Annotated in this window: 38 protein-coding genes, 1 tRNA gene and 1 pseudogene (1 of these 40 only partly in view); 24 read left to right on the forward strand and 16 right to left on the reverse strand. The window is 60.6% G+C overall.

Going from position 1 to position 41,652, the window contains the following annotated elements:
- The 7 genes from puuE to LQK84_RS14565 form a co-directional block, all read left to right on the forward strand.
- A protein-coding gene (puuE, locus tag LQK84_RS14535) for an allantoinase PuuE (protein ID WP_230829439.1) crosses the window boundary here: on the forward strand, window positions 1–210 show its 3' portion. 747 nt of this gene lie to the left of the window's left edge; only the last 210 of its 957 coding nucleotides appear in the window; its start codon lies off the left edge, out of view; its stop codon occupies window positions 208–210.
- 250 nt (window positions 211–460) lie between these two features.
- A complete protein-coding gene (uraD, locus tag LQK84_RS14540) occupies window positions 461–949 on the forward strand; it encodes a 2-oxo-4-hydroxy-4-carboxy-5-ureidoimidazoline decarboxylase (protein ID WP_230829485.1) in 489 nt (162 codons plus the stop codon).
- 99 nt (window positions 950–1,048) lie between these two features.
- On the forward strand, window positions 1,049–1,342 hold the full coding sequence (locus LQK84_RS14545; protein ID WP_230829440.1) for a nucleotidyltransferase family protein: 294 nt from the start codon (window positions 1,049–1,051) through the stop codon (window positions 1,340–1,342).
- Window positions 1,339–1,692, forward strand: a complete 354-nt coding sequence (locus tag LQK84_RS14550) for a HepT-like ribonuclease domain-containing protein (protein WP_230829441.1) — start codon at window positions 1,339–1,341, stop codon at window positions 1,690–1,692. Before LQK84_RS14545 ends, LQK84_RS14550 begins: the two co-directional genes overlap by 4 nt.
- A gap of 15 nt (window positions 1,693–1,707) precedes the next feature.
- Entirely contained in the window at window positions 1,708–2,208 is a 501-nt protein-coding gene (locus LQK84_RS14555; protein WP_230829442.1) for an ureidoglycolate lyase, read from the forward strand.
- A complete protein-coding gene (gene uraH / locus LQK84_RS14560; RefSeq protein ID WP_112628036.1) occupies window positions 2,205–2,561 on the forward strand; it encodes a hydroxyisourate hydrolase in 357 nt (118 codons plus the stop codon). The genes LQK84_RS14555 and uraH overlap by 4 nt, the downstream gene beginning before the upstream one ends.
- A gap of 3 nt (window positions 2,562–2,564) precedes the next feature.
- A complete protein-coding gene (locus tag LQK84_RS14565) occupies window positions 2,565–3,305 on the forward strand; it encodes a metallophosphoesterase family protein (protein WP_230829443.1) in 741 nt (246 codons plus the stop codon).
- Between the two features lie 153 nt (window positions 3,306–3,458).
- On the opposite strand, the gene guaD is transcribed toward LQK84_RS14565, so the two are convergent.
- From guaD to xdhA, 5 genes are read right to left on the reverse strand one after another with little or no spacing between them, the layout of a single operon-like run.
- Window positions 3,459–4,772 (reverse strand): guanine deaminase, encoded by a 1,314-nt coding sequence (gene guaD, locus LQK84_RS14570; protein WP_230829444.1) that lies wholly within the window; start codon window positions 4,770–4,772, stop codon window positions 3,459–3,461.
- Window positions 4,769–6,013, reverse strand: a complete 1,245-nt coding sequence (gene puuD, locus LQK84_RS14575) for a urate hydroxylase PuuD (RefSeq protein ID WP_230829445.1) — start codon at window positions 6,011–6,013, stop codon at window positions 4,769–4,771. The genes guaD and puuD overlap by 4 nt, the downstream gene beginning before the upstream one ends.
- 16 nt (window positions 6,014–6,029) lie before the next feature.
- Window positions 6,030–6,866 (reverse strand): xanthine dehydrogenase accessory protein XdhC, encoded by an 837-nt coding sequence (xdhC, locus tag LQK84_RS14580; protein WP_230829446.1) that lies wholly within the window; start codon window positions 6,864–6,866, stop codon window positions 6,030–6,032.
- A gap of 4 nt (window positions 6,867–6,870) precedes the next feature.
- On the reverse strand, window positions 6,871–9,204 hold the full coding sequence (xdhB, locus tag LQK84_RS14585; RefSeq protein ID WP_230829447.1) for a xanthine dehydrogenase molybdopterin binding subunit: 2,334 nt from the start codon (window positions 9,202–9,204) through the stop codon (window positions 6,871–6,873).
- Window positions 9,201–10,673, reverse strand: a complete 1,473-nt coding sequence (gene xdhA / locus LQK84_RS14590) for a xanthine dehydrogenase small subunit (protein ID WP_230829448.1) — start codon at window positions 10,671–10,673, stop codon at window positions 9,201–9,203. The genes xdhB and xdhA overlap by 4 nt, the downstream gene beginning before the upstream one ends.
- 234 nt (window positions 10,674–10,907) lie before the next feature.
- Between xdhA and glpK the strand changes: the two genes are divergently transcribed.
- From glpK to der, 9 genes are all read left to right on the forward strand, one after another.
- Complete coding sequence (gene glpK, locus LQK84_RS14595; protein WP_230829449.1) at window positions 10,908–12,395, forward strand: glycerol kinase GlpK; 1,488 nt, start codon at window positions 10,908–10,910, stop codon at window positions 12,393–12,395.
- Window positions 12,396–12,464: 69 nt separating this feature from the next.
- Window positions 12,465–12,716, forward strand: coding sequence for a type II toxin-antitoxin system Phd/YefM family antitoxin (locus tag LQK84_RS14600; RefSeq protein ID WP_230829450.1), 252 nt, complete (start codon window positions 12,465–12,467; stop codon window positions 12,714–12,716).
- Window positions 12,716–13,141: a type II toxin-antitoxin system VapC family toxin gene (locus LQK84_RS14605; RefSeq protein WP_230829451.1), complete on the forward strand. Its 426-nt coding sequence runs from the start codon at window positions 12,716–12,718 to the stop codon at window positions 13,139–13,141. The genes LQK84_RS14600 and LQK84_RS14605 overlap by 1 nt, the downstream gene beginning before the upstream one ends.
- A gap of 93 nt (window positions 13,142–13,234) precedes the next feature.
- On the forward strand, window positions 13,235–14,272 hold the full coding sequence (locus LQK84_RS14610; RefSeq protein WP_230829452.1) for an LLM class flavin-dependent oxidoreductase: 1,038 nt from the start codon (window positions 13,235–13,237) through the stop codon (window positions 14,270–14,272).
- Between the two features lie 229 nt (window positions 14,273–14,501).
- The gene (map, locus tag LQK84_RS14615; RefSeq protein WP_230829453.1) at window positions 14,502–15,254 is read left to right on the forward strand and encodes a type I methionyl aminopeptidase; all 753 of its coding nucleotides are present in this window, start codon (window positions 14,502–14,504) and stop codon (window positions 15,252–15,254) included.
- A gap of 145 nt (window positions 15,255–15,399) precedes the next feature.
- Window positions 15,400–16,653 carry a peptide antibiotic transporter SbmA gene (gene sbmA / locus LQK84_RS14620; RefSeq protein ID WP_230829454.1) on the forward strand — a complete coding sequence of 418 codons (1,254 nt, stop codon included), beginning with the start codon at window positions 15,400–15,402 and terminating at the stop codon, window positions 16,651–16,653.
- A gap of 122 nt (window positions 16,654–16,775) precedes the next feature.
- Complete coding sequence (locus LQK84_RS14625; protein ID WP_230829455.1) at window positions 16,776–17,369, forward strand: NnrU family protein; 594 nt, start codon at window positions 16,776–16,778, stop codon at window positions 17,367–17,369.
- 140 nt (window positions 17,370–17,509) lie between these two features.
- On the forward strand, window positions 17,510–18,175 hold the full coding sequence (locus tag LQK84_RS14630) for a tetratricopeptide repeat protein (protein ID WP_230829456.1): 666 nt from the start codon (window positions 17,510–17,512) through the stop codon (window positions 18,173–18,175).
- Window positions 18,176–18,198: 23 nt separating this feature from the next.
- Window positions 18,199–19,626, forward strand: coding sequence for a ribosome biogenesis GTPase Der (der, locus tag LQK84_RS14635; RefSeq protein WP_230829457.1), 1,428 nt, complete (start codon window positions 18,199–18,201; stop codon window positions 19,624–19,626).
- 129 nt (window positions 19,627–19,755) lie between these two features.
- Here der and LQK84_RS14640 read toward each other — a convergent pair whose 3' ends face one another.
- Complete coding sequence (locus tag LQK84_RS14640) at window positions 19,756–20,793, reverse strand: glycosyltransferase family 4 protein (RefSeq protein ID WP_230829458.1); 1,038 nt, start codon at window positions 20,791–20,793, stop codon at window positions 19,756–19,758.
- 160 nt (window positions 20,794–20,953) lie between these two features.
- On the opposite strand from LQK84_RS14640, the gene bglA reads away from it, so the two are divergent.
- Window positions 20,954–22,609, forward strand: a complete 1,656-nt coding sequence (gene bglA, locus LQK84_RS14645; RefSeq protein ID WP_230829459.1) for a beta-galactosidase BglA — start codon at window positions 20,954–20,956, stop codon at window positions 22,607–22,609.
- On the opposite strand, the gene LQK84_RS14650 is transcribed toward bglA, so the two are convergent.
- Window positions 22,591–22,977 (reverse strand): response regulator, encoded by a 387-nt coding sequence (locus tag LQK84_RS14650; protein WP_230829460.1) that lies wholly within the window; start codon window positions 22,975–22,977, stop codon window positions 22,591–22,593. The two genes, bglA and LQK84_RS14650, sit on opposite strands and share 19 nt — an antisense overlap.
- Window positions 22,978–23,131: 154 nt before the next feature.
- Window positions 23,132–23,776 (reverse strand): histidine phosphotransferase ChpT, encoded by a 645-nt coding sequence (gene chpT, locus LQK84_RS14655; RefSeq protein ID WP_230829461.1) that lies wholly within the window; start codon window positions 23,774–23,776, stop codon window positions 23,132–23,134.
- 283 nt (window positions 23,777–24,059) lie between these two features.
- Here chpT and LQK84_RS14660 point away from each other — a divergent pair, with 283 nt between their 5' ends.
- Window positions 24,060–24,599: a DUF1134 domain-containing protein gene (locus LQK84_RS14660; RefSeq protein WP_230829486.1), complete on the forward strand. Its 540-nt coding sequence runs from the start codon at window positions 24,060–24,062 to the stop codon at window positions 24,597–24,599.
- Window positions 24,600–24,675: 76 nt separating this feature from the next.
- A complete protein-coding gene (locus LQK84_RS14665) occupies window positions 24,676–25,854 on the forward strand; it encodes a hypothetical protein (RefSeq protein ID WP_230829462.1) in 1,179 nt (392 codons plus the stop codon).
- Between the two features lie 7 nt (window positions 25,855–25,861).
- On the opposite strand, the gene LQK84_RS14670 is transcribed toward LQK84_RS14665, so the two are convergent.
- Both LQK84_RS14670 and LQK84_RS14675 read right to left on the reverse strand, forming a co-directional pair.
- Window positions 25,862–26,704 (reverse strand): TrmH family RNA methyltransferase, encoded by an 843-nt coding sequence (locus tag LQK84_RS14670; RefSeq protein ID WP_230829463.1) that lies wholly within the window; start codon window positions 26,702–26,704, stop codon window positions 25,862–25,864.
- Window positions 26,701–27,084, reverse strand: a complete 384-nt coding sequence (locus LQK84_RS14675) for a hypothetical protein (RefSeq protein WP_230829464.1) — start codon at window positions 27,082–27,084, stop codon at window positions 26,701–26,703. The genes LQK84_RS14670 and LQK84_RS14675 overlap by 4 nt, the downstream gene beginning before the upstream one ends.
- 29 nt (window positions 27,085–27,113) lie before the next feature.
- Here LQK84_RS14675 and LQK84_RS14680 point away from each other — a divergent pair, with 29 nt between their 5' ends.
- Together LQK84_RS14680 and rpoH are read left to right on the forward strand one after the other, a co-directional pair.
- Window positions 27,114–28,142, forward strand: a complete 1,029-nt coding sequence (locus LQK84_RS14680) for an RluA family pseudouridine synthase (protein ID WP_442966967.1) — start codon at window positions 27,114–27,116, stop codon at window positions 28,140–28,142.
- 174 nt (window positions 28,143–28,316) lie between these two features.
- Window positions 28,317–29,219: an RNA polymerase sigma factor RpoH gene (rpoH, locus tag LQK84_RS14685; protein ID WP_230829466.1), complete on the forward strand. Its 903-nt coding sequence runs from the start codon at window positions 28,317–28,319 to the stop codon at window positions 29,217–29,219.
- A gap of 99 nt (window positions 29,220–29,318) precedes the next feature.
- Here the strand turns inward: rpoH and LQK84_RS14690 are convergent, their stop codons facing one another.
- Window positions 29,319–31,529, reverse strand: coding sequence for a hypothetical protein (locus LQK84_RS14690; RefSeq protein ID WP_230829467.1), 2,211 nt, complete (start codon window positions 31,527–31,529; stop codon window positions 29,319–29,321).
- Between the two features lie 148 nt (window positions 31,530–31,677).
- The gene (locus tag LQK84_RS14695) at window positions 31,678–32,976 is read right to left on the reverse strand and encodes an adenylosuccinate synthase (protein ID WP_230829468.1); all 1,299 of its coding nucleotides are present in this window, start codon (window positions 32,974–32,976) and stop codon (window positions 31,678–31,680) included.
- Between the two features lie 192 nt (window positions 32,977–33,168).
- On the opposite strand from LQK84_RS14695, the gene LQK84_RS14700 reads away from it, so the two are divergent.
- On the forward strand, window positions 33,169–34,071 hold the full coding sequence (locus tag LQK84_RS14700; RefSeq protein WP_230829469.1) for a DMT family transporter: 903 nt from the start codon (window positions 33,169–33,171) through the stop codon (window positions 34,069–34,071).
- Between the two features lie 78 nt (window positions 34,072–34,149).
- Here LQK84_RS14700 and sciP read toward each other — a convergent pair whose 3' ends face one another.
- The gene (gene sciP / locus LQK84_RS14705) at window positions 34,150–34,425 is read right to left on the reverse strand and encodes a CtrA inhibitor SciP (RefSeq protein WP_007769470.1); all 276 of its coding nucleotides are present in this window, start codon (window positions 34,423–34,425) and stop codon (window positions 34,150–34,152) included.
- Window positions 34,426–34,699: 274 nt separating this feature from the next.
- Between sciP and mnmA the strand changes: the two genes are divergently transcribed.
- Window positions 34,700–35,902 carry a tRNA 2-thiouridine(34) synthase MnmA gene (gene mnmA / locus LQK84_RS14710; RefSeq protein WP_230829470.1) on the forward strand — a complete coding sequence of 401 codons (1,203 nt, stop codon included), beginning with the start codon at window positions 34,700–34,702 and terminating at the stop codon, window positions 35,900–35,902.
- Window positions 35,903–36,095: 193 nt separating this feature from the next.
- Window positions 36,096–36,172 (forward strand) — tRNA-Met (locus tag LQK84_RS14715).
- A gap of 2,930 nt (window positions 36,173–39,102) precedes the next feature.
- Here LQK84_RS14715 and LQK84_RS14720 read toward each other — a convergent pair.
- The 3 genes and pseudogenes from LQK84_RS14720 to LQK84_RS14730 all read right to left on the reverse strand — a co-directional run.
- Window positions 39,103–39,933 (reverse strand): tetratricopeptide repeat protein, encoded by an 831-nt coding sequence (locus LQK84_RS14720; protein WP_230829471.1) that lies wholly within the window; start codon window positions 39,931–39,933, stop codon window positions 39,103–39,105.
- A gap of 608 nt (window positions 39,934–40,541) precedes the next feature.
- Window positions 40,542–41,279: a tyrosine-type recombinase/integrase gene (locus LQK84_RS14725; RefSeq protein ID WP_230829472.1), complete on the reverse strand. Its 738-nt coding sequence runs from the start codon at window positions 41,277–41,279 to the stop codon at window positions 40,542–40,544.
- A 249-nt stretch (window positions 41,280–41,528) separates the two neighbouring features.
- Window positions 41,529–41,652: pseudogene (locus LQK84_RS14730) on the reverse strand (IS630 family transposase); the annotation flags it as partial.

Genomic DNA, 41,652 nt, shown 5'->3' on the forward strand with positions numbered 1-41,652 from the left:
AAGGATGCCTTCGACACGCTCTATGAAGAGGGCAAGGAAGGTGCGCCGAAGATGATGTCGATCGGCCTGCATTGCCGTCTTGTCGGCCGCCCCGGTCGCGCGGCGGCGCTGAAGCGCTTTGTCGAATATGTTCTGTCGCACGAAAAGGTCTGGGTGCCGCGCCGCATCGACATCGCCAACCACTGGTACGAACATCATCTGCCGAAGTGATCGCCGGCGCTTTCACAACGCTGTAACAGTCGCTCCTCATATTCTATGGGCGCGATGTGTCTTCGGCGAATGCTCGCCTTATGTGTGGGCCTCGCGCGGCAGAGTATTCAGGCCTTGATGTTGCAAGCCGATTTCAGCAGGCGAGCCGTCCGGTTGAACCCGGGCGGCTTTTTTTATGGTCCCCTGAATGAGCCCCCTTGAAAGGCATGGTTTGCGCTGGTCTATTGCGACGGAAATTCGGGAATGATGCATCGTGACCAAAGATGAATTCGTTGAGCGCTTCGGCGGCGTGTTTGAACACTCTCCCTGGGTGGCCGAGCGGGCCTATGGTGTCGGGATCGCCGAGCCGGTAACCGCGGCCAGCGTTCATGCTGCCATGACTGCCGCCTTTCGCGCGGCTTCGGAGGCTGAACGCCTTGCCGTGCTGCGAGCGCATCCAGATCTGGCCGGCAAGCTCGCCATTGCCGGTGAACTCACCGAAGACAGCCGCAAGGAACAGGCCGGCGCCGGGCTCGATCGCCTGAGTGCCGAAGAGCATGCGCGCTTCACCGCGCTCAACAACGCCTATGTGGAAAAATTCGGCTTTCCCTTCATCATCGCCGTGAAGGGGCTGAACAAGGACGACATTCTCTCGGCCTTTGAAACCCGTATCAACAACGATCGGGGCAGGGAATTTGCCACCGCGTCCGCGCAGGTGGAACGCATTGCGCTTCTCCGGCTGACAAGCATGCTTCCGTAAGGGAGCGGGCGGGTTTTCAATCTGCCTGGTGAGGCAAGGATGACGGGTCGTCTGATCTGCACTATATTGAAGGCCGACAAGGCTTCAGGGAGCACGGCCATGCGGCCATCCGAACTTGTAAGGTCGAAGGCCGCCGAAATCCGGGCGTTGACGGCGCGTTACCCGACGCTGGCGCATCCGCGCCTCTTCGGCTCGGCGGCGCGCGGCGATGACAGGCCGGATAGCGATGTCGATATTCTGGTCGATGCGCTGCCGGGGACGACGCTGTTTGATATCGGCGGATTGTTGAGCGACCTTGAGGATCTTCTCCAGACCAAGGTGGATGTCATGACGCCCGGAGATTTTCCGCCGCGCATCCGTCAGCAAGTGTTGAGCGAAGCCCGGCCGATATGACGAGGGAACGGCGACTTCCAGATTATGTTGCCGATATGCGCCTGGCTGCGTCCGATGCCGTGTCGTTTCTGGGCGGCATGAGTCTTCAAGCTTTCGAGGCTGACCGGAAGACTCAGAGGGCCGTCATCATGTGCCTGATCATTATCGGGGAGGCATCTGCGCGGATTGTCGAACGCCACCTCGATTTCGTTGACCATCATTCGTCGCTTCCGTGGCATGAGATGCGCGGCCTGCGAAACAGGATCGTTCACGGTTATTCCGGCATCAATCTGGAAATCGTGTATCAAACGGTCAGGACATCACTGCCGTCGCTGGTCGCACACTTGGACGGCATCAACGTTGAAGAGTAGCATCGGTAACCAGCCTTGAAACACATTCTCCCCATCCATCCCCTCACCAAATCCGCCTTCGCGCCCTTCGGTGATGTCATCGAGGCCGATCCTTCGACCATGCGGCTGATCAATGGCGGCACGACGGAGCGGTTTCATGCGCTGGCATCCGCTGAGGCGCTGGGCGAGGGGGCGAGCGTCATTCTGAATATTTTCCGGGGACAGCCGCGGGCGTTTCCCTATTCGGTCGACATGATGGAGCGGCATCCGTTTGGCAGCCAGTCGTTCTCGCCGCTATCCGGGCGGCCTTTCCTTGTTGTCGTGGCGGAGGATGAAGGTGGAAAGCCGGGTGTGCCGCAGGTCTTTCTGGCGGGCGCGCATCAGGGCGTGAACTATCGCGCCAAGACCTGGCATCATCCGCTGATGTCTCTTGGGCAGATCAGCGATTTTCTCGTTGTGGACCGGACCGGGCCCGGCAATAATCTCGAGGAATATTTCTATTCCGAACCCTTCATCATCGAGGAGCCCACGCCATGACCGGCCTCACCACGCATGTTCTCGACACCGCGCTCGGCAAGCCGGCTGAGGGGCTGACGATCGATCTGTTCAAGCTGGAGGCGCATGGTCCCGTTCGCATCAAGTCGGTTGTCACCAATTCGGATGGCCGTGTCGATGGCGGGCCGATGCTGATTGGCGAGAGCTTCCAGAAGGGGCAGTATGAGCTGCTTTTCCACGCCGGCGCCTATCTCAAGAAGACCGGCCAAGTTCTCGCCGATCCGCCGTTTCTCGATCTCGTGCCGATCCGTTTCGGCATTGCCGACACGAGCGCGCATTACCATGTGCCGCTGCTGATCTCGCCCTGGAGCTATTCGACCTATCGCGGGAGCTGAGCGATGCGTCTTGCCGTGATTGCCGATATCCATGGCAATGATCTGGCCTTGCAGGCGGTGCTTGTGGATATCGCGGCACAGGGGATCGAAGAGATCGTCAATCTCGGTGATTGCTTCAGCGGGCCGCTGGAGCCGGGCAAGGTCGCAGCGAGGCTTATGGCGCTCAAGATCCCGACCGTGCGCGGCAATCATGATCGCTATCTGATTGAGCAATCGCCGGATGCGATGTGGCCCTCCGACCGCATTGCCCATGGGGAAATGCTGCCGGCGCATCTCGACTGGATCAGGGCTCTGCCCGCCACGCATATCCATCGCGGCGAGTTCTATATGTGCCATGCAACGCCAGAGGATGATAATCGCTATTGGCTTGAGGAGGTTCTGGAAGATGGCTCCGTCAGGCGTAAGTCGCTGGCTGACATCGAGGCGCTGGCGGCGCGGATCGAGCAGCCGGTGATCCTCTTTGCCCATAGCCATCTGCCGGCGGTCTTGAGGCTTTCGGACGGACGGCTGATGGTCAATCCGGGCAGCGTTGGTTGTCCCGGTTATGACGATGTTGCTCCCTATCCGCACAAGATGGAGGCCGGGCATCCGCTGGCAAGCTATGCGATCGTGGACAAGAGCGCCGACGGCTATGCCGTCACCTTCCGAAACGTGCCTTACGATCACATGGCGATGTTGCGGCTGGCTGAAAGCTATGGCCGTCCGCAATGGGCGTCAGTGCTGGCGACAGGATGGCTGGAATAGAGAGTTTGCGCATAGCAAAAGCCGCGTGGCAGTACATCCGTGCTCACGCGGCTCTCATAAATCGGCGTAGAACACCGGATTGAGACCAGTGTGCGCTCAGATGCTTAACAAATGGTTAACGTAAGGTCAGGTTTCAAGACCCCGACTTGACGGTTATCCATCAAGGCCGGATTTCATTGCCTTTCCAGCGACATAGGTCTCGGCAATGGCGCGGTCGTCGCCCATGGTTTGCAGCAGGAAGAGTTCTTCGGCCAGCGTCGAGACCACTTCGGCCTTGAGCGCCATGGCGGGCGTGGCGCGCATGTTCATGACGACGAGATCGGCATCCATGCCGGGCGCGATGCCGCCGATATGGTTTGCGAGCGACAGGGCTTCCGCATTGCCGCGCGTCATCCACCAGAAGCTTTCCAGCGGGTTCAGGCGTTCTGCCTGCAATTGCTGGATCTTGTAGGCCTCGTCCATCGTGCGCAGCATGGAATAGGTCGAGCCGCCGCCGATATCGGTGGCGACAGCGGTCCTCACGGGTTTTGCCCGGTTTGTCATCTTGCGCAACGGGAAGAGGCCGGAGCCGAGGAAGAGGTTCGAGGTCGGGCAATGGACGGCAATGCCGCCAGCCTCGCTCATTGCATCCATTTCGCGTTCCGACAGGTGGATCGCATGGCCGAAAAGCGTGTTGGGGCCGAGAAGGCCATACTGCGCATAGACGTCGGTATAGTCCTTCGCCTGCGGATAAAGCTCGCAGGTGAAGCGGATCTCGTCGAGGTTTTCGGACAGATGCGTCTGCACATGCAGGTCGGGGAATTCCTTCACAAGAGCGCCCGCGGCTTCCATCTGTTCCGGCGTCGAGGTGATGGCGAAACGCGGGGTGATGGCGACGTGGTTGCGGCCCTTGCCGTTCCAGTCGGCAATCACCTGCTTGGTGTCGTCATAGCCGGCCTGCGCGGTGTCGCGCAGCGCGTCCGGCGCGTTGCGGTCCATCATTACCTTGCCTGCCACCATGCGCATGTTGCGCTTCAGGCTCTCGGCGAAGAAGGCGTCGGCTGAGGTCTTGTGGACCGAGCAATAGGCGACTGCCGTTGTCGTGCCGTGGCGGACCATTTCGTCGAAGAAATGCGAGGCGATGCGGGCTGCGTGATCGGCCGAGGCGAAGCGCTGTTCCTCGATGAACGTATAGGTATTCAGCCATTCCAGAAGATTGGCGGCATAGGAGCCGATGACCTGCATCTGCGGGAAATGTAAGTGCGTGTCGATCAGGCCGGGTAGGATGAGATGCGGGCGGTGGTCGCGCGTTTCCGCGCCTTCCGGAGCCTTGGCCTTGATGTCGGAATAGCGGCCGACGGCGGAAACGAGGCCGTTTTCGATGAGGATGCCGCCATCCTGTTCATAGAAATAGGCGGCGGTGTCGGTCAGGCTTTCGGGCTTGCGGTGGAAGGAGAGAACGCGTCCGCGAAGAAGAAGTGCAGTCATTGGGTGGAAGCCTTGGCAGTGGCGCTTTCATACCAGGCGGTCAGAACCTTGCGCTCGTCCAGCGTGATATCGGTGATATTTCCGGGCGGCATGGCATGGGAACGGGCAGCCTGCAGATAGATTTCGCGGGCATGGGCGGCAATGGCCGCGTCGCTGTCAAAGGCAACGCCCTTGGGCGGGCGGGCAATGCCTTCATAGACCGGCTCTGCCGTGTGGCACATCATGCAGCGCGTGCCGATCACGTCCTTGGCCGCGCCGAAATGGGGATCTCCGGCAAAGCGCTGGAAGGCGGGGGCGATCGAACTCGTGTCATTCTCGCCGCCGCCGAGGATTTTCGGCACGGTGGAAAGCCACATGATGATGATGAAGATGATGACGGTGACGGCCCAGGTCCAGGTCGGCTTGCCCTTGCGGGCATGGGTCGTGTTGAACCAATGGCGGATCGTCACGCCCATGAGGAAGACGAGGGCTGCGATGATCCAGTTGTATTTCGTGCCGAAGGCCAGCGGATAGTGGTTCGACAGCATGAAGAAGATGACGGGCAGCGTCAGGTAGTTGTTATGTAGCGAGCGCTGCTTGGCGATCATGCCGTATTTGGGGTCGGGCGTGCGGCCGGCAATGAGGTCGGCAACGACGATCTTCTGGTTCGGGATGATGATGAAGAAGACGTTGGCCGACATGATCGTGGCGGTGAAGGCGCCGAGATGCAGGAAGGCGGCGCGGCCGGTGAAGACCTGCGTATAGCCCCAGGCCATGGCGACCAGCGCCACATAAAGCAGCGCCATCAGGCCCCAGGTGTTCTTGCCAATGGGCGATTTGCACAGCGTGTCGTAGATGATCCAGCCGACTGACAGCGAGGCGAGCGAAATCAGGATCGCCTGCCATTGCGGCACGTCGAGCACATGCCGGTCGATGAGGAAGAGATCGGCGCCGCCATAATAGACAACCGCGAGCATGGCAAAGCCGGAGAGCCAGGTCGCGTAGCTTTCCCATTTGAACCAGGTCAGATGCTCCGGCATGCTCGCGGGTGCGACCAGATATTTGCGGATATGGTAGAAGCCGCCGCCATGGACCTGCCATTCCTCGCCATAGGCGCCGGGCGGCAGATCGGGGGCTTTTTTCAAGCCGAGATCGAGGGCGATGAAGTAAAAGGATGAGCCGATCCAGGCAATTGCCGTCACGACGTGAAGCCACCTCACCGCAAAGGCGAGCCATTCCCAGGCAATGGCGTATTCGTACATTCAGAGTCCCCGGTATTTATATTTTGGGCGATATATGACGCTCAATCGCGTCATGTTGCAATGCATGATGGGTGAGCGCCGTCATGATTTCCGCAGCCGTGAGTGCTGCAATCACGGCGGGTCTTTTGTCCTTGAGCGGGCCGCCGACGGGAAGGGTCAGCCGGCCAATCTCGGCTTCGGGTGCTTCGCGTTTCAGCCAGTTCACGAAGGTGGCGCGCTTGGTGGCCGAGCCGATCATGCCGACATAGGCGAGGTCGGCGCGCTTCAGCGCTTCGGCGGCAATCAGGAAATCCAGCGCATGGTCATGCGTCAGGATCAGCACGGCGCTGCCGGCGGGAATGGTCGCAACGACGCTTTCCGGCATGGCGGCAAGCTTCGCCGTCACATTGTCCGGCAGGCCGGCGAGTTCGTGTTCACGCGATTCCACCATTGTGACGTTGAGCGGCAGAAGCGAGAGGGCCGCCGCAAGGGCGTGTCCCACATGGCCGGCACCAAAGACATAGACGGCGGGTTGCGTCGCAGCGTCTGCGGCGAGGCGTGCGGCGAGTTCGGCCTTCAGCGCCGCATCCAGTGGGCGAAATTCAATCTCGACGCGGCCGCCGCAGCATTGGCCGATCTCGGGGCCGAGCGGGACGGACAGCGCGGCGTCGCCGCCCTTGCCGGCAAGCATTCGCCTTGCATGGTCGATCGCCATATATTCAAGCTGGCCGCCGCCGATCGTGCCGGCGATGGCGTCCATTGAAACGAGCATGAAGGCGCCTTGCTCGCGCGGGGCCGAGCCCCTGACCGAGGCGACCTCGACAAGGACCTTTGCCCCCTCTTTATCCAGAAAGCGGGCGGGATCTTGTGTCATGGCTCTATGCCGTCTTCAGCCGTTCGATTGCCATCAGCACGCGCTCGGGCGTTGTCGGTGTGTCGAGGCGCGGGCATTGGCGGTAATCGGCGACACTCGCCACCGCCATGGAAATCGCCTCGACCACCGAGATCGGCAGGACGAGCGGCGGTTCGCCGACGGCCTTGGAGCGGCCAATGGTCGGCAGCTTGTTGACCGACCATTCGGCCAGCTCGACATTGAAGATTTCCGGTTTGTCGGAGGCGAGCGGGATCTTGTAGGTCGAGGGCGCGTGTGTGCGGAGCCGACCCTTGGCATCCCACCACAGCTCTTCCGTCGTCAGCCAGCCCATGCCCTGAATGAAGCCGCCCTCGACCTGACCCTTGTCGATGGCCGGGTTCAGCGAGTGGCCGACATCGTGGAGCACATCGGCGCGGTTGACGATATATTCGCCGGTCAGCGTGTCGACGGAGACTTCCGAAACGGAGGCGCCATAGGAGAAATAATAGAAGGGGCGGCCCTGGCCGGTCGCGCGGTTCCAGTGAATTTCCGGCGTCTTGTAGAAGCCGGCTGCAGAGAGCTGGATGCGGGCGAAATAGGCCTGTGAAATGAAATCGGGGAAGGGGATGATCTCCGTGCCGACACGGACGCGGTTCGGCAGGAATTCGACATCACTTTCCGCGACCTTCCACTTGTCAGTGGCGAAGGCGACGAGGCGTTCCTTGATCTGGCGGGCGGCATCGTAAGCCGCCATGCCGTTGAGATCCGTGCCGGAAGAGGCGGCGGTGGCGGATGTGTTCGGCACCTTGCCTGTCGTCGTCGCGGTGATCTTCACGCGGTCGAGATCGACCTGGAAGCAATCGGCAATGACCTGCGCGACCTTGGTGTAAAGGCCCTGGCCCATTTCCGTGCCGCCATGGTTCAGGTGGATCGAGCCATCCTGATAGACATGGACCAGCGCGCCGGCCTGGTTGAAGGCGGTCATGGTGAAGGAGATGCCGAACTTGACCGGGGTCAGCGCAATGCCCTTGCGGATGACGCGGCTCGTCTTGTTGAAGGCGATGATCTCCTCGCGGCGCTTGCGATACGCGGTTTTTTCGGCAAGCTCGGCCACGAGGCGCGGCATGATGTTGTCTTCCACCGTCTGGTGGTAGGGCGTCAGCACCCGGTCGGAACCGGGCTCGCCGTAGAAATTGGCCAGGCGCACATCGAGCGGGTCCTTGCCCAGCGCATAGGCGATTTCTTCCATGAAGCGTTCGGCACCGACGCAGCCCTGCGGGCCGCCGAAACCACGGAACGCGGTGTTGGAGACCGTGTTGGTCTTCAGCGGCAGCGACTTCACCTCGACATGCGGGTAGAAGTAGGCGTTGTCGACATGGAACAGCGCGCGGTCCGTGACCGGACCGGAGAGGTCGGCGGAAAAGCCGCAGCGAGCGGCGAACTCGGCTTTGACGCCATGGATGCGGCCTTCCTCGTCGAAGCCGATATCGTAGTCGATTGCGAAGTCGTGGCGCTTGCCGGTGGCGGCCATGTCCTCATCGCGGTCGAGGCGGATCTTGATGGCGCGCTTCAGCTTGCGGGCGGCCACGGCTGCAATCGCCGCAAATTGGTTGCCCTGCGTTTCCTTGCCGCCGAAGCCGCCGCCCATGCGGCGCACGAAGACGGTGATCGCATTGGAGGGCACTTCAAGCACATGGGCGACCATGTGCTGGATTTCGGACGGGTGCTGGGTCGAGGCCCAGATGGTCATTTCATCGTCTTCGCCGGGAATGGCGATAGAGATATGGCCTTCGAGATAGAAATGCTCCTGGCCGCCAACTTCCATCTGGCCCTTGATGCGCTTCGGGGCCTTGGCAAGGGCCGTGTCCGCGTCGCCGCGCTTCAACGTCAGCGGTTCGGTGACGAGCTTGCCGCCGGCAGCTTTCGCTTCGGCGACGGAGAGGATGGCCGGCAGATCTTCATATTCGATGCGGGCGCGGCGGGCGGCCTGGCGGGCGGCGGCGCGGGTTTCGGCAATCACGACGAAAGCCGGCTGGCCGTGGAATTCGACCAGCTTTTCGGCGAGCACAGGCTCGTCATGCTTGTGGGCGGAGCTGACGTCGTTGACGGGGAAATCCCTGGCCGTCAGCACGGCGACGACGCCGGGATAGGCCTCTACGCCCGAGAGATCCATATTGGTGATCGTCGCATGCGCGCGGTCGGTCATGCCGAGTGCGGCATGGAGCATGCCGACGGGTTCGGGCATGTCGTCGATATAGTCGGCAGCACCCGCCACATGTTTGTGGGCGGAATCGTGCCGGCGATCGGCATGGAGCGGGCCGTTGATGACCGTCGGGAACGTCGTGTCCATCTTGTTCATTCGCCGGCCTCCAGCATGGCATAGCGTTCGAGCGAAGCCTGTTCGCCTGACGTCTCGATGAGGAGACGGGTGAGCAGGTTTTGCGCGGTCAGCATGCGGTATTCCGAGCTGGCGCGCCAGTCGGACAGCGGTGCGTAATCCTTCGCGAGTTCGGCGCGGGCGGCGGTCACGGTCGCTTCGTTCCACGGCTTGCCGGTGAGGAAGGCTTCGGTGAGGCTGGCGCGCTTCGGCGTTCCGGCCATGCCGCCAAAGGCGATGCGGATCGAGGCGACGTTGCCTGCCGCATCCAGCTTCAGCTTGAAGGCGGCACAGAGGGCGGAAATGTCCTCATCGCGGCGCTTGGAGATCTTGTAGATCGCGTAGAACTCATCCTTGCCGAGCTTGGGGATATCCAGCGCCTCGACGAATTCGCCGGGTTCCTTCGCCTGCTTGCCATATTCGACAAAGTAATCTTCGAGCGGCAGGCTGCGGGTGCCGTTGCGCGAGCGCAGATGCAGCGTGGCATTGAGCGCGATCAGCGCCGGCGGCGTGTCGCCGATGGGCGAGCCGTTGGCGACATTGCCGCCGATCGTGCCCATGTTGCGCACCTGCTGGCCGCCGATACGGATCAGCAGCTTGCCGAGCGCCGGGAAGCTCTTGGCCAGCACGTCCTGAGCCTGCGTATAGGTGACGACCGCGCCGAGGTGGACCTTGTCGTCGGTCTCGGTGATCGTCTGCAATTCGGTCAGGTGGTTGATGAAGATGACCGGCGAGAGCTGGCGCATCTGCTTCGTCACCCAGAGGCCGACATCGGTCGCGCCGGCCACGATGACGGCATTCGGCTCTGTGGCATAGGCGTCGGCCAGATCGGCCGTGTTGAAGGGGATGATCGAGCGTTGCTGGCCGTGGAAAATGCGGATCGTGCGCTTCGGCTTCAGGTCGTTGAGCGTCGCAATGATATTCTCCCGGGCGAGCGTCAGGCGATCCGGGCTTGCCTTGGACATGTCGGCAGCGGCGGCCTCGACGGCGCGGAAGATCGATTCGTAGCCGGTGCAACGACAGAGATTGCCCTGAAGGGCCACTTCGATTTCGGCGCGCGACGGTGTCGGATTTTCCATCAGCAGCGCATAAAGCGACATGACGATGCCGGGCGTGCAGAAGCCGCATTGCGAGCCGTGCAAATCGGCCAGCGCCTGCTGGATCGGCGTCAGGATGCCGTTCGGACCAGCCAGATGCTCAATCGTCACGACATGCGTTGCCGACAGCGAGGGCACAAAGCGGATGCAGGCATTCACGCTTCTATAGGCGATTCGGCCATCGACAACCTTGCCAACGAGGACTGTGCAGGCGCCGCAATCGCCTTCGCCGCAGCCTTCCTTCGTTCCGGTCAAGCGCTTCGTTTCCCGAAGCCAGTCAAGCAATGTGGTTGTCGGGGATATGCTGTCGATGACAACGGTTTCGTCGTTCAAAACGAAGCGAATCTGTTGCATTTGGCGTTCACCACTCCGGTTTAATACCTTCTTGGCGGGGCCTTGGCGGTTCGTGCTAGGTGCTTCCGCTTTGCGTTTTGCAGCGCAATAGAAAAGAAGGCTAATCCAAGTCCGGCTTGCGTGGCAATTGCTTTTTGCATCTTCGCAAGCGGCTTTGCGTTTTCCTTGCTTTTTATCTTCGTTTCGGTTTCATTCGAGGCATAAACAGAAAATCAATCTGAGGAGGAGGCTTCCATGGCAGGGTATATTCTGGCGATCGACCAGGGCACGACATCGAGCCGCGCCATCGTCTTCAATGACAAGATGCAGATCGTCGGCTCCGGCCAGAAGGAATTTCCACAGATCTATCCCAATTCCGGCTGGGTGGAACATGATCCGGAAGAAATCTGGGAGAGCGTCGTCTGGTCCATCGGCAAGGCGCTGAAGGAGGCCGGCATTGAGGCATCCGCCATTTCGGCCATCGGCATCACCAACCAGCGCGAGACTGTTGTCGTCTGGGAGCGCGACAGCGGCAAGCCGATCCACAATGCCATCGTCTGGCAGGACCGCCGCACGGCCTCCTATTGCGCCAAGCTGAAGCGCGAGGGGCTGGAAAAGGTCTTCACCCGCAAGACCGGCCTGCTGCTTGATCCCTATTTCTCCGGAACCAAGCTTTCGTGGCTGCTCTCCAACGTCAAGGGCGCACGGGCGCGGGCGGCCAAGGGCGAGCTTTGCTTCGGCACGATCGACACGTTCCTGATCTGGCGGCTGACGGGCGGCAAGAGCTTCGTCACCGACGCGACCAACGCCTCGCGCACGCTGATCTACAACATTGCCGACAATGACTGGGACAAGGAACTGCTGGAAACACTGCGCATTCCTCCCGCCATGCTGCCGGAGGTGAAGGATTGCGCGGCCGATTTCGGTATCACCGACAAGGCTATCTTCGGCGCGGAAGTGCCGATCCTCGGCGTGGCCGGCGACCAGCAGGCGGCGACGATCGGGCAGGCCTGTTTCGAGCCCGGCATGATGAAATCGACCTATGGCACGGGCTGCTTCGCGCTGCTCAATACGGGTGCCGATATGGTGCGCTCGAAGAACCGGCTGCTGACGACCATTGCCTATCGGCTCGATGGCGAGACCTGCTATGCGCTTGAAGGCTCTATCTTCATTGCGGGTGCGGCTGTGCAATGGCTGCGCGACGGGCTGAAAGTGATCAAAAATGCCTCCGAGACTGGCGAACTGGCCGAGAGCGCCGATCCGGCGCAGGACGTCTATCTCGTTCCCGCCTTTGTCGGCCTCGGCGCGCCGCATTGGGACCCGGATGCCCGCGCTGCCGTCTATGGCATGACGCGCAATACCGGTCCGGCGGAATTTGCCCGCGCGGCCCTCGAAGCCGTATGCTACCAGACGCGCGACCTGCTGGAGGCCATGCACAAGGACTGGAAGCGCGCGGAAGGCGACACGGTTCTGCGCGTCGATGGCGGCATGGTCGCCTCCGACTGGACGATGCAGCGCCTTGCCGACATTCTCGATGCACCGGTCGACCGTCCGACGATCCTTGAGACGACCGCCATGGGTGCCGCCTGGCTCGCCGGCTCCCGCGCCGGCGTCTGGCCCGACCGCAAGGGCTTTGCCGAGGCCTGGGCAAGAGACCGCCGGTTCGAGCCGACGATGGACGAGAAGACCAGGGTCGCCAAGGTCAGAGGCTGGAAGGACGCGGTGCGGCGGACGCTGGGGTGAGGGGGAGGCCGGATTGTTTTGACGTGCTGCCCCTGATGTAGTAACGTTGCTACATTGATGGAGGCGGCCATGAGTGTCATGACAAGTCGCGATTTCAACCAGAAGACCAGCGAGGCCAAGAAGTTGGCGCGCAAGGGGCCTGTGTTCATCACGGATCGCGGTGAAATTGGGTATGTGCTGATGTCCTACGAGGACTTCAAACGGCGAGGTGTCGATGAGCCAAGCATTATCGACCTGCTGACCATGCCGGACGCCATGGATATCGATTTCGAACCGCCAAAGATCTCCGATGTCGGGTTTAAACCTGCCGAGTTTGATTGATGTATCTGCTCGACACGAACGTCATTTCCGAATTTCGTCGTCTGACTCTTCGCAGAGGCAACAAGTCTGTTCAGGCCTGGGCGGAAACCGTCTCCTCAAGGTCGCTCTATCTGTCTTCGATCACGATTTTTGAAATTGAAGTCGGCATCCACAGCCTTGAAGCGAAAGACCCGGCTGGAGCCGAGAACATCAGGCAATGGCTGCAAAATCACGTTCTCAAGGAGTTCGGTGCGCGCATCTTGCCCTTCGACGTCGATGAGGCACGGGTTTGCGCTCGCCTCACTTCCGGTCGGACACGACCGTTCCGCGACATGCAGATCGCGGCGACGGCCTTACATGCCGGCTTCTCGCTGGTGACACGCAACATCAAGGATTTTGAAGGGCTTCCCGTTCCGCTGCTCAATCCGTTCGAAGTTGCGGTCTGACCACCCCCTGAACACTGCGTCTTCACCTTTCTTCTTGGCCCATGCCCGTTTCTCGCTTATCTCCGTCCCATATCAATCGAGGGATGATGCGTGATGGAACTGGGGCTTTATACGTTTGCCGATGTGGACCCGAATGCACCGGACAAGGGCGCTGCTGCGGCGAAGCGGGCGGAGGAGCTGATTGCTGAGATTGAGCTGGCCGATCAGGTCGGGCTCGATGTCTTTGGGCTCGGCGAGCATCACCGGCCGGATTACATGGCCTCAAGCCCTGCAACGCTGCTTGCCGCTGCGGCGGTGAAGACGAAGCGCATCCGGTTGACGAGCGCTGTTACGGTTCTCAGTTCCGATGATCCGGTGCGCGTTTTCCAGCAATATGCGACCGTGGATCTCCTCTCCAAGGGTCGTGCCGAGATCATGGCGGGGCGGGGCTCGTTCATCGAGAGCTTCCCGCTCTTCGGCTATGACCTTGATGACTATGACAAGCTGTTTGAGGAAAAGCTCGACCTGCTGATGAAGCTGCGCGACAACGAGACGGTCTCGTGGTCTGGCGAGACGCGCGCGCCGATCCCCGGCCTTGCCGTCTATCCGCGGCCCTTGCAGAACCCGCTGCCGTTGTGGATCGCCGTCGGCGGCACCCCGAATTCGGTGGCGCGGGCGGCCTTTCATGGCCTGCCGCTGGCGCTTGCCATCATAGGCGGTGAGCCGCGCCGCTTTGCGCCGCTCTTTGACCTTTACCGCGAGACGGCGCGCCGCGTCGGCCGCGATCCGGCGACACTTGCAACCTCCATCAATGTGCATGGCTTCGTCGCCGAGACGACCGAGCTTGCCGCCGAGCAGTTTTATGAGCCGCAGGCGGCTGTCATGAACCGTATCGGTCGCGAGCGTGGATTCTCCCAGATGACCCGGGCGCATTTCAACCAGTCGATCGGGCCGAACGGTGCCATTTTCCTCGGCAGCCCGGAAGTGCTGGCGGAAAAGATCATCGCCCATCACCGCATTTTCAAGAACAGCCGCTTCCTGTTGCAGATGGCGATCGGTCTCGTCCCCCACGATCAATTGATGCGCGCCATCGAACTTTACGGCACGAAAGTCGCGCCGCTTGTGAGAAAAGCGTTGACGGAAAGCGCCTGATCGGTTCAACCGGCCTATCAATGTTTTAGAGGCCGAGTTCTCGAGAAGACCCCTCCCCAACCCTCCCCACAAGGGGGAGGGCGAGTGACCGCTGCGGCAAGCTTCCCTTTTTCAAAGTTGAAGGTGGAGCAAGGCGGTCCCACATCCGTCTCCCCCCTTGTGGGGGAGATGGCGGCAGCCAGAGGGGGTCTTAGACGCGGCCTGTGAATGAAGAAAGGCGCGGGTCGCGATGATCATCTCGTCCGAAGACGAACTTGAGAAGCTGAAGGATATCGGGCGCATTTGCGGGCGCGCGGTGAAGGTCATGGCCGAGGCGATGCAGCCCGGCATGACGACGCGCGAGCTGGACGCCATCGGCCGCGCCTTCATCGAGGGTGAGGGTGCGCAGTCGGCTCCGGAATTCTGCTATCAGTTTCCGGGCGCGACCTGCATTTCCATCAACGAGGAAGTGGCACATGGCATTCCGGGCGACCGGGTGATTGCGACGGGCGATCTCGTCAATATCGATGTATCGGCGGTCAAGGATGGTTTCTTCGGCGATACCGGCTCGTCATTCATCGTCGGCACGGCGGATGCGAAGACGCAGCGTCTTGTGCGCGATGGCAAGCGGGCGCTGTGGGTCGGGCTCTCGCAGGTGAAGACCGGCGCGCGCATTGCCGCGATTGGCGAGGCCATTGGCACGTTTGCCCGCAAGAACCGCTACACACTGATCCAGAATCTCGCCAGCCACGGCGTCGGCCGGTCGCTACATGAGGAGCCGACGGAGATTTCGACCTGGCCAGATCCGGACGAAACGCGGATCATGGAAGAGGGGCAGGTCTTCACCATCGAGCCTTTCCTGTCGCTCGGCGCCAATTTCGCCGAGGATGGCGACAAGGACAACTGGACGCTTTTCTCCTCGCCGAAGGCGCTGACCGTGCAGTTCGAGCACACGCTTGTCGTCACCAAGAACGGGCCGCTGATCCTCACGCTTGCCGATTGAAGCGCTTTGAAATGACGGGTATTTCATCCCATCGTTACAAATTGCTCATGTAACCCTCCAAGCATTGCCGCTGCCACCCGGATGCCATAGTTTCCGACAAAAGCATAAACCGCTATTTCGGTCACAGACAGAAAGATTCCCCGCCGTGTTTGTCTCATTCTTCCCGAAGCCAAAGCTGTTTTTCATCTCCGCAGCCGTGTGGTCGCTACTGGCGATCTTTGCCTGGTATGGCGGGGTACAGGAGCTGGGCGCCTATGTTGGCCTGCCTCCGCTGGGGCAGGGCGAGCAGGCGCCAATCGGGGTTTCGGTCTTCTGGTCAGCGCCCTTCATCTGGTTCTATATCTACTACGCGATCGTCAATGCGATCTTTGCGCTCTTCTGGCAGTTCTACAGCCCGCATCGGTGGCTGAACTGGTCGATCTGGGGCAGCTCGCTCATCATCTTCACGACCTATTTTGGCGTGCAGGTCAGTGTGGCGATCAATGCCTGGTACGGACCGTTCTATGACCTGATCCAGAGCGCGCTGTCGAAGCCCGGTTCGGTCACGGCCCCGCAGCTCTATCTCGGCATGCTGGGCTTTGCCGGCATCGCCTTCGTTGCCATCACCATCGGCGTGCTCAGCCGCTTCTTCGTCAGCCACTGGATCTTCCGCTGGCGCACCGCGATGAACGAATATTACATGCAGCACTGGCCGACGCTTCGCACGATCGAAGGTGCCTCGCAGCGCGTGCAGGAAGACACGATGCGGTTTTCCACCACGGTCGAAGGCCTCGGCGTTTCGCTGGTCAGCTCCGTCATGACGCTGATTGCATTCCTGCCGGTGCTCTTCCAGCTGGGCAAGGACATCACCGAACTGCCGCTGATCGGCAATGTGCCGCATGCGCTCGTCTGGGCGGCTCTGTTCTGGTCGATCTTCGGGACGTTTTTCCTGGCATTCGTCGGTATCAAGCTTCCGGGGCTCGAGTTCCGCAACCAGCGCGTCGAGGCGTCCTACCGCAAGGAACTCGTCTATGGCGAGGACGATCCGAACCGCGCCGATCCGATGACGATCCGCGAACTCTATGACGACGTTCGCCGCAACTATTTCCGCCTGTATTTCCACTACATGTATTTCAACGTTGCCCGCATCTTCTATCTGCAGGCCGACAACCTGTTCAGCCTGATCGTGCTGGTTCCGTCGATCATTGCCGGCAAGCTGACGCTCGGTCTTCTGACGCAGATCACCAACGTGTTCGATCAGGTGCGCGGGTCGTTCCAGTATCTCGTCAGCTCGTGGACGACGATCGTCGAGCTGCTCTCGATCTACAAGCGCCTTCGCGCCTTCGAAGCTGCGATCAACGACAAGCCGCTGCCGTCGATCGATCAGGAATATATCGCTTCTGGCGGTGTCGAGGGCTGAGGCCGGTTACCCGCAACCCGCGCTGACGCCAGCTTGACGCTGGCGTTTGCGGCACTTTGCCTGTATCTGTCGGGAAAAATGCCGGCTGACTCTTTGCCGGCGGCAGAGAATGGGAGACACCCGTGGCATTGCTCGTCTTATCGATCGTTCTGTTTCTTGCGCTGCATTCGATCCGCGTTTTCGCGCCGGCATGGCGCGAGCGGACGATTGCGCGCATGGGCGTCCATTCCTGGCGCGGGCTCTATTCGCTGCTGTCGATCGCCAGCCTCGTGTTGCTGATCTATGCGTTTGCCGCCTCGCGCGCGGTGACGCCGATGCTCTACACGCCGCCGAGGTTCATGTCGCATATCACGCTGACGCTGATGCTGATCGCGATGATCCTGCTCATGGCCTCCATCCTGCCGGCCGGCAAGATCGCCGTGTGGGTCAAACATCCGATGGTCACTTCGGTGAAGGTCTGGGCGTTCGCGCACCTCTTGTCGAATGGCGAGCTCAACTCGGTGCTGCTGTTTGGCGCCTTTCTTGCTTGGGCTGTGCTGGTGCGCATCTCGGCGAAACGGCGCGAGCGGGCAGGCGAGAAGGTCGTTCGCGATTTCGTCTCGACGCAATATGATATCGCTGCCGTCATTGGCGGCGTCGCGCTCTACGCAGTCATCCTGCTCTATCTGCACCAGATGCTGATCGGCGTTTCGCCGCTGGCTGCTGCCGGGATGTGAGCGGTTTCGAATTTTTTCTTACAAGTCCGAGAAATTCCTGTAGAAGGCCGCAACAATTCAGAGCAATTCCAGCAAAATGAGTTTGCGGATTTGCGGGGCGAATTGCGAAAGCCAAATCGATCGAGCCGGTGCCAAGACGAATGACGAACGAAAACGACAGCTTTATCCGCGAGGTCAACGAGGAACTGCGTTCCGACCAGATGAAGGCGATCTGGACCCAGTATGGCCTGATGATCGTCGCCATTGCGGTGGCCATCGTCATCGGCACGGCGGGCTATCGCGGCTATGTCTACTGGTCCGGCCTGCAGGCTTCGGCCTCGGGCGACAAGTTCCTGTCGGCCATGAAGCTTGCCTCCGACAACAAGACGGACGAGGCGCTGGCCGCTTTCGCGCAGCTCGAAAAGGATGGCTACGGCGCCTATCCGGTGCTGGCCCGCATGCGCGCCGCAACGCTCAAGTCCGCAACCGATCCCAAGGCCGCTGTTGCCGAACTGGATGCCGTTGCCAATGACACCAAGGTTCCGGATGCCGTTCGCGATGTCGCGCGTCTGCGCGCCGGCTGGCTGCTGATCGACACCGCGCCTTATGCGGATGTGTCGAAGGAAGTCGAAGTGCTGACGGACGCACAGAACCCGATGCGCCATTCGGCGCGCGAGGCGCTGGGCCTGTCGGCTTTCAAGAACGGCGATTTCAAGCAGGCGAAGGACTGGTTTCAGGCGATTGCCAACGATCAGCTGACGCCGGTCAATGTCGGCAACCGCGCCCGCATCATGCTTGATCTCCTGACCTCCAACGCCAAGGGCTGAGCGGGTCTCCGCAGGAAGAATTCATGAGTTTCAAGGTCGCCATCGTCGGACGTCCCAATGTGGGCAAGAGCACGCTTTTCAACCGCCTGGTTGGCAAGAAGCTGGCGCTTGTCGATGATACGCCGGGTGTCACCCGCGACCGCCGTCCGGGCGAGGCGCGCCTTGACGATCTGCGCTTCACCATCATCGATACGGCTGGTCTCGAAGAGAGCGGGCCTGATACGCTGCAGGGCCGTATGCGCCAGCAGACCGAAGCGGCGATCGACGAAGCGGACATGACGCTCTTTGTGGTCGATGCCAAGTATGGCCTGACGCCGCATGACAAGATGTTTGCCGAAATCCTGCGCCGACGCGGCAAGCCGGTGGTGCTGGTGGCCAACAAGGCGGAAGCACGTGGCTCCGACGGCGGCTTCTACGATGCCTTCACGCTGGGGCTGGGCGAACCGGTGGCGATTTCGGCTGAACATGGCCAGGGTCTGCACGATCTCCGCGACGCGATTGTCGAGGCGATCGGCGAGGACATGGCCTTTCCGCCGGAAATAGATGAGCCGGAGGTCGATATCGATCTTGAGCCCACCGACCTTGTCGAGGGCGAAGAGGACGAGGAAGAACCGGCCTATGACGACACCAAGCCATTGCGCGTGGCGATCGTCGGTCGCCCGAATGCCGGCAAGTCGACACTGATCAACCGCTATCTCGGCGAGGAGCGCCTGCTGACCGGCCCCGAGGCCGGCATCACGCGCGATTCCATCTCCGTCGACTGGGAATGGCGCGGCCGCACCGTGCGCCTCTTCGACACCGCCGGCATGCGCCGCAAGGCGAAGGTGCAGGAAAAGCTCGAGAAGCTTTCCGTTGCCGACACGCTTCGCGCCATCAAGTTTGCCGAAACGGTGGTCATCGTCTTCGACGCGACGATCCCGTTCGAGAAGCAGGACCTCCATATCGTCGACTTCGTGCTGCGCGAAGGCCGCGCCGCCGTGCTCGCCTTCAACAAGTGGGACATGATCGAGGATCGCCAGGCGCTGCTGGCCGATCTTCGCGAAAAGACCGAGCGGCTGCTGCCGCAGGCGCGCGGCATTCGTGCCGTCACGGTGTCCGGCCAGACAGGCGACGGGCTCGACCGGCTGATGCAGGCCGTCATCGACACCGACAAGGTGTGGAACCGCCGCATTTCGACGGCGCGGCTCAACCGCTGGCTCGACGCGCAGACCGTGCAGCATCCGCCGCCGGCCGTGTCCGGTCGCCGCCTGAAGCTGAAATACATGACGCAGGTGAAGGCCCGTCCGCCGGGCTTTATGATCTCCTGCACGCGGCCCGAGGCTGTTCCGGAAAGCTATACGCGCTATCTGATCAACAACCTGCGCAAGGATTTCGACATGCCGGGCGTGCCGATCCGCGTCTATTACCGCGCCTCGACCAATCCTTTCGAAGGTCGCAAGAAGAAGCGTTGAGGCCATTTCCCTCACCCTGACGTGCCGCCCGCAGGGCTGTGTCTAAGGGTGGGGTTTGAATTGGACGCTTCGAGGCCTTCGCTTCGCTCCGCTCCGGCGCCTCAGCGCGAGGCGACCGCTGACCTCAAATCAGGCGGCCAGCTGCTCCCGGCTTGGCTCGTTTGCCAGCAGCACATTCCCCCAGAACTGTTCCGTGGCAGCCCGCCAGCTGTAGCTTTCCGCCAGCGTTCTCGCGGCCGTGGGCGAGCATTGCAGCGCCTTGAGGCAGGCGGCCTGCAGGTCATCGTCCAGCGCGCCGGCGGCTTCCTGATCCTTCAGGATATCGCCCGGTCCGGTCACGGGATGGGCGGCAACGGGAACGCCCGACGCCATCGCCTCAAGGATCGTATTGCCGAACGTGTCGGTCTTCGACGGGAAGACGAAGACATCGGCCTGCGCGTAGGTTTCGGCCAGATCGCTGCCGGTGCGGAAGCCGGTGAAATGGACATCGGGATAGCGCGCCTGCAGTTCCTCGCGCGCCGGTCCGTCGCCGACGACGACCTTGGAGCCCGGCAGGTCGAGATCGAGGAAGGCGGGCAGGTTCTTCTCCACGGCGACGCGGCCGACCGTCATGAAGATCGGGCGCGGCAGGCCGAAGGGCAAGTCGAGCTTTGCCATCGGGTGGAAGAGGCGGGCGTCGATGCCGCGCGACCAGCGGTGCAGGTTCTGGAACCCCTTTGCCGAGAGTTCGTGCTGAAGGCTCTCGGTCGCCACCATGCAGACATTGCCGGCATTGTGGAAGCGGCGGACATAGCCGTAAAGCAGGTTTTCCGGGATCGGCCAGCGGGCCGAGACATATTCGGGAAAGCGCGTGTGGTAGCTGGTCGAGAAGGGCTTGCCCATGCGCAGGCACCAGCTGCGAGCCGAAAGGCCGAGGGGACCTTCGGTGGCGATATGGACATAGGTCGGCTCGCCCTGCGCCAGCATCTGGCCGACCTGGCCGGGCGTGGTGAGCGCGAGGCGGATTTCGGGATAGGTCGGGCAGGGGATGCTGGAGAACATCTGCGGGGTGATCAGCACGACCTCGATGCCCATGCGGCGCAGTTCATCGACCGTCTGCTCGATGGAGCGCACCACGCCATTGATCTGCGGTTTCCAGGCATCGGTTACAATCGTGATCTTTTTCATGGTTCTGCCACGCCCGTTTCGTGAGTCTGCCTTATTATGCTGGCGGTATGTGATGAGCGTATTACGGCTGCACAACCGCCGCACGTCGCGTTGTTGCGGTTGACAATGGATTGGCGTTCCCAGCATGAATTTCACTGTTCTTTGACTTGAAGGAGTCGGCATGGCCGCCGTTCTGAAATCCCGCGCGCTTCCCGCAGACTGGTGGCGCGGTGCCTCGATCTATCAGGTCTATCCCCGTTCATTTCAGGATACGACGGCAAGCGGCGTTGGCGATCTGAAAGGGGTCACGCAGCGGCTTGGGCACATCGCTTTTCTCGGCGTCGATGCGATCTGGCTTTCGCCCTTCTTCAAGTCGCCCCAGGCCGACATGGGCTATGATGTTTCGGATTATTGCGACGTCGATCCGCAATTCGGGACGCTCAATGATTTCGACCAGATGATGACGCAGGCGCATCGCCTCGGGCTCAAGGTCATCATCGATCAGGTCATCTCGCACACGTCCGACCGGCATCCCTGGTTTGTCGAGAGCCGGTCGAGCCGCGTCAATCCCAAGGCCGACTGGTATGTCTGGGCCGATCCGAGCCCGGACGGCACCGCACCCAACAACTGGCTGTCGATCTTCGGCGGGCCGGCGTGGGAATGGGATGGCGTGCGCAAGCAGTATTACATGCACAACTTCCTGACCTCGCAGCCGGACCTCAACTTCCACAATCCAGAGGTCCAGGATGCGCTGCTCGAGACGGTGAAGTTCTGGCTCGACCGCGGCGTCGACGGGTTCCGGCTCGACACCGTCAACTATTATTTCCACGACAGGCACCTGCGCAGCAATCCGCCGCATTATCCCGAAGGCGGCGCCACCTCGGCGGATGCGCCCGACGTCAACCCCTATGGGATGCAGGAGCATCTCTTCGACAAGACGCGGCCGGAAAACATCGACTTCCTCAAGCGCTTCCGGGCGCTGCTCGACACCTATCAGGGCCGCATGTCGGTTGGCGAGGTCGGCGATGGCGCCCGCTCGCTGAAGACGGTGGCGGATTATACGAGCGGCGGCGACAAGCTGCACATGTGCTACACGTTCGACCTTCTGGGACCGGACTTCACGGCGCGGCATATCCGCAATTGCGTGCTGAATTTCGAGCGCGAGGTGAAGGACGGCTGGGTCTGCTGGGCGTTTTCAAACCACGATGTCATGCGTCATGCCAGCCGCTTTGCCGCGACCGAGGAGGAGCGGGCGCATGTCGCCAAGCTCGCGATCACGCTGCTGGCCAGCCTGCGCGGCTCCATCTGCCTCTATCAGGGCGAGGAGCTGGGCCTGCCGGAGGCGGAGCTTGCGTTTGAAGATCTGCAGGACCCCTATGGCATCCGCTTCTGGCCGGCCTTCAAGGGACGCGACGGATGCCGCACGCCGATGCCCTGGGAGGCGGAACAGGCCTTTGCCGGGTTCACGACGGCGGACAAGCCCTGGCTGCCGGTGCCGGAACTGCATCGGGCGCTGGCGGTCGATCAGCAGGAGCGCGATCCGCAATCGGTGCTTTCGCATTATCGACGGGTGCTCGCCTTCCGGCGCAGCCGCAAGGAATTGACGCAAGGCTCGATCGAGTTTCTGGGCGAGAGCGACGATATTCTCGCCTTCGTTCGCCGCAAGGGCGGCCGGACGCTGCTCTTCGTCTACAATCTGACACGCAAGACGCAGAGCTTCACGCTGCCGGGAAACATGCTGCCGTTGCCCATGCCGCAGGCGCCGGGCTTTGCCGGCACGCTTTCGGGGAATGTCGTGGAACTGGAACCGCTCAGCGCTTACTGCGCGGCGGTCTGACGGGGCTGTTCGGCCGGCTGGGCAAGCCCGTTGAAGACGGCGCCCAGTGTCTTGCGGTCGAAGGGCTTCATCAGGAAGTCGTTGGCGCCTGCACGGCGGCCGGCCATCATCTTGCGAAGATCGGCCTCGACGATGCAATAGTAGATGCGGGTGCGCTCGTTGCCCGGAACTGAGCGGATGAACTGGATGAGTTCCAGCGCGCCGTCCATGGCAGCCTCGACGATGACGATCTGCGGCAGCGTCTTCATGCAGCGCGCCGTGGCGTCGGCGGCGTTGCGGGCCTCGATGACCTCGAAATTCATGCCGGTCAGGATGCGCTTCGCCACCTTGCGGACGACGTCGGACTGATCTGCGATCATGAGGTTCATGGGGCCATATCTCCGCGAAATATCGGGGCGGTGTGTTAATATGACCGGATGGTAGTGCGTTAAGAGAAACAAACCGTTACGAGGTTTGGTAAACGGTTCGTAAAGCCCTCGCAGAAGTCGCGGAGCCGGCTTGCGGCTCCGCTGGAAACGGTTTTCAGGCCGCGAGTTCTGCCGTGAAGATGATCTCTTCGCCGGTTGCTTCCGCCTTCAGCGCCATGCCGCATTCGTCTGCCAGAAGCAGCGTGTAATAGGGCTGGATCGAATGCGCGTCGATGGCTTCCTGGGCTTCGCCGGTGTGGAGTTCGGTGAACTTCGCCGGGATGCGCATCATGCGGCCCTTGGCCGTCAGCTTGAAGCGGACGTCATATTCCGGGTTTTCCAGAACGACATCGACCTGGCCGCCGCGCGGGATCGAGCCATAGGCAAGCAGGAAGAGGTTCATCAGCAGCTTGACGCGGTTCTTCGCGACGATGGCGCGCGGGCCGCTCCAGGTGACTTCCGTCTTCTTCTCGGCGGCGGCGAAATCCTTGGCGGCCTTTTCGGCCTCGCCCGTGTCGATCGATGCGCCGACAGAGCCCGAGGCGCCGAAGGCAAGGCGGGCAAACTTCAGGCGAACCGAAGCGTTGAGCGCGCTGGTGCGGATCAGATCCATTGCGTCGGCATCGGCGCCGCCTTCATCCAGCAGCTCCAGACCATTGTTGATCGCGCCGACCGGGGAAATCACGTCATGGCAGACGCGGCTGCAAAGAAGCGCGGCAAGATCCGGACCTGAAAGGGTGAGGTTGGGATTTTTCGCCATCGAAGTCTCCTGATTTCCGCCGGGATTGATGCTTAGGGAGGCAGCCAAGGGGAGGGCGCCCGCCTGGGGCGGAGTGATTCATCTCTTCGCCATAATGACACCACGTTTGGTAAACCGATTGTTAACATGATAGCGCCAAAATGGAACAGAGTATCGGCATGCCCGTCCATTGCGCATCCAAACGGTGCATGATGAGCGGCCGATCGACAAAATCATTTCCGGAGGACGGATGATCATGGTTCGAATTTTTAATTTCCAGGTTGTTCTGCGCGTGACGCTTTCGATGCTGTTCCTCGCTGTCGCGACCGCCTTTCCGCTGAGAGAGGCCCGCGCGGATGCCAGCCAGTATTCGGCACAGGAAATTGTCGACACCGGTCACAAGTTCTTCGGCGAGACATCGGGCGGCATTGCCAAGGTCGTCGAGAACGCCTTCAGCCGCTACGGTCTGCCGAATGGCTATATTCTCGGCCAGGAAGGCTCCGGCGCGTTTGTTGCCGGTCTGACCTATGGCGAAGGCCAGCTTTACACGAAGAATGCCGGCCAGCATCCGGCGTTCTGGCAGGGTCCCTCGCTCGGTTTCGACTGGGGCGGGCAGGGCAGCCGCGTCATGATGCTGGTCTATAACCTGCCTTCGACGGAAGCCCTTTATCAGCGTTTCGGCGGTGTCAGCGGCTCGGCTTACGTGGTCGCCGGCGTCTCGATGACGGTCGTGGAGAACCAGAACATTGTTCTCGTGCCGATCCATACCGGCGTCGGTGCGCGGCTGGGCGTCAATGTCGGCTATCTGAAGTTCACCTCGACCCCCACCTGGAACCCCTTCTGACGCATGACTTGCTGACATTCCAAGCGTTGCGTAATATGACGATAGCCGGTCACTTTCCCGGAAAAGCGATTTCACAGTGATTGAATACATTCTGCTCTTTTCGCTCGGGTTTCTGACGGCGGTTCTCGTCACGGTTCTTGTTGCGCCGGCGGTTCGCCGTCGCATCGTCTATTTCACCGAGCATCGTATCCGCGCGACCGTGCCGCTGAGCGCTGCGGAGCTGCGCGCGCAAGCCGACATGGTGCGCGCCACCTATGCTGCCGAAAATGCCAAGCTCGGCGTGGCCGTCAAGCGCGAGCGCGAGAAGGGGCTGGCGCACGAACTGACGGCCGATCGCCTTCGCAGCGAATTGAAGGCCGCGGTCAGCGAGGCGGCCTCTCTTTCCGAACAGATCACCCATCTGCGCACCGAGCTTGAGGCGCGTGGCGCCGAGCTTGGCGCGCGCGACAGCGAGCTTGAACGCGCGCGGGCCGAAATCCAGGTGCGCGACGCGCTGCTCGCCGAAGCCGAGCGCCGTGCGCAGGAGCTGGGCGTCGAGGCCGAGCATCTGGGTGGCTTCGTCGATTATGGCAAGATCGATCTGGCCGTGCGCGAGACCGAGATCGAGAACCTCAAGTCGACGATCAGCCAGCTCAAGGGCGAGCGCGACCAGCTGCGAAGCGAGCTCAAGGCGGCCGAGCAGCGCGCGCGTGACGCCGAGTTCAAGGCGGATGAAAGCCACGGTCGTGTTTCGGGCCTCAAGCAGCGGCTGGACGAAGAGGTTGCTCGCAATGCCGAGATGGACGAATCGCTCGACCGGCGCATGCGGGAACTGGAGAAGCTGAAGGAAAAGCTTGCCGGTATTGCGCGCCCCGCCGTCGCCGAAGTCGTTGCGCCGCCGCTGGAGCCCGAACAGGTGGAGCCGGTAACGCACGACGAACCGGCGTCTGCCGCAGCGTCGGCCACCGGGACACCTGAGCCTGTGGCCGAGCCTGCAGCCGTCGAAATGAACCAGGTGAAGTTTGCCGAAAGCATTCGCGATGATGCACGCGACGTCGCCGATGAGCTTGCCGGTCCTGCAGATCCGTCGCGGGATGGTCAGCTGCGGGACGAGATCGCCTCGATCGCAGCGCGCATGGTCGCGCTGACGGCAACGCGCGAAGGCGAGGATTCGCCGCTGATGGGCGTGCTCGAGGCCGCCAATTCCGATCCGGCCCGCGGCCGCATCAGCCTGGCCGCCCGCGCGGCGCGCGCGCTGGCAGGCAAGGAAGCCTGATCTGTCGCTATTCCGGCAGGAGGCCCATCCGATAGGCCATTTCATGTAGAGACAGGGCTGCAGCGGTCGCGACATTGAGGCTGTCGAGGCCGGGCATCTGCGCAATGCGCGCCGTGTTGATGCGACGCATCAGGTCCTGCGGCAGGCCTTCGCCCTCGGTCCCCAGCAGTAGCGCCGTGCGGTTGCTGGCGGGAAGGTTGCGCAAGGGCGTCTTGCCGGTTGGAGAGAGACCCCAGATAGAGAATCCCGCCTGATCCAGCTTGCCCAGGATCTCGTCGATGCTTCCGCCCCGGTGGAAGGGCACGGTCAGAACCGAGCCGACGGAAACGCGAATGGCCTTGCGGTAGAGCGGGTCGCAACTTGTTTCATCAAGGATGACGAGGCTGGCGCCGAAGGCGGCGCTGTTGCGGAAGATGGCGCCCGCATTGTCGTGATTGGATATGCCGGAGAGGACTGTCACCAGCGCCCGTTCCGACAGGCGCGCCAGCGCCTCGTTGAGCGGACGGGGTTCCGGCTTGCGTCCCAGCGCCAGGACGCCACGATGCAGGTGAAAGCCGGCAATCGCATCAATCACGGCGGCCGATGCGGTGTAGACCGGGACGTCGGCCGGAAAGCGGCCCAGCATATCCTCAAGCCCCGCCAGCCGGTTTTCCAGCACCAGGATCTTCTCGGCCCTGAACCCATTCTCCTGCCCATGGGCGGCGGCGAGCATGTTCAGGACGACTGTGCCCTCGGCAATGAAGCGCCCGGTGCGGCCGACTAGGTCGCGTTCGCGGATATCGCGGAATTCCGCGACAGCCGGATCGCTCGCATCCTCGACACGGATCGGCAGCGGGCGCGTCTCGCTCAAGGCGCGCCGACTGCGATTTCGGCCTCGATGCGGCCGCGGCGGATGTTGAAGACGAGCATCTTGCGCTGGCCCGCCTTGTCGGTGCCGTCGAAGAGCACGCGGTCGCCGGAGAGCTGTGTCGCGTTGACCTTGAAGCCTTCGGGCAGTGCCGCCATGACGATGGTCGTGCCTTCGTTCGGCACGTCCTCGGTGATCGCCGGGGCGCGGCTTGCCTGGTTTGCGTGGTTCGCCTTATAGACAATGGCGATCAGGACGGCCATAAGGGCGATAACCATGACCCCGGCCGAGACGAGCTGCAGGCGGATCATCTTGCGGCGCACTTTCTCAAGCACCGGGTCAAGCGGCTTTTCGTCCTGTTCGTCGTGATCGATCTTGCTCATGTTAGCTTCAGGCCCTTTTTCGCGGGAATATGATGACCGTCCTTAAACAAGCTTCGGCCAATAGGAAAGTCCTTGAAGTCGATGATGCGGCATCCGGTCGCCTCGATACGTGGCTTGGCAGCGCTCTGGGCAGCGAATTGTCCCGCAGCCGCGCCAAGGCGCTGATCGAGGGCGGGGCGGTTTCCATCAACGGCGTCGTCATCACCGAACCGAAGAAGAAGATCCATCCAGGCGACGAAGTTGTCATCGACATGCCCGATCCGGAAGACCCTGAGCCGCAGGGCGAGGATATCCCGCTCGACGTGCTCTATGAGGATGACGACCTGATCGTGATCTCGAAGCCCGCCGGCCTTGTCGTGCATCCCGGCGCCGGCAACTGGACGGGGACGCTGGTCAACGCCCTGATCCATCATTGCGGCGACAGCCTTTCGGGCATTGGCGGCGTCAAGCGGCCCGGCATCGTGCATCGCCTCGACAAGGATACGAGCGGCGTCATGGTGGCGGCCAAGAACGACAATGCGCACCGCCATCTCTCCGCGCAATTCGCCGACCATGGGCGCACGGGGCCGCTGGAGCGCGCCTATCTGGCGCTGGTCTGGGGCCGTCCACGCCATCTCAAGGGCACGATAGATGCGCCGCTGGGGCGCGCCGGCGATCGCACCAAGCGGGCGGTGAAGCGCGAGGACAGCGACGATGCGCGCGAGGCGATCACGCATTACGAAGTGGTAGAGCGGTTCCTCGAGAAGCCGGATGCGACCGCGCAGGCCTCTCTGGTCGAATGCCGGCTGGAGACGGGGCGGACGCACCAGATCCGCGTTCACATGGCCCATCTCGGCCATCCGCTGATCGGCGACCCGGAATATGGCGCGGCCTTCAAGACGAAGGCGAACCGGCTGCCGGAGGCGGCACGCGCTGCCGTCAACGGTTTCCACCGTCAGGCCCTGCATGCCTATCTCCTGCAATTCGAGCATCCGACGACGGGTGAGACAATGCATTTCGAAGCGCCGATCCCTGACGATATGCAATTCGTCATCAAGGCACTGCAATTAGCTCAGTAATCCGGGAACTCGCCGGTAACGTATGCGTTACGAAACTGTAATTTGCCGATCCTTGAAACTGTCTCATTCCAGACTTATTTGATTTCACATCCGGAAATGGGGCCTTGGGCAGAGGACTGTTTCCGCATGCGGCTTGCCTGAGGGAAGCCGAACCTTAAAAGAGAGGGGTGCTTTATGGCCCGTACATCATTACCGTCCATTGCCGCCGGCGAAGGTGGCCTCAACCGTTATCTGGACGAAGTCCGCAAGTTTCCCATGCTTGAGCCGCAGCAGGAATACATGCTCGCCAAGCGCTATCAGGAACATGACGACCGCAAGGCCGCCCATCAGCTCGTGACCAGCCATCTGCGCCTCGTGGCGAAGATTGCCATGGGCTATCGCGGCTATGGCCTGCCGATCGGTGAAGTCATTTCCGAGGGCAATGTCGGCCTCATGCAGGCCGTCAAGAAGTTCGACCCCGAAAAGGGCTTCCGTCTGGCGACCTATGCCATGTGGTGGATCAAGGCCTCGATCCAGGAATATATCCTGCGCTCGTGGTCGCTCGTGAAGATGGGTACCACCGCCAACCAGAAGCGCCTGTTCTTCAACCTGCGCCGCCTCAAGGGTCGTCTGCAGGCGATCGAAGAAGGCGATCTGAAGCCGGAGCAGGTGAAGGAAATCGCCACCAAGCTCGGCGTGCCGGAAGAAGACGTGATCTCGATGAACCGTCGCCTGTCCGGCGATGCGTCGCTTAACGCGCCGATCAAGTCGGCCGATGGCGATTCCGGCCAGTGGCAGGATTGGCTCACCGACGATCATGAAAGCCAGGAAGCCGTGCTCATCGAGCAGGACGAACTGGATGCCCGCAAGTCCATGCTCTCGCGTGCGCTCAAGGTCCTGAACGAACGCGAGCGCCGGATTTTCGAAGCGCGCCGCCTGACGGAAGATCCGGTCACGCTCGAAGAACTGTCGGCCGAATTCGACGTGTCGCGCGAGCGCGTGCGCCAGATCGAGGTCCGCGCCTTCGAAAAGGTCCAGGAAGCCGTCCGCAAGATCGCGCTGGAGCAGGCCTCCGCGCTGCGCGTCGTCGAGGCCTGATCGGGACAAGCCACTGAATGAACTGAAAAGACCGGCGGAAGCATGCTTCCGCCGGTCTTTTGTTGTCTTCAGGTGCGCCGTGACGGCGAGCCGCTGGCCTTACTGGGCCGGCGGTGTCGCGGGAGCAGGGGCCGCGCCATCGCCGCTCGCCTGCCAGCTTGAGATGACCTCGTCGAACACGCGCTGTCCGTCCGGGCCCTTCTGCAAGGTCAGCAGCGCGCGGCGGCCGTTGGAATAGGTGACCGGTACATCCATCCAGTCGCGGGACTTCAGGAGGTTCAGGTTGGTCTTCACCGCATCCGCAAAGGCGTTCAGTGCGATCATGTGGAAATAGTCGGTGATCTTGGCGGGCACGGCGACCAGCGGATCGCCCTGTTCCTGTTCCTTGTCCTTCATCGAGATGCGCAGCACGCTTTCGATGCCGCGGCCTTCGAATTCCTTCGGAAGCGAGAAGGTCAGTTCGATGATGTGGCTGGCCGGCAGAGTCGGGTCGTTGTTCTTGCGCAGCGTGAAGATGGCCGACATCTTGCGGCCGGGGACGGAGATGTCGCCCTGGATCATCTTCCCCTTCTTGCCGTCCTGATCGTCCGGCTTGACCGACCATGTCACCGTGCCCTCAAGCGCGGTGGGGGACGCCTGGCCCAGACGCTCCTCATAGAGGAACATCTTCACGGGGGCTGACTGCTGGCTGCTTGCCGTATCGGTCTGCGTGGTTGCTGCCGGCGTCGTGGTTGCAGGCTGCTGCGCCGCAGGCGTCTGCGCGGGCGTCGGCTGAGCCGGCGGCTTTTCGTTCTGGTTGGCGACCGACTTGCCTTCGGCCTGTGCTGCGCTGGCGACCTGTTCTCCCGACGTGCCGCTATCCGTTTCCGACCCATCCGCCATCAGGCGCTGGGTGAATTTCTGCGGACCGGTGACGGCGGGCGTCGCTGCCGGCGCGGTCGTGCCGCCAGCCGGCTGGGTTGCCGTGGCGGGTGACTGCTGGCCGGTGGCCGGCTGCGACTTGCTGGCCGTCTGGCTGCTGGTCGAGGAGGTGCCGTTGACAAGGCCGAGGATGGAATCGCTGAAGCGCCAGCCCGCATAGCCGGCGCCGCCAAGAAGGATGAGTGCTGCGGCGATGCCGGCAATGAGCTTGCCGCGTCCTTCGCGCTCTTCCCGTGCCGGTGCTTCGCTGGCGATTTCGCGCGGCGGTTCCTGCTGGCCGATCGACATGCCGTCACGGCCGCGCGGCGGCTTGGCGGGTGTTGCTTCGGCGACGGGCTTGCCGGTCGAGCGTTCGCCGACAAAGGCTTCGAACGTGTCCCAGCTTGCCTCGCGGGCGGTTGAAGAGGGCATGGCCGACGGCATCGGCGGAACGGGCGCCGCCTCAACCTCGTCCCACCAGGACTTCTGCTCGTTCGCAGCCTTCGGCTTTTCGGTGCTGAAGGGATCGTCGCGTCTGGCGACCGGTTCCGGCGCCGTCTTCGGCGTGAAGATCTCCGCCGGCTCATGGAACGGATTGTCGGTGACGACCGGCGTCCACGGATCGGTTACGGGCTCGGCAGGGCGAGGGGCCGGCGTCGGGTCGAAGCCAAAGGCCGAGCCTGAACCAAAGGCGGTTTCGCGGCGCAAAGGTTCAACGGGAGGCTCCCACTCGAGGTCTACCGGACGCTGCGGCTCGCGCCTGCCCAGTGGCTCGTCAAAGCGGTCGCGCTGCCAGGACGTGTCGGTCTCGGCTGCCGGTGGCGGCATCGTGTCGTCTTCGACGACATCGGGAGCGTCTTCCGGCTCGTCGGCGGCCTGCTCGATCGGGGCTGGCTCGACATGAACGGGCTCGGCGTGGATCGGCGTCGGCGCGGGTTCGAATTTCGGTTCGGGCTTCGGCTCGTAAACGGGTACCGGCTTCGGCTCCACTCGCTCCACGACGGCGGGCGCCGGTTCGCGCTTCAGGAAGGCCGGCGGCTCCGGTGCCACGGGTTCGGGCGCGACATAGCGGGGGGCGGGCTCCGGTTCGGGCTCGTGAACCGGTTCCGGTACGGGCTCTGGCTCCGGCGGGGCAGGCGGTGGCGGAGCGACCTCTTCGACAAAGCTCGGCTCGGGTGCCGCCGCCTCGGCGGCTGGCGCACCGGAAAATTCACGCTCGATGGTGGCGATGGCTTCGTCCAGCTTCTCAAGCTGGCGTGCGATGACATCGTCCGCCGGGCGCGGCTTCATGTTGTCGAGCTGGCGCTGTACCGCCGAGCGGGCTCTGTCATAGACCCTGATACGCATTTCCGGCGTATTGTCCGACAGTCCATCAACCGCTCTGCGGATGACCGCAATGAAATCTGCCATATAAGGTTTCTCGCCTTTCTATCAGCAAGCTGCCTGCTTAACGCTTTTCAGCGCAGGTTCCAATCCTCATGCGCCAGTCGCCGTGTCCCGCCGCCAGTGCTGGCAATGTCTTTGGCGGCCCCTTTGAGGCCGCCCTTGTTTCCCGGTCTCAATCCTCGAAGGGATCGGTCACCAGGATGGTGTCGTCGCGTTCCGGGCTGGTGGAGAGCAGCGCGACCGGGGCGCCGATCAGTTCCTCGACCTGGCGCACATATTTGATCGCCTGTGCCGGAAGATCGGCCCATTTGCGAGCGCCGACGGTGGAGTCCTTCCAGCCTTCGAGCGTGATGTAGATCGGCTCGACGCGGGCTTGGTCGCCCTGGCTTGCCGGCAGGTGTTCCAGTTCCTTGCCGTCGAGCGTGTAGCCGACGCAGATCTTGATCTCGTCGAGACCGTCGAGAACGTCGAGCTTGGTGAGCGCGATGCCCGAAATGCCGTTGGTGGCGACCGACTGGCGCACCAGCGCTGCGTCGAACCAGCCGCAACGGCGCTTGCGGCCCGTCACCGTGCCGAATTCATGGCCGCGCTCGCCGAGGAACTGGCCGACTTCGTCGGTGAGTTCGGTCGGGAAGGGGCCTTCGCCGACGCGGGTCGTGTAGGCCTTGGTGATGCCGAGAATGTAGCCGAGTGCGCCCGGACCCATGCCCGAGCCGGCAGCGGCCTGACCGGCGACCGTGTTGGACGAGGTGACGAAGGGATAGGTGCCGTGGTCGATATCGAGCAGCGAGCCTTGCGCGCCTTCAAACAGGATGCGCGCGCCGCGGCGGCGCTCCTTGTCGAGATAGCTCCAGACCGTGTCCATGAAGGGCAGGACGCGATCGGCAATGTCCGTGAGTTCCTTCATGATCGTTTCATGCGCGATTTCCGGCACGCCGAAGCCGCGACGCAGTGCATTGTGATGCGTCAGAATGCGGTCGACCTTGCCGGAGAGCGATTCCGTGTTGGCGAGATCCATGACGCGGATGGCGCGGCGGCCGACCTTGTCTTCATAGGCCGGGCCGATGCCGCGGCGCGTGGTGCCGATCTTGGTGCCGGAATTGGAGGCGGCGTCTTCGCGCATCCCGTCCAGCTCGCGGTGGAGCGACAGGATCAGCGTGGCATTGTCGGCGATCTTGAGGTTTTCGGTCGTGACCTTGACGCCCTGCGCCTCCAGACGGCCGATTTCGGCGATCAGCGCATGAGGATCGACGACGACGCCATTGCCGATGACGGCCATCTTGCCCGGGCGCACGACGCCGGAGGGAAGCAGCGACAGCTTGTAGCTGACGCCATCGATGACGAGCGTATGCCCGGCATTATGGCCGCCCTGATAGCGTACGACCACATCGGCGCGCTCGGAAAGCCAGTCGACAATCTTGCCCTTGCCTTCATCGCCCCACTGCGACCCTACGACCACCACATTCGTCATCTTCACTCAATCCTATACTCTTACGCGAAGCGGAGCCCGCGTCTTGGCCAAACCCGCGCATCTATACTGTGTCAATCTCTTAAAATCGACCCCGAAATGATCAATCTATCAAGGCTTTTTGCGTGACAATGCGGCAAAGGCGCGGCTAAAACGCACATCTTTGGTAATCCCCGGCAAACAAAGCATGGAATCATGACCGATCTGAAGCCTGCGACGGGCAAGGCCTACCTCTTCCTGCTGGCAACTGCATTGATCTGGGGCGGCAACGCGGTTGCCGGCAAGATGGCTGTGGGCCATGCCAGCCCCTTCATGCTGACGCTGCTGCGCTGGATCATTGCGCTCTGCCTGATCCTTTCGGTTTCCATGCCGCAGATCCGCAAGGACTGGCCGATCATCCGCAGAAATGGGCTCTATCTGTTCCTCATGGGGGCGACCGGCTTTACCGGTTTCAACGTGCTGCTTTACAGCGCCCTTCACTATACCAGCGCGATCAATGCCGTGATCGAGCAGGCCGGCATGCCCTTCGTCATCTTCGTCGCCAATTTTCTCATCTTCCGCATGGCCGTGACGGGCGGGCAGGTGGTCGGCTTCATGCTGACGCTCTGCGGCATTGCGCTGACGGCGGCCAATGGCGATCTTCGCACGCTTCTCGGCCTTCAGCTCAATTTCGGCGACCTGCTGATGCTCTTTGCCGTTCTCGTCTACGCCGCCTACACCGTCGGCCTGCGCTTCAAGCCCGACCTGCACTGGAAAAGCATGATGGCGGCGACGGCGGCGGGCGCGATGATCGCGGCGGTTCCGCTGGCTATCTATGAATGGGCGAGCGGTGCGGCGCAGTTTCCGGATGCCTATGGCTGGGGCGTCGTCGCCTTCATCGCCATCTTCCCCTCGCTCTTCGCGCAGATCCTTTTCGTGCGCGGCGTGGAGATCATCGGTTCGAACCGGGCCGGGCTCTTCATCAATCTCGTGCCGATCTTCGGCATGCTGCTCTCGATCGGGCTGATCGGCGAGCCGCTGCATCCCTATCACATCATTTCGCTCGTTCTGGTTCTCGGCGGCATTGTGATTGCCGAGCGATACCGCCGGGCGGCCTGACGAAATATTTAGCGCAAACGAAAACCGCCGCAGCGCCAGAGCGTTGCGGCGGTTTCGTCTAGTCAAGGACGGGAACGGTCAGTGACGATATTGCTGGATGCGCGTCGTGCGCAGGCCGGCCAGACCATGATCATTGATCGAGGACTGCCAGGACAGGAATTCTTCCACGGTCAGGGTATAGCGTTCGCAAGCTTCTTCCAGGCTCAACAGGCCGCCGCGGACGGCAGCGACGACTTCCGCCTTGCGGCGAATGACCCAGCGCCGCGTATTGGCGGGCGGCAGGTCGGCAATCGTCAATGGGCTGCCATCGGGGCCGATGACATATTTTACCCGGGGTCGTATCAATTCGGTCATGGGACTCTCTACAAACACTACAAGACCAGATATCGCGACTTTAACGTCGGACTTTTAAAAATTGCCTAACCCCTTTGAAAGGCTTTGTTCAATTTTGGGTCAGGCCGCTGCCGGACGCGTATCTGTGATCAAATTAATCTGCAGATTGTTAAAAAAGACATGATGCGGAGGCCCAGAAAGATGGCCTCAAGCCTTTTTTCTTGGCACGAGCAAAACGCTTTCTATATAAAGCGCGTGAAAGACGCCCATTGGGGCGCAAATCTCGATTGGACAGATGAAGACCGTGAACAGCCTTGGTTTCGACAAGCGCCCGGAAGACACCCGCGTCGTCGTTGCGATGTCGGGCGGCGTCGATTCGTCCGTTGTCGCCGGCATATTGAAGCGCGAGGGCTATGACGTCTTCGGCATTACCTTGCAGCTCTACGATCATGGCGCCGCCGTGCATCGCGCCGGCTCCTGCTGCGCGGGCCAGGATATCGAGGATGCGCGCCGTGTATGCGAACGTTTAGGTATTGCGCACTATGTGCTTGATTACGAAGCGCGTTTCCGCGAAACGGTGATCAATCCCTTTGCCGAAAGCTATGTCGCCGGCGAAACCCCGATCCCCTGCGTTGCCTGCAACCAGACCGTCAAGTTTGCCGATCTCCTGAAGACCGCGAAGGAACTCGGAGCGGACGCGCTGGCGACCGGCCACTACATCCGCTCGGATGCCAACCCGCAGCCGGGCGCGCCGCATCGCCGCGCGCTCTACCGGCCGATCGATGCCGAGCGCGACCAGAGCTATTTCCTCTTCGCGACCACGCAGGAGCAGATCGATTATCTGCGCTTTCCGCTGGGTGGCATGACCAAGGCCGAAACGCGGGCGCTTGCCTCCGACATGGGCCTGATTGTCGCCGACAAGGCCGACAGCCAGGACATTTGTTTCGTGCCGCAGGGTAAATATTCCGACATCATCGCCAAGCTGAAGCCGGATGCCGCCTTGTCGGGCGATATCGTGCATCTCGACGGCCGGGTGCTCGGCAAGCATGACGGCATCGTCAACTACACGATCGGCCAGCGCAAGGGTCTGGGCGTCGCCACCGGCGAGCCGCTCTATGTCGTCTATCTCGACGCCCGCTCGCGCCGCGTCATCGTCGGCCCGAAGGAAGCGCTGGAAACGCATCGCATCTATCTGCGCGACGTGAACTGGCTGGGCGACCAGCCGCTGGAAGAGGCGGCCAAAGGTGGCTTTGCCTGCTTCGCCAAGGTGCGCTCCACCCGTCCGCCGCGCCCGGCCATGCTGGTTGCCGACGAGAACGGGATTCGTGTGGACCTTGAAGACGGCGAAGACGGGATCGCGCCCGGCCAGGCCTGCGCGCTCTATTCCGCGCCCGGCGCCGACGCCCGCGTCTATGGCGGCGGCTTCATCGCCCGCTCCGAACGCGCGGAAGCCGCAGAGACGCGCCTGAAAGCGCTTCTCGCCGCCGCTGCCGCCTGAGCGGTCGCGCGACAAAGCCCAACATTTTCATGTATTTGACCGAAGAATGGGGGATGTCTTTCACATCTCCCATTTTTTCCAGCATTCACGCTTGACACAAAAGCCCCGCCCGCCCTATAAGCCCGACACCTGAAGGCCAGACAGCGCTTCTCACCCGGAAGCGCTTTTTTAAATGGCCTTTTCAGCCAAGGTTGGCGGAGTAGCTCAGTAGGTTAGAGCAGAGGAATCATAATCCTTGTGTCGGGGGTTCGAATCCCTCCTCCGCTACCATTCAACTGCCTGAAATTTAAAGAAATTTTCGGTTGCGCTGATTTTCTTGGGCGTTGGTTTGCTCCTTGGTTCGCATTTGTACCGTCTTGGTACCGACTTCCTTCGTTAGGAAGTCGGCAAATGGATTCGTAAAATTGCGAATCCTTTGATGTTGCTGGCCATGCGAAATTCCTCCCCGGAGGCAGTCGATCCCGCTTCCCGCCCATGGCGGCACTATGTTGAAGCTCCTGCGGCTACCTTGAATCCGGTTCGGAATGCGCGAATTCCCACCGCCCGCGATATACGCGCCGCTATGCTGACGGCTCCGATACGCTCAATCTATATCCCGGCGAAAGTTCCCCTCAGCCTGCCTCACAACGATGCTCCGCTCCTGCAATATTAGCCACGCGTCTCTTATCGCCCGCCCGTGGCGACCGGTGAAAGCCGGAACAGCAGCAGCTTGCTCGGACTCGCACTGCGAATAATCCGGTTTGCCGGACCTTCATGCGAAGCGGGGTCTGGAAGGGCTCCGCTTTTCGTTTGACAGGGGCTATTCGCCTATTCACTAAGGCGAGGTAATCATCATGCAAGATGTGTTTTGTGTTCGAGGGTTTTTGATTGCCATTGCTGTCATCTGCCCAGCGATAGGAATGGGGTCTACTTTCGCCGAAGGCGCAAGCAACGACTTCTTTGAGGAACATGCAGGCACCGAACTTGTCACACGCGGGACAGCTTGTGTGACGGCCACGGGGGAGTGTCACAAGGATACCTCGCATTTTGTGATCAAAACCGTGGGAATTACTATGGATGGACTTGTAGACGGAAAGCCTGCATCTCCGCCGCTATCTCTCGTCAAGAACAGTGTGACGCGCTCACATGGAATGGAAACCTGGTTAGATCCCGTTGGCTCCGACGAGTTAAGAATACATTATCGAATTGCAGGCAATTCGGTAACTACAACTATATTTACAATATCAGGAACGAAATGTACCGCAAGACTGGTCGTTAAGGGCGTAACGTGGTCCGGCACATGCGAAGTTGTGCGAGGTGCGACAAGCTCCAGCCCAAGGGCGAACGATCCCAAGGCGTGCCAAGTAGTGAGATCTGCCATTGCCGATATGGAGCGCCTCAATCGGGAGAATGTAACGAGCGGAGCTACTCTTTACTCCGGCTGTAGAAATGCTTCTCGGATAAAGAAGATCGGGCGCAGCATCAAAGGTGCCGGTTGCCCATCCTTGATGAAAGAGGTCGATATAGCGCTGGAGAAGGCAGCAAATTGGTGCCAGAGGCCCGGACCTACTGGCGATGGAGGGGTCCGCGGTTAGATAAATACCCTTCGTTTGTAAGCCATTCTTCAACGATCCATGCGATAGCATCTTTGTGTTGAGGCGGTGGATTGATACCCACGCAGAAATCATCAACAGCCGAAATCACTTCCGGAGATAGCGTTATTGGTATTGGCCCCTGCGAAGGGAGCTCCGCACTTGCAGGCACTTCATGAGATTCTAACAAACCCTGTCGGCCTAGAGCTCGGGCCGAAGATAGAACTGCTTTGGTGGCCCTTTGGAAAGCCAGAGCCGCTTCTTCGTCGTCACCAATGGGTGGCCTGCAGCCATTGCGCGCAATGTAATGGCCGATCAAGTCCAAACTCTCTGGGGATACTGTTTCTTCAGATAAAAATAGAGACCAAGTTACTTCGTCAATTCCATGCGGCACGTGATTGCAAGCCTCGCAAACTTTCCATGCCCCCATCTTCCTTGTCCCGCAGAGAATGCAAATCGCTATTGTCATCTGGCCTACTCCTAGAGGACTTTTCTTATAGCAGACGCGGCACAAACGACTGCTAAAGCCCGATTCTCTCATCAACCTTCGCCATTTGTCTTCATCTTGCGTTTGGGCATTGGAAGGGGTTGGTTTAGTTGCACGATGAGGGACGGCGAGTGCCCAGCTAATTTTAACATAATTTTTAAGTATTAAAAGCTATTAGCAAGAGTTGCTCGCCGCAGCAGCATTCAAAATCGCCATTCGATAAGCATTGGCGACACGTTCGCCTCGCATACCTCTCTCGGCATGCCGGCCCAGCGACAGAACATCCCGGTAGTAAGTCCGCTTGGAAAATCATGCCGGAGAAGTAACCAGGATACATTGTAGAGTCCGAAATGCAGGGAATATTGAGTGGTGTTGACAAGGAATCGAGCCTAGCACCAGATCCACACGACCGCCGCAGAAAAAGCCTGCCGACCGCATTTCCGGACTCAAGGGGCGGGTATTCGGACGTATCGGACCTCAATTTGCAGGCGCGACTTTGTTTCCGTCCCCCAGCCGCTTTAGAGGCCGCTCTTCACGTTGAACTTCTGCAGGTCTCTTTTCCGGTCGAAGTCCTGAAATTCCGGATTCGGGCGCTCGCGAGCCACAGCTAACGACAGAGCCCGTGGTGCTGTCCCTACACTCCGTCGCCACTACCAGGCCGGTCAGCGGAGGGGGAGGCGCGGTCTTCACGTTACTCGCTTCGACTTTCCAACTACATATGTCGAGCGACCAGTTGATCCATGAACTTCTGTCCCCAGAGTTCAATTGCGGTTCAATTATGTAGTAGTCGTGTTTCTTTTTGCCCGTGACAGTCATAAGCAACCCACCGCTGGATAGTGTGGATTTCTTGAAATCCATAGAGGGCGTAAACGTTGTGGTACAGGAAATATCTATGTCTTTTCGGGTTTCTGTCTTGTTGGCGATTGCGACCAACAGGTCGCCCGTCAAGATAGTTACGCCGCCCCTCCTGACCACGCACATCCATACATCAATTTCAGAAGTGTCACCCCCCTGAACGATCTGCTTGCAGTGGTTTTCGGTTCCAATCTCGGGCCTAAGATCAGGTTCGAGTGCTCGGGCTGGCTGATTAAGAAGGCAAGAACATATTGCCGTCACTAAGGCGAGAACGGAAACATAGCATTTCATTTGCTGCATCCTTTCTTCATTCGCCCCTGGTCGGTCATCAATACCCTTTCGCGAGGATCCATCCATATATAAGGCATATAATTGACCAATTCTTCAATGCGAAGCTTTATTGTTTGATTCCTGATCGTCGACCAATAATAGGAATTTCGATTATAACCGTCCGGGCCTGTGTTAGTATGTATATTTATTACATTTCTATTGTAGTAAAAATTAGTGGCAACGCCCTCAGTCAACATATGCCATCTTTGAAAATAGTTCCCCGACCAGGCTTGTCCATTATATGAAGCCTTGAATGAAAGCCGATCTGACCTCAAATCTTTGCCCTTTTCAAACGTTCCGAAACAGACGCAAAAATGGCCAGGGGACACATTGTTCGTCGTGGAGATCCCGGAGAAGCACTGACTCGCCAGCCCTTCAAAGCTGCTGACTTCCATATTTCTCAATTTTTGTACTTCAGCTTGCTTTTGGCGCTCTGCAGAGAATATTGTCTCAAGCCGTTTGATTTGCAAAAAGGCTTCCGTCCCTTCGGAGGATTGAGGTGACAAGTTATGTACCTTGCGGAACACTTCTAGCGCCTCCTGATCCTTTGGACGAAGCGCAATTATCGACTTCCCTAAATAAAAAAGTCCAAGCGAGTTGTTCGGTTCTAGGCGAACTCCTTCACGGAATAGCATCTCTGCCGAATAAAAGTCCGAAGCGTCGAAGTAAGTTTTACCTTTCTCGAAATACGCAATTCCCGGTCCGTCCAGGGACTGAGCAGGTGCTAAACCCCACGCCCCTAGCAAGAAAAAAAACGTAGGAATACATAAGCGATAAGTCATGGCCATGCCTACGTAGCGATGAAGCAATACTCAGCGGGAGATGATACATGGTTCCACGTTTGGTTTCAATCGGCCAGTTACGAGCTTCGGCTTCGTGTTTACATCTGGATCTTAAGGCAAACGAACTTCGTACTCCGGCTATTTGGCAGAATACGTCAGCTATTAGCCTCTAGTTCTATTTGAGAGTCGTGCAGGAGCTGCCTTGAGCGAAATGGCGACTGACTTCTTTGCAAGCCTCAATTTGGACCCCACGGATATCCGTGACATTTCCCGGATCAAATCGCGCGTAGTTAGGCTGCATTAAAAGCTATTACGCTTTGGCCTTTGGCCGATTGAAACGTGTCAAAAATGTTTCCTTTGCGGATTTTGCTGCGTCGCCATTCTAACTAGATAGGTTGACAGACACGCCTCATCTAACAATGAACGACGGTGGAAAGCCAGTGGATAGGCGGCAGTTATGCCGCGCATTTTTACGAATGTGCTGAAACCGACGTTTTGATGGCTGGTGAGTTGATGATTTACAGTTGGTTTGGTGGCGGGTCCATTTTTTCGAGCGTTGGAAAGACTGTTCTGTGTATGTCGCTGGAAAAGATTTTTTTCGAATGCTAGCTAACTTATTCGGTAATGCGCACGCTCGCGACGATCTGGGTCGCCAAAGGTCGCGCGGCTTCCACGGCCGCCACGATCGCGTCGCACCAAGGTTCCATTGCAATTCTCTTGAGCAGAAGGCGTTGCGACTGACTGTACGCCGTTCGCGTGATCGCTGCCGCTCCATGCGACTCCGCCTCTTTGCCAACCCCTTCGTGATCAAGTACTGCTGAGACTGCATCTCCGCGAGTTGTCCAGTCTTCGACCAGTGTCGCAAACGTTCGTCTAACGTCGTGCGGCGACCAATCTGGCACCGAGACACCCGCGAGAGTCATTAGGTCAGGCGATCCGGCCGCGCGGCTCTTCTGGTCGCCACCACGTAGCCGCTCCAACAGCTTATTGATGGCCGATGCATGCAAATGTATCTGGCTTCCATCACGGGCGCGGCGCGCGGCGGGAAATAGCCATTCTGAGTCGCTCGAGGTCATTAGCAGGGGACGCAAAACGGCCATTGCAGAGGGGGGAATCGGCAGCACGTGTTCGCGTTTCCCCTTCATGGCTGTGCGAGGTCGGTATAGGATGCCCCATCCGTTGCCAGCCCGTACATCATCGATAAATTCGCCCCGCTGGACCGACACGACAGCCTCGCGGCGATGCGCAGTGAAAATCAGAAGCCAGAGCGAGGCCAGCGTTGCCTCACTCACCTCGGACTGGATCTTTCGGCCCGGAAGGCGGCGCGCAGTCTCGGCAAGAGCGATTGTCATCGCAAGGTCTTCAAGAGTAGGATTTCGGGACCTCTTCTTCTCGACATGGAGCGCTGCTACGTCACGCCACCACCTGCCAGTTCTGACGAGGCCAGCGTCGGCTGAGTGGAACTTGCGTGCCCAACTCAGCGCAGCCTTCATATATGCTAGGCCCTTTCGGCTGGCTGAGCCACCATGGAGTCTTGTGATGTCATTCCGGTAGGTTTCAAGCGCTCGTTCGTCGAGCTCTCTCACTAGATCGGAATCCGATCATGTTGCATCGTATCCAGCGGCGGCGAAATAGTTCTGGCATTCGTTTGGCGTGAAGAGTTTGAGGACGCGCCCAATTGTGTTCCAGAGGCCACTGATGGAGCGCTCGGCAGCCTTGCGCAAG

Origin of the sequence: Rhizobium sp. C4 (assembly GCF_021026315.1) — a bacterium.
Lineage (GTDB): Bacteria > Pseudomonadota > Alphaproteobacteria > Rhizobiales > Rhizobiaceae > Ensifer_A.

What these genes read in the sequence shown, in the direction of transcription:
- LQK84_RS14545 (WP_230829440.1), top strand. Translation starts at nt 1,049, where the DNA reads ATGCGGCCATCCGAACTTGTAAGGTCGAAGGCCGCCGAAATCCGGGCG.
- LQK84_RS14550 (WP_230829441.1), top strand. Translation starts at nt 1,339, where the DNA reads ATGACGAGGGAACGGCGACTTCCAGATTATGTTGCCGATATGCGCCTG.
- uraH (WP_112628036.1), top strand. Translation starts at nt 2,205, where the DNA reads ATGACCGGCCTCACCACGCATGTTCTCGACACCGCGCTCGGCAAGCCG.
- LQK84_RS14565 (WP_230829443.1), top strand. Translation starts at nt 2,565, where the DNA reads ATGCGTCTTGCCGTGATTGCCGATATCCATGGCAATGATCTGGCCTTG.
- guaD (WP_230829444.1), bottom strand. Translation starts at nt 4,772, where the DNA reads ATGACTGCACTTCTTCTTCGCGGACGCGTTCTCTCCTTCCACCGCAAG.
- puuD (WP_230829445.1), bottom strand. Translation starts at nt 6,013, where the DNA reads ATGTACGAATACGCCATTGCCTGGGAATGGCTCGCCTTTGCGGTGAGG.
- xdhC (WP_230829446.1), bottom strand. Translation starts at nt 6,866, where the DNA reads ATGACACAAGATCCCGCCCGCTTTCTGGATAAAGAGGGGGCAAAGGTC.
- xdhB (WP_230829447.1), bottom strand. Translation starts at nt 9,204, where the DNA reads ATGAACAAGATGGACACGACGTTCCCGACGGTCATCAACGGCCCGCTC.
- xdhA (WP_230829448.1), bottom strand. Translation starts at nt 10,673, where the DNA reads ATGCAACAGATTCGCTTCGTTTTGAACGACGAAACCGTTGTCATCGAC.
- glpK (WP_230829449.1), top strand. Translation starts at nt 10,908, where the DNA reads ATGGCAGGGTATATTCTGGCGATCGACCAGGGCACGACATCGAGCCGC.
- LQK84_RS14600 (WP_230829450.1), top strand. Translation starts at nt 12,465, where the DNA reads ATGAGTGTCATGACAAGTCGCGATTTCAACCAGAAGACCAGCGAGGCC.
- LQK84_RS14605 (WP_230829451.1), top strand. Translation starts at nt 12,716, where the DNA reads ATGTATCTGCTCGACACGAACGTCATTTCCGAATTTCGTCGTCTGACT.
- LQK84_RS14610 (WP_230829452.1), top strand. Translation starts at nt 13,235, where the DNA reads ATGGAACTGGGGCTTTATACGTTTGCCGATGTGGACCCGAATGCACCG.
- map (WP_230829453.1), top strand. Translation starts at nt 14,502, where the DNA reads ATGATCATCTCGTCCGAAGACGAACTTGAGAAGCTGAAGGATATCGGG.
- LQK84_RS14630 (WP_230829456.1), top strand. Translation starts at nt 17,510, where the DNA reads ATGACGAACGAAAACGACAGCTTTATCCGCGAGGTCAACGAGGAACTG.
- der (WP_230829457.1), top strand. Translation starts at nt 18,199, where the DNA reads ATGAGTTTCAAGGTCGCCATCGTCGGACGTCCCAATGTGGGCAAGAGC.
- LQK84_RS14640 (WP_230829458.1), bottom strand. Translation starts at nt 20,793, where the DNA reads ATGAAAAAGATCACGATTGTAACCGATGCCTGGAAACCGCAGATCAAT.
- bglA (WP_230829459.1), top strand. Translation starts at nt 20,954, where the DNA reads ATGGCCGCCGTTCTGAAATCCCGCGCGCTTCCCGCAGACTGGTGGCGC.
- LQK84_RS14650 (WP_230829460.1), bottom strand. Translation starts at nt 22,977, where the DNA reads ATGAACCTCATGATCGCAGATCAGTCCGACGTCGTCCGCAAGGTGGCG.
- chpT (WP_230829461.1), bottom strand. Translation starts at nt 23,776, where the DNA reads ATGGCGAAAAATCCCAACCTCACCCTTTCAGGTCCGGATCTTGCCGCG.
- LQK84_RS14660 (WP_230829486.1), top strand. Translation starts at nt 24,060, where the DNA reads ATGCTGTTCCTCGCTGTCGCGACCGCCTTTCCGCTGAGAGAGGCCCGC.
- LQK84_RS14675 (WP_230829464.1), bottom strand. Translation starts at nt 27,084, where the DNA reads ATGAGCAAGATCGATCACGACGAACAGGACGAAAAGCCGCTTGACCCG.
- LQK84_RS14680 (WP_442966967.1), top strand. Translation starts at nt 27,114, where the DNA reads ATGATGACCGTCCTTAAACAAGCTTCGGCCAATAGGAAAGTCCTTGAA.
- rpoH (WP_230829466.1), top strand. Translation starts at nt 28,317, where the DNA reads ATGGCCCGTACATCATTACCGTCCATTGCCGCCGGCGAAGGTGGCCTC.
- LQK84_RS14690 (WP_230829467.1), bottom strand. Translation starts at nt 31,529, where the DNA reads ATGGCAGATTTCATTGCGGTCATCCGCAGAGCGGTTGATGGACTGTCG.
- LQK84_RS14695 (WP_230829468.1), bottom strand. Translation starts at nt 32,976, where the DNA reads ATGACGAATGTGGTGGTCGTAGGGTCGCAGTGGGGCGATGAAGGCAAG.
- LQK84_RS14700 (WP_230829469.1), top strand. Translation starts at nt 33,169, where the DNA reads ATGACCGATCTGAAGCCTGCGACGGGCAAGGCCTACCTCTTCCTGCTG.
- sciP (WP_007769470.1), bottom strand. Translation starts at nt 34,425, where the DNA reads ATGACCGAATTGATACGACCCCGGGTAAAATATGTCATCGGCCCCGAT.
- mnmA (WP_230829470.1), top strand. Translation starts at nt 34,700, where the DNA reads ATGAAGACCGTGAACAGCCTTGGTTTCGACAAGCGCCCGGAAGACACC.
- LQK84_RS14720 (WP_230829471.1), bottom strand. Translation starts at nt 39,933, where the DNA reads ATGGCCATGACTTATCGCTTATGTATTCCTACGTTTTTTTTCTTGCTA.
- LQK84_RS14725 (WP_230829472.1), bottom strand. Translation starts at nt 41,279, where the DNA reads ATGACAATCGCTCTTGCCGAGACTGCGCGCCGCCTTCCGGGCCGAAAG.